This window comes from Desulfovibrio sp. 3_1_syn3, assembly GCF_000145315.2.
GTDB classification, from domain to species: domain Bacteria; phylum Desulfobacterota; class Desulfovibrionia; order Desulfovibrionales; family Desulfovibrionaceae; genus Desulfovibrio; species Desulfovibrio fairfieldensis.
In genome coordinates this window covers 1,597,764-1,654,142 of sequence record NZ_ADDR02000001.1, presented here as the reverse complement: position 1 = coordinate 1,654,142, position 56,379 = coordinate 1,597,764, and the positions used below count along the sequence as shown (strand labels likewise).

48 protein-coding genes and 3 pseudogenes (1 of these 51 cut by a window edge) are annotated in these 56,379 nt (G+C 62.6%); 34 read left to right on the top strand and 17 right to left on the bottom strand.

The window, feature by feature from the left end; genetic code table 11:
- Nucleotides 1-12 precede the first annotated feature (12 nt).
- The 4 genes from HMPREF0326_RS06995 to HMPREF0326_RS06980 all read left to right on the top strand — a co-directional run bounded on the left by HMPREF0326_RS06995 (nucleotide 13) and on the right by HMPREF0326_RS06980 (nucleotide 6,089).
- Nucleotides 13-501, top strand: coding sequence for a CvpA family protein (locus tag HMPREF0326_RS06995; RefSeq protein WP_008685369.1), 489 nt, complete (start codon nucleotides 13-15; stop codon nucleotides 499-501).
- A 46-nt stretch (nucleotides 502-547) separates the two neighbouring features.
- Nucleotides 548-1,357, top strand: coding sequence for a nucleoside triphosphate pyrophosphohydrolase (gene mazG / locus HMPREF0326_RS06990; RefSeq protein WP_008685368.1), 810 nt, complete (start codon nucleotides 548-550; stop codon nucleotides 1,355-1,357).
- Between the two features lie 12 nt (nucleotides 1,358-1,369).
- Nucleotides 1,370-3,580 (top strand): hypothetical protein, encoded by a 2,211-nt coding sequence (locus HMPREF0326_RS06985; RefSeq protein ID WP_020990368.1) that lies wholly within the window; start codon nucleotides 1,370-1,372, stop codon nucleotides 3,578-3,580.
- A 430-nt stretch (nucleotides 3,581-4,010) separates the two neighbouring features.
- A complete protein-coding gene (locus tag HMPREF0326_RS06980; protein WP_008685365.1) occupies nucleotides 4,011-6,089 on the top strand; it encodes a hypothetical protein in 2,079 nt (692 codons plus the stop codon).
- Between the two features lie 321 nt (nucleotides 6,090-6,410).
- Here HMPREF0326_RS06980 and HMPREF0326_RS06975 read toward each other — a convergent pair whose 3' ends face one another.
- The 6 genes from HMPREF0326_RS06975 to HMPREF0326_RS06950 all read right to left on the bottom strand — a co-directional run bounded on the left by HMPREF0326_RS06975 (nucleotide 6,411) and on the right by HMPREF0326_RS06950 (nucleotide 13,464).
- Nucleotides 6,411-6,947, bottom strand: coding sequence for a hypothetical protein (locus tag HMPREF0326_RS06975; RefSeq protein ID WP_008685364.1), 537 nt, complete (start codon nucleotides 6,945-6,947; stop codon nucleotides 6,411-6,413).
- Nucleotides 6,948-7,931: a class II fructose-bisphosphatase gene (gene glpX, locus HMPREF0326_RS06970; RefSeq protein ID WP_008685362.1), complete on the bottom strand. Its 984-nt coding sequence runs from the start codon at nucleotides 7,929-7,931 to the stop codon at nucleotides 6,948-6,950. It lies immediately after the preceding gene.
- A gap of 436 nt (nucleotides 7,932-8,367) precedes the next feature.
- A complete protein-coding gene (locus HMPREF0326_RS06965; RefSeq protein WP_008685357.1) occupies nucleotides 8,368-10,026 on the bottom strand; it encodes an NAD+ synthase in 1,659 nt (552 codons plus the stop codon).
- 175 nt (nucleotides 10,027-10,201) lie between these two features.
- A complete protein-coding gene (locus tag HMPREF0326_RS06960; RefSeq protein WP_020990367.1) occupies nucleotides 10,202-12,046 on the bottom strand; it encodes a UbiD family decarboxylase in 1,845 nt (614 codons plus the stop codon).
- The gene (locus HMPREF0326_RS06955) at nucleotides 12,046-12,543 is read right to left on the bottom strand and encodes an NUDIX domain-containing protein (protein ID WP_020990366.1); all 498 of its coding nucleotides are present in this window, start codon (nucleotides 12,541-12,543) and stop codon (nucleotides 12,046-12,048) included. The genes HMPREF0326_RS06960 and HMPREF0326_RS06955 overlap by 1 nt, the downstream gene beginning before the upstream one ends.
- 228 nt (nucleotides 12,544-12,771) lie before the next feature.
- Nucleotides 12,772-13,464 carry an L-threonylcarbamoyladenylate synthase gene (locus HMPREF0326_RS06950; RefSeq protein ID WP_020990365.1) on the bottom strand — a complete coding sequence of 231 codons (693 nt, stop codon included), beginning with the start codon at nucleotides 13,462-13,464 and terminating at the stop codon, nucleotides 12,772-12,774.
- On the opposite strand from HMPREF0326_RS06950, the gene HMPREF0326_RS06945 reads away from it, so the two are divergent.
- The 7 genes from HMPREF0326_RS06945 to HMPREF0326_RS06915 all read left to right on the top strand — a co-directional run bounded on the left by HMPREF0326_RS06945 (nucleotide 13,463) and on the right by HMPREF0326_RS06915 (nucleotide 20,610).
- Nucleotides 13,463-13,936, top strand: coding sequence for a 23S rRNA (pseudouridine(1915)-N(3))-methyltransferase RlmH (locus HMPREF0326_RS06945; RefSeq protein ID WP_008685352.1), 474 nt, complete (start codon nucleotides 13,463-13,465; stop codon nucleotides 13,934-13,936). The genes HMPREF0326_RS06950 and HMPREF0326_RS06945 overlap by 2 nt on opposite strands.
- 295 nt (nucleotides 13,937-14,231) lie before the next feature.
- Nucleotides 14,232-16,355 carry a TonB-dependent receptor gene (locus HMPREF0326_RS06940; protein WP_020990363.1) on the top strand — a complete coding sequence of 708 codons (2,124 nt, stop codon included), beginning with the start codon at nucleotides 14,232-14,234 and terminating at the stop codon, nucleotides 16,353-16,355.
- A 64-nt stretch (nucleotides 16,356-16,419) separates the two neighbouring features.
- Entirely contained in the window at nucleotides 16,420-17,043 is a 624-nt protein-coding gene (locus HMPREF0326_RS06935) for a class I SAM-dependent methyltransferase (protein ID WP_020990362.1), read from the top strand.
- Between the two features lie 3 nt (nucleotides 17,044-17,046).
- Nucleotides 17,047-17,877: a metal ABC transporter substrate-binding protein gene (locus tag HMPREF0326_RS06930; protein ID WP_008685342.1), complete on the top strand. Its 831-nt coding sequence runs from the start codon at nucleotides 17,047-17,049 to the stop codon at nucleotides 17,875-17,877.
- Nucleotides 17,852-18,670: a metal ABC transporter ATP-binding protein gene (locus tag HMPREF0326_RS06925; RefSeq protein WP_008685340.1), complete on the top strand. Its 819-nt coding sequence runs from the start codon at nucleotides 17,852-17,854 to the stop codon at nucleotides 18,668-18,670. Before HMPREF0326_RS06930 ends, HMPREF0326_RS06925 begins: the two co-directional genes overlap by 26 nt.
- Nucleotides 18,671-18,847: 177 nt before the next feature.
- On the top strand, nucleotides 18,848-19,663 hold the full coding sequence (locus HMPREF0326_RS06920; protein WP_008685338.1) for a metal ABC transporter permease: 816 nt from the start codon (nucleotides 18,848-18,850) through the stop codon (nucleotides 19,661-19,663).
- A complete protein-coding gene (locus HMPREF0326_RS06915) occupies nucleotides 19,660-20,610 on the top strand; it encodes an energy transducer TonB (RefSeq protein WP_008685336.1) in 951 nt (316 codons plus the stop codon). The genes HMPREF0326_RS06920 and HMPREF0326_RS06915 overlap by 4 nt, the downstream gene beginning before the upstream one ends.
- 76 nt (nucleotides 20,611-20,686) lie before the next feature.
- Here HMPREF0326_RS06915 and HMPREF0326_RS06910 read toward each other — a convergent pair whose 3' ends face one another.
- Together HMPREF0326_RS06910 and HMPREF0326_RS06905 are read right to left on the bottom strand one after the other, a co-directional pair.
- A complete protein-coding gene (locus HMPREF0326_RS06910; RefSeq protein WP_008685334.1) occupies nucleotides 20,687-22,945 on the bottom strand; it encodes an STT3 domain-containing protein in 2,259 nt (752 codons plus the stop codon).
- Nucleotides 22,933-23,670, bottom strand: a complete 738-nt coding sequence (locus tag HMPREF0326_RS06905; protein ID WP_020990361.1) for a 16S rRNA (guanine(527)-N(7))-methyltransferase RsmG — start codon at nucleotides 23,668-23,670, stop codon at nucleotides 22,933-22,935. The genes HMPREF0326_RS06910 and HMPREF0326_RS06905 overlap by 13 nt, the downstream gene beginning before the upstream one ends.
- On the opposite strand from HMPREF0326_RS06905, the gene HMPREF0326_RS16715 reads away from it, so the two are divergent.
- From HMPREF0326_RS16715 to HMPREF0326_RS16705, 15 genes and pseudogenes are all read left to right on the top strand, one after another.
- Entirely contained in the window at nucleotides 23,669-24,004 is a 336-nt protein-coding gene (locus HMPREF0326_RS16715) for a hypothetical protein (protein WP_147568384.1), read from the top strand. The genes HMPREF0326_RS06905 and HMPREF0326_RS16715 overlap by 2 nt on opposite strands.
- 111 nt (nucleotides 24,005-24,115) lie before the next feature.
- Nucleotides 24,116-25,060, top strand: a complete 945-nt coding sequence (locus HMPREF0326_RS06900; RefSeq protein WP_008685330.1) for an ACP S-malonyltransferase — start codon at nucleotides 24,116-24,118, stop codon at nucleotides 25,058-25,060.
- A gap of 24 nt (nucleotides 25,061-25,084) precedes the next feature.
- Nucleotides 25,085-26,740, top strand: a complete 1,656-nt coding sequence (gene argS / locus HMPREF0326_RS06895) for an arginine--tRNA ligase (protein WP_008685329.1) — start codon at nucleotides 25,085-25,087, stop codon at nucleotides 26,738-26,740.
- A 39-nt stretch (nucleotides 26,741-26,779) separates the two neighbouring features.
- The gene (locus tag HMPREF0326_RS06890; protein WP_020990359.1) at nucleotides 26,780-27,631 is read left to right on the top strand and encodes an SPOR domain-containing protein; all 852 of its coding nucleotides are present in this window, start codon (nucleotides 26,780-26,782) and stop codon (nucleotides 27,629-27,631) included.
- 8 nt (nucleotides 27,632-27,639) lie between these two features.
- Nucleotides 27,640-28,443 carry an MlaE family ABC transporter permease gene (locus tag HMPREF0326_RS06885; protein WP_008685327.1) on the top strand — a complete coding sequence of 268 codons (804 nt, stop codon included), beginning with the start codon at nucleotides 27,640-27,642 and terminating at the stop codon, nucleotides 28,441-28,443.
- 8 nt (nucleotides 28,444-28,451) lie between these two features.
- Nucleotides 28,452-29,267, top strand: a complete 816-nt coding sequence (locus HMPREF0326_RS06880) for an ABC transporter ATP-binding protein (protein ID WP_008685326.1) — start codon at nucleotides 28,452-28,454, stop codon at nucleotides 29,265-29,267.
- Nucleotides 29,268-29,598: 331 nt separating this feature from the next.
- Entirely contained in the window at nucleotides 29,599-29,862 is a 264-nt protein-coding gene (locus tag HMPREF0326_RS16710) for a hypothetical protein (RefSeq protein WP_156896230.1), read from the top strand.
- Between the two features lie 135 nt (nucleotides 29,863-29,997).
- Nucleotides 29,998-30,447, top strand: coding sequence for an outer membrane lipid asymmetry maintenance protein MlaD (gene mlaD / locus HMPREF0326_RS06870; protein ID WP_008685324.1), 450 nt, complete (start codon nucleotides 29,998-30,000; stop codon nucleotides 30,445-30,447).
- 1 nt (nucleotide 30,448) lies between these two features.
- Nucleotides 30,449-31,105, top strand: a complete 657-nt coding sequence (locus HMPREF0326_RS06865; protein WP_008685323.1) for an MlaC/ttg2D family ABC transporter substrate-binding protein — start codon at nucleotides 30,449-30,451, stop codon at nucleotides 31,103-31,105.
- Entirely contained in the window at nucleotides 31,095-31,967 is an 873-nt protein-coding gene (locus HMPREF0326_RS06860; RefSeq protein ID WP_020990358.1) for an MlaA family lipoprotein, read from the top strand. The genes HMPREF0326_RS06865 and HMPREF0326_RS06860 overlap by 11 nt, the downstream gene beginning before the upstream one ends.
- A 66-nt stretch (nucleotides 31,968-32,033) precedes the next feature.
- Nucleotides 32,034-33,044, top strand: a complete 1,011-nt coding sequence (locus HMPREF0326_RS06855; RefSeq protein WP_008685321.1) for an ABC transporter ATP-binding protein — start codon at nucleotides 32,034-32,036, stop codon at nucleotides 33,042-33,044.
- A gap of 800 nt (nucleotides 33,045-33,844) precedes the next feature.
- The gene (locus HMPREF0326_RS06850; protein ID WP_008685320.1) at nucleotides 33,845-35,584 is read left to right on the top strand and encodes a methyl-accepting chemotaxis protein; all 1,740 of its coding nucleotides are present in this window, start codon (nucleotides 33,845-33,847) and stop codon (nucleotides 35,582-35,584) included.
- Nucleotides 35,585-36,261: 677 nt separating this feature from the next.
- Nucleotides 36,262-38,001 carry a methyl-accepting chemotaxis protein gene (locus HMPREF0326_RS06845; RefSeq protein ID WP_020990357.1) on the top strand — a complete coding sequence of 580 codons (1,740 nt, stop codon included), beginning with the start codon at nucleotides 36,262-36,264 and terminating at the stop codon, nucleotides 37,999-38,001.
- A gap of 239 nt (nucleotides 38,002-38,240) precedes the next feature.
- Complete coding sequence (gene tnpA, locus HMPREF0326_RS06840; RefSeq protein WP_020990355.1) at nucleotides 38,241-38,693, top strand: IS200/IS605 family transposase; 453 nt, start codon at nucleotides 38,241-38,243, stop codon at nucleotides 38,691-38,693.
- Between the two features lie 354 nt (nucleotides 38,694-39,047).
- Nucleotides 39,048-39,301, top strand: a pseudogene (locus HMPREF0326_RS16705) (methyl-accepting chemotaxis protein); the annotation flags it as partial.
- Between the two features lie 557 nt (nucleotides 39,302-39,858).
- Here the strand turns inward: HMPREF0326_RS16705 and HMPREF0326_RS16700 are convergent.
- Nucleotides 39,859-40,272 carry a hypothetical protein gene (locus HMPREF0326_RS16700; protein WP_147568381.1) on the bottom strand — a complete coding sequence of 138 codons (414 nt, stop codon included), beginning with the start codon at nucleotides 40,270-40,272 and terminating at the stop codon, nucleotides 39,859-39,861.
- Here HMPREF0326_RS16700 and HMPREF0326_RS06835 point away from each other — a divergent pair.
- From HMPREF0326_RS06835 to HMPREF0326_RS06825, 4 genes and pseudogenes are all read left to right on the top strand, one after another.
- Nucleotides 40,235-41,974, top strand: coding sequence for a HAMP domain-containing methyl-accepting chemotaxis protein (locus HMPREF0326_RS06835; RefSeq protein ID WP_008685318.1), 1,740 nt, complete (start codon nucleotides 40,235-40,237; stop codon nucleotides 41,972-41,974). The two genes, HMPREF0326_RS16700 and HMPREF0326_RS06835, sit on opposite strands and share 38 nt — an antisense overlap.
- 743 nt (nucleotides 41,975-42,717) lie before the next feature.
- Nucleotides 42,718-43,197: pseudogene (locus HMPREF0326_RS17595) on the top strand (MCP four helix bundle domain-containing protein); the annotation flags it as partial.
- A 42-nt stretch (nucleotides 43,198-43,239) separates the two neighbouring features.
- A pseudogene (locus tag HMPREF0326_RS06830) lies at nucleotides 43,240-44,458 on the top strand (methyl-accepting chemotaxis protein); the annotation flags it as partial.
- 128 nt (nucleotides 44,459-44,586) lie between these two features.
- The gene (locus HMPREF0326_RS06825; RefSeq protein ID WP_008685315.1) at nucleotides 44,587-46,326 is read left to right on the top strand and encodes a HAMP domain-containing methyl-accepting chemotaxis protein; all 1,740 of its coding nucleotides are present in this window, start codon (nucleotides 44,587-44,589) and stop codon (nucleotides 46,324-46,326) included.
- Between the two features lie 290 nt (nucleotides 46,327-46,616).
- On the opposite strand, the gene tnpA (HMPREF0326_RS06820) is transcribed toward HMPREF0326_RS06825, so the two are convergent.
- From tnpA (HMPREF0326_RS06820) to HMPREF0326_RS06785, 8 genes are all read right to left on the bottom strand, one after another.
- A complete protein-coding gene (gene tnpA / locus HMPREF0326_RS06820) occupies nucleotides 46,617-47,072 on the bottom strand; it encodes an IS200/IS605 family transposase (RefSeq protein ID WP_008686514.1) in 456 nt (151 codons plus the stop codon).
- 253 nt (nucleotides 47,073-47,325) lie between these two features.
- Nucleotides 47,326-48,327: a ketol-acid reductoisomerase gene (ilvC, locus tag HMPREF0326_RS06815; protein ID WP_008685311.1), complete on the bottom strand. Its 1,002-nt coding sequence runs from the start codon at nucleotides 48,325-48,327 to the stop codon at nucleotides 47,326-47,328.
- A 172-nt stretch (nucleotides 48,328-48,499) separates the two neighbouring features.
- A complete protein-coding gene (gene ilvN, locus HMPREF0326_RS06810; RefSeq protein ID WP_008685309.1) occupies nucleotides 48,500-48,988 on the bottom strand; it encodes an acetolactate synthase small subunit in 489 nt (162 codons plus the stop codon).
- Between the two features lie 131 nt (nucleotides 48,989-49,119).
- Nucleotides 49,120-50,811 carry a biosynthetic-type acetolactate synthase large subunit gene (gene ilvB / locus HMPREF0326_RS06805; protein ID WP_008685307.1) on the bottom strand — a complete coding sequence of 564 codons (1,692 nt, stop codon included), beginning with the start codon at nucleotides 50,809-50,811 and terminating at the stop codon, nucleotides 49,120-49,122.
- 18 nt (nucleotides 50,812-50,829) lie between these two features.
- Nucleotides 50,830-51,060 carry a DUF465 domain-containing protein gene (locus tag HMPREF0326_RS06800; RefSeq protein ID WP_008685306.1) on the bottom strand — a complete coding sequence of 77 codons (231 nt, stop codon included), beginning with the start codon at nucleotides 51,058-51,060 and terminating at the stop codon, nucleotides 50,830-50,832.
- Between the two features lie 265 nt (nucleotides 51,061-51,325).
- Complete coding sequence (locus HMPREF0326_RS06795; RefSeq protein ID WP_008685305.1) at nucleotides 51,326-51,628, bottom strand: YggT family protein; 303 nt, start codon at nucleotides 51,626-51,628, stop codon at nucleotides 51,326-51,328.
- Between the two features lie 38 nt (nucleotides 51,629-51,666).
- Nucleotides 51,667-52,323 carry an HAD family hydrolase gene (locus HMPREF0326_RS06790; protein ID WP_009303551.1) on the bottom strand — a complete coding sequence of 219 codons (657 nt, stop codon included), beginning with the start codon at nucleotides 52,321-52,323 and terminating at the stop codon, nucleotides 51,667-51,669.
- Nucleotides 52,320-53,219, bottom strand: coding sequence for a hypothetical protein (locus HMPREF0326_RS06785; RefSeq protein ID WP_020990351.1), 900 nt, complete (start codon nucleotides 53,217-53,219; stop codon nucleotides 52,320-52,322). The genes HMPREF0326_RS06790 and HMPREF0326_RS06785 overlap by 4 nt, the downstream gene beginning before the upstream one ends.
- Before the next feature lie 243 nt (nucleotides 53,220-53,462).
- On the opposite strand from HMPREF0326_RS06785, the gene pdxS reads away from it, so the two are divergent.
- From pdxS to HMPREF0326_RS06765, 4 genes are all read left to right on the top strand, one after another.
- On the top strand, nucleotides 53,463-54,344 hold the full coding sequence (pdxS, locus tag HMPREF0326_RS06780) for a pyridoxal 5'-phosphate synthase lyase subunit PdxS (protein ID WP_008685302.1): 882 nt from the start codon (nucleotides 53,463-53,465) through the stop codon (nucleotides 54,342-54,344).
- 1 nt (nucleotide 54,345) lies between these two features.
- A complete protein-coding gene (pdxT, locus tag HMPREF0326_RS06775) occupies nucleotides 54,346-54,924 on the top strand; it encodes a pyridoxal 5'-phosphate synthase glutaminase subunit PdxT (protein ID WP_008685301.1) in 579 nt (192 codons plus the stop codon).
- Between the two features lie 149 nt (nucleotides 54,925-55,073).
- The gene (locus tag HMPREF0326_RS06770) at nucleotides 55,074-55,463 is read left to right on the top strand and encodes a TraR/DksA C4-type zinc finger protein (RefSeq protein WP_008685300.1); all 390 of its coding nucleotides are present in this window, start codon (nucleotides 55,074-55,076) and stop codon (nucleotides 55,461-55,463) included.
- A 43-nt stretch (nucleotides 55,464-55,506) separates the two neighbouring features.
- Nucleotides 55,507-56,379, top strand: the 5' portion of a protein-coding gene (locus HMPREF0326_RS06765) for a lysophospholipid acyltransferase family protein (RefSeq protein ID WP_020990350.1). Its footprint extends 882 nt past the window's final position; the window shows 873 of its 1,755 coding nt (coding positions 1-873); its start codon is at nucleotides 55,507-55,509; its stop codon lies off the right edge, out of view.

Genomic DNA, 56,379 nt, shown 5'->3' with positions numbered 1-56,379 from the left:
AGGGAACCGCATATGGGGCAAGACATTTTTGATCTGATCATCGTCCTGGCGTTGGTCTTTTTTGCCGGACGGGGCTTTGTGCACGGTTTTGTGGGCGAAGTGGCCGGGGTGGTTTCGCTGGTGGGCGGCTTCTGGGCCGCGCACGCCTATCACTCCCTGCTGTCCCCGCGCCTCACGGCCATTGCCGACCCGGCCTGGCGGACCATCGCCGCCTACGTGCTGATCTTTCTGGCCGTGATTCTGGTCGTGGCCGTGCTGGCCCGCCTGCTGCAGAAAATCCTTTCATTTTCCTTCGTCTCCTGGGCGGACAGGCTGGCGGGCGGCCTGCTGGGCCTGGCCAAGGGCGTGCTGCTCTGCGCGCTGGCGCTGCTGGTGTTGCAAAAATTCTTTCACGACGCGCCGTTCATGCAGCATTCGCGCGTCCTGCCCTATTTCAACGCCCTGATGGAACAGGTGCGCACCTGGCTGCCGCCCGATCTCGTGTCCCGCCTGGGAATCTGAACCGGCGCGTCATATGCCCATACTCATACCAAGGATGCACAGCGTTATGGAAAAAAGCGCATTGGAAGAGTTGCAGAACGTCATCGAACGCCTGACGGGCCCGGACGGCTGCCCCTGGGACAAGGAACAGAGCCCGGAAAGCCTGGCCGACTACATTATTGAGGAAAGTCACGAGCTGGTCAGCGCCATCCGCTCGGGCAAAACGGACGACATCCGCGAAGAGCTGGGCGATGTGGCCTTTCTGCTGCTCTTCGTGGCCCGTTTGTGCGAAAAGCGGGGGCAATTCAACTTCAGCGACGCCCTGAACACCAGCCGGGCCAAGATGATCCGCCGCCATCCGCACGTCTTCGGGGACACGGTCTTTGAAAACCTGGACGAGCAGCTCAAAACCTGGGAGGCCATCAAACGCGCCGAACACGCGGACGCCGACGGCGCGCCCCAGGGCATTTTCGACAGCCTGCCCGCCAGCCTGCCGCCCCTGGTCAAGGCCTACCGCATCCACTCCAAGGCCGCGCGCGCGGGCTTCACCTGGCCCGAGGACGAAGAAGTGGAACAGCAGGTGGAGGCCGAATGGCTGGAATGGCTCGACGCCTCGGCCAACGGCGACGCGGAGGCCCAGAAGCACGAACTGGGCGATCTGCTGTTCAGCATTACGGAGCTGGGCCGCCGCAAAGGCATCAAGGCCAATGAGGCTCTGGATCTGGCCACGTTGCGTTTCCTGCGCCGCTTCGCCCGCATGGAAGAACTGGCCCGGGAGCAGGGCCGGGACTTCACGGAGCTTTCCCTGGACGACAAGGACGAGCTCTGGAACGCGGCCAAGGCGGAGGAAGAAGCCCAATCCGCCGCCAAGGCCTGACGGAGACGGCCCATGCCGCTACGGACGCGACCTTCAGCTTCCTCCAGGGCCGGACGGTCGGCCGGGCTGCCCGTCCTTCTGTCGGCCGTCATGGCCTGTTGTCTGGCCTCTTGCCTAGTCTGTTGCCTGGCGGCCTGCACGCCCTCAAAACACGCGGCGCGCCCGGCCTCCGGAGCAACGGCGGCCCAGGCCGCAAGCAACGGCCTGCCCAGAGCCGACCCCGGCTATCTGCAATGGCTTGAGCGGCAATCCATGCTCGGGGCAGCACCCGAACTCACCGCCCAGGTTTCCGGCACGGAACGCATCTGGCGCAACAGCAGCACGGCCCGGCGGTTGCCTGTGCTGCTGGGGGCCGCGCCCAACTGGTTCGCGCTCAATCCGTACACCGTCAGCACAGGACAGCCCGTGTTCCGCGCCCTGGCCGGAGGGACCGGGGCCGGTTTTCCGGACGCGCTGCCCCAGGCCGGGCTCAAGGGGCTGTTCGTCTCCCCCACCGGCGAGCGCGGCGACCTCTGGAACAAGCACAACCAGTCCTCGCCCGGCGGGGAAAACGTCGCCTCCCTGCGTTTTGACCCGGCCCTGGGCTCGGACGCGGACTTCGAAAAACTGGCTCAACGCCTGGAACCGTTGCAGATCCAGATGGGCGGCGAGCTGCCCCCGGCAGCCACGGGCCTGGGACCGGACTTCATTCTTCAGGCGCGGCGGGCCGCGCGCTTTGACGGCATCTACGCCATGATCGCGGTGCCGCAGAAAGACTGGGATCTTTTGCCCCGCCTGCCGGACGAGTGGGAATGCCTGCCCCTGCGGCCCGAAGCCGTGGCGCAACTGGCCCAGCGCGGCCTTTTGCCCGACGCCCTGGTGCGCGATTCCCTGCCCTGGGCCACGCCCGGCGGCTGGGCCGCGACCGGCGAAGTGCGCGGGGCCGACGGCCGGATCCGGCGCTGGGTCTACCGCTACAGCGGCGACGCCCTGCGGCCGGTGCTGCTCTGGCAGGACCCATCGGGCCAAGCCAGGCGCATTTTTTCCGCCGCCATCATCCGGCATACCGGCCTGCAGCAGCAGACCCTGACCGGCCTGCGCCTGGAAGCCCTCATGGGCCTGGACGTGCCCGCCGGAGCGGCTGAAGACGCGGCCGCCGCGCAGGCGGCCCATCCCGGCGGCGCGGATGCGGCCCGCTTCGCCCGACTGACGCCGGGCCTGGACGCTCTGGATGAAGCCGCGCGCGAAGTGCATCGCTACGGCGGCTGGGCCATGCAGGACGACGTGCTGCCGCCCTCGCTCACGCCCGTTGTGCTGGCCGGGGCCGTGGATTTCAGCCGCGACAGCATCACCCCGGCGGCCGCCGCCTATGCCCTGCTCAGCGGCGACGCGGCCCCGCTGGCAGCCCTGCTGCGCGCCTCACAGGCCTCCGGCGTGGACCAGAGCCGCCTGGCGCGCGGTCTGCACGACTGGCAGGCCGTGGACTGGCGGCCCCTGCTGGACCTGCCGCAGGGCCGGGAACTGATCCGCAAGGCGCAGCGTCTGGCCGGAGCCCCGCCCGAGGCCGTGCAACTCTGGACCACGCCCGCCTCTCTGGCCGCGCGCGCTCTGGGCCTGAAACCGGCGGAAGCATCGGCTTCGGCGGTGGACGGCAGCGGCAAAAGCGCGGCCCTGCGCGAAGCCTGCCTTTTGCTGCTGGGCTGGCGTGTGGGCCTGCCGGGCCTGAGTTTTGTGAGCCCCCAGGATCTCAGCGGGGCGCTGGACCTGTCGCGCTCCACGGCGGATCTGCCCGCCAGCCTGGGCCTGACGCCTCTCTGGGGCGGCAATCCGGGCGGCGTCGCACCTGACGCGCCGTCGGCTTTCGGCGCTCTGGAACAGCAATGGGCGGACAGACAAAGTTTTCTGCACAGTATGGCCCGCCTGTTGCGCGCCCGCCGCGACGCGGGTCTGGCAGAGGGCAAACTGCTGGCGGTATTCAGCGGACCGCCGGGCTGCGTGGCCGTGCTCAGCGCCCTGCCCTCGGGCGGCTGCTGGCTGCTGGCAGCCAACTTTTCCGCTGAAAAACGCATTTTCCCCCTGGCACTGCCCGCCGGTATTACGGCGCGCACTGTCCGGGACATCGGCGGCGGCCAGGACCTGTCTTCCGCCTTGACGCGGAACGGGCACGGCCTTGAACTGGAGCTGGACGGCCGCCATTCCCGCCATGTGCTGCTGGACGGCCCGGCAGCGGGCCTTGGCCGATAGGGTTTTGAGACAAAGTAACATTGAAAAGTTACTTTGCTCCAGCGGCTACGAAAGCAGACGCCCGCGCCGAAAGCCAAGGCAGGGCCGCGTTCCCGCCGCGCGTCAGCCGTTGCCGCTGGGCGGCTTGTTTGAGCCGTTCACGGCGAAGCCGTGTTACGGATCAAGACAGCAGCGCTACGGATGACGACAGCGACGATAGGCTGAGGGCAGCGTCACCTTTGAGAATGTCAATTCTCAAAGGCAATCTGTTCTAAGAAAGCGCTGAGTAATGAAGATTTTTGTTCTCTGCCAAGGACGGCGAACCGCGGGCGGAGGGAGCATATTCAAACCCGGCCTTCGCACGGAATGAGCCGGACGCAGGCAGAGGGCAAAAAAAACATTAATCAGTGATTCCTAAAAGCATCCACCCCTTGCAGCAAGGAGCGACGCCATGACTTCAGACAAAGCCCCCACCCCTTCCCCGGACGCTTCGCCGGAGAGCAGGACGGACGCCATGCCCGACGCCGCTCCGGAGACCACGCGGGCCGCAACGCCGGATCACACGGCCGCTACGGGCACGACGCCCGAACAGACAGGACCAGACGGACAGGACGCCGTTGCCGGTCAGCCGGAAGCTGACGCAACGCCGGATGGCACACACGCCGATAAAAATAAGGGCGGCCATGTGCCGCCGCGCGCGGAAAAACAGGCCGCGCCGGTCCCCCCCGCTGGCCAGGCCGAAAAATTCTTCCAGGCCCTTTGCTGCCTGGGCCCCCTGGTGCTGCTGACAGTGCTGGCGGCCCAGGCCTGGCCGGATTTCTGGCAGGGCTGGCGGGGCGACGCCCTGTATTGCCCGGCAGAGGTCCGGAACATCCAGATCTTCCTGCACGCGCAGCAGGACGGGCAATGGCTCGCCCCAGGGGCGGGCCTGGCAATGGAGTCGGCGGCGGGTTTGGCGGCGCAGTGGCCGGGCTTCACCTGGTTTCTGGCCTCCCTTGCCGCGCTGCTCCCGCCCGCCCTGCTCTTTCCCCTGTCCGGGGCTCTGGCAGCCGCCCTGGCTCTGCTGGGCGTCTGGGGCCTGAGCCGCGCGGCGGGCTTCGGCTCCAAGGCGGCCCTGGCCGCCGGGCTGATTCTGCTCTGCATGCCTATTTTCGCGCCTCTGGCCCATTTCACGGGTCCGGCGGCTCTGGCGGCCGCGCTGCTGCTCTTCTCCCTGATCTGCTTCTGCCGGGGCTGGCAGGCGCAACGCGCCTGGTTCTACCTACCGGCGGGCTTTGTGCTGGCCGGTCTGGCAGGCCTGACCGGCGGGCTCTTCCATCTCTTGCTGCCCCTGCTCGCCAGCGCCCTCTTCCTGCTCTGGCGGGCCACCTTCCGCCGGGCCCAGGCTCTGGACGCCCTGACCGGCTTTGTCCTCCTTCTGCTGCTTCTGGCCCTCTGGCTGGGCGGGATCATCCTCTGGACCAACGCCGAAGGCTATATGCAAGGCCTGTTCGCCACAGTGAGGCAATGGCACGGCCCGGTGACCGCCCGCTGGTGGCTGCCCCTGGCCGTGGCCGGTCTGGGCCTTGTGCCCTGGATCGGCATGGTGGTCTGCGTTTCCTGGCAACGGGTGCTGCGCTCAGCCTGGAGCGATCTCAAGGCCTCCCGAGCGGAACGCGCCGGTTCGGCCTTTGTCTGGATAAGCATGGTGCTGGCTTGCCTGCTGAGCCTGTTCATGCCCATGGCGCAACTCCAGAGCGTGGCAGTCTGCCTGGCCTGCCTGGCCGCGCCCCTGCTGGGCAAGGCCCTGCTGCGCCTGCCCCATCTGGGCAGCCGCCTGTTTTACCTCATCGCGGCTCTCTGCCTGCTGCACGCGGGCATGGCCCTGGTAGCGGCGAGCTTCGGCTTTTCCCTGGACTGGATGGCGCGCTTTTTCTCCTGGCCCCTCAGCCCGGAACAGCGCGAAATGATTCTGGGGCTCAAGGCCCTGCCCGTGCTCGGCACGCTCTGCCTGCTGGCCGCCGTGGCCATGACCCGTTTTATCCGGCGGGACCATCCGGGCGGCGCGCTGCTGTTCTGCACTCTGGTGGCCGTGATTCTCACCCAGCCGGCGGCCCTGATGCTCGCGCCGGAGCTGGCGGCCCTGCCTGAGGCCCATCTGAGCCGCCTCCAGGACATCCGGATGCCGACAATGCCGGAAAACGCCGTGACGCCCGCCGCGCCCGCGACGCCGCAGGAAGAAGGCACGCCGCCCGTCCCGGCCGCGCCGGAAGCAACTCTGCCGGACCAGGCCCCGAACCAGGCCTCGGACCAGGCACGGGAGAATGCCGCACCCGCGCCGGAACCGGCAGCGCAGCCCGAGGCCGCCCGGCCTGAAACACAGCCGAAAACGCCGCAAGCCGTCGAGCCCCTGCCGGAAACCGCGCGCGAAGCCGGGCCGGAGCAGACGACCACTCCCGCGCCCGCGGCAACGCCCGAGGCCGCTCCCCAACCGCTGCCGCAAAGTGAGGAACAGGAAAACGCGCCCGCCGCGCCCTCTTCCGCCAACTGATTTATTCCATAACGCAAGAAGCCAAGAGAGCCGCTCCGGATGTGTTCCGAAGCGGCTCTCTTGGCTTCCGCCGCGATCAGACGCGGAAGTCAGGTCATTTCAAGGTTGAAATGCTCTAAGGGGGCTGCGAGAGCAGCCTTCTGCTACGAAGCCGAAGCGCAATTTATTTGCGCTGTTGCCTCTCCCGTTAGCGAGTCTTCGAGCTTTACGGGCGAGGACAGCATAGCCAAGCGGCAAAGTAAGCGTGTTTTTACCTCTGGAATGTGCAGCATTTCAAAGGTAATCCGCTCTGAAGCAATTCACTTTTGAAATAAGCGAATTCTATCTGTTGATGGGCGGCGCATTGCCCCCGGCCTTGAGCATGGTGCCCAGGTGGCGACGGGCCAGAGCCAGCTCTTCCTCGGTGACGCCGGGCATGTCGCGCGGGCGGGTGCCGCTCATGTCGTTGCCTTCTTCCACAATGACCAGGGCCGCGGCCATGCGGCCCATGACGCAGAAAAAGCGTACCGGGTCCCAGCCCTGGGCGCGCACCCATTCCGCCGCTTGGGGCGAATAGAGGAAGTCCGCCTTGCCGTTGCGCAAGACCGGATGGGCCTCTTCCTTGTGCTCCTTGGCCCAGGCCCGGAAGCGGGGCAGAATTTCCAGAAAACCCACCAGTTCCTTGTCGGTGACCGGCGGTTGATTTTCATACACCGTGACGGCCTGGGCGGCCTTTTTCTGGACGGCGCGCGCCGCCAGGGCGTCCTGGGCCAGGACCGGCGTCAGGCTCAGGGTCGCGACCAGCACCGCGACCAAAGCCAGCCCGGCCCGAAAAAGCCGACGCAGCAACGTCGGCGTTCTGTGATAACCGTTATTCATTCAATACCGAACCGCACTAAATTTAGAGAGTCTGTCCATATTGTGATAGGACTCCACATACCGCAGTGTGCCGGTTTTGCCGCGCAAAACCAGAGAATGAGTCACCGCGTGGCGGGCGCTGTAGCGCACGCCGCGTAAAAAGTCGCCGCCGGAAATGCCCGTGGCGGCGAAGAAACAGTCGTCGCTGCGCACCAGGTCATTGACCGTGAGCACTTCGCGCAGATCTATACCGGTCTCGTTGATGGCCTCTTTTTCCACATAGGACTGCGGGTCCAGCCGGGCCAGAATCTGCCCGCCCATGCCCTTGATGGCGCAGGCGGCCAGCACGCCTTCCGGAGTGCCGCCCGTGCCCATCATCACGTCCACTTCGGAACGCGGGTCCACAGCCATCAGCGATCCGGCCACGTCGCCGTCGGTCTGCAACTGGATGCGCGCCCCGGCGGCGCGGATTTCCTCGATCAGGCGCTGGTGACGCGGCTTGTCCAGCACAAAGACCACCAGATCCTGCACGCTCTTGCCCATGGCTTTGGCCACATTGTCCAGGTTGACCCTGACCGGCGCGTCCAGGTCGATAACGTCGCGCGCCTCGCGCGCCACCACCAGCTTCTGCATATAGTAACTGGGACCGGGATCGAACATGCTGCCCTTGGGGGCCACGCCCACCACGGAAATGGCGTTGGGCCGCCCGTAGGCCAGCAGATTGGTGCCTTCCACCGGGTCCACGGCCACGTCCAGACGCGGACCGTCGCCCATGCCCACCTTTTCGCCGTTGTAGAGCATGGGCGCATTATCTTTCTCACCCTCGCCGATGACCACCATGCCGTCGATGTGCAGGGTGGAAAAACTGATGCGCATGGCGTCCACGGCCGCGCCGTCCCCGGCCTCCTTGTCGCCGCGGCCAAGCCAGCGGGCTGATGCCAGGGCCGCGGCCTCGGTGATGCGTACAATATCAAGGGCCAGGTTTTTCTCCGGTGCTTCCGCCATGACATCCTCCAGCTGATGGAACTGCGTTGTTTGAGAACTGGTTTTACTCCACTGCGCGCCGGGCTTCAAGGGAAAAGCCCGGCCCCTTCAGGGCAATCGAATGAATGCCTTAATCGTCGGATATTCATTTGCATCCATACGTGTGCCTTCCTTAAATCCGCGAACACAGCCGACGCAGTCGGCAAGTGAGCGGGGGCTGGTTTTGCGGGAATTTTGCAAAATTGGCGATTTTTTCGTGCGGGCAAGGCAGCGGCACGTTTTTGAGCGGAGCATACTTGAGTATGTGAGCATCAAAAATGCGCCGGTAACGCCGCCCGCGCGGAAAAGGCGGATTTTGTAAAATAACCGCAAAGGTACAGGAAGGCTGACGCAAGAGTATTTTTCTTTTTCGTTCTATTCATTCAATTGCCCTGCCGACAGCTTCGCCCGGACCCGCTTACGGCAGCCGGTAGCGCCCGGCCACCGGCGCCTGCCAGCCCGCGCCGAAGGGCACGCGGCTCACGTGCAGGGCCAACGGTTCCTGGCGGCGCTTGAATTCCGCCCGGAACAGCTTGTCGCGCACCTCGCGGCAGACATCGCTCATGGGCTTGTCCTGCCCCTGGGCGGTAGGCTCCAGCAGTTCCTCCAGCATGGGGTCCAGCTCCTCGTAAGGGGGGATGCTGTCCGCATCCTTCTGGCCGGGCCGCAATTCGGCGGAAGGCGCTTTGTCAAAGACGTTCCGCGGGATGATCTCCGCGCCCCGGTGGGCATTGTACCAGCGGGCCACGGCATAGACCTGGCTTTTGGTCAGATCCGCGATGACCCCCAACGCGCCCACGGCGTCGCCGTACAGGGTGCAGTAGCCCATGGCCCCTTCGCTCTTGTTGCCGGTGTTCAGCACCAGGGCCCTGGCCCGGTTCGCCAGGGACGTGAGCAGCGTGCCCCGGATGCGGGCCTGCACGTTTTCAAAGGTCACCTCGCCCGCATACGGCGGGAAAAGATCCAGGCCCGGCTTGAGCGTCGCTTCAAAGGCTTGCATCAGAGGCTCAATGGGCAGGATCACGGTGGACACGCCCAGATTGTCCGCCAGCCGACGGGCGTCGGTCAGCGAATCCTCGCTGGTGTACGGCGAGGGCATCAGCACGCCGGTGACCTTGTCCGCGCCCAGGGCTTCCACCGCGATGCAGCAGACCAGGGCCGAATCCATGCCGCCGGAAAGCCCCAAAATGGCTCGTTCCGCGCCGCACTTGCGCACAAAGTCGCGCGTGCCCAAAGTCAGGGCGCGCCAACCGGCTTCCTCGGCGCTTCGGCAAAGCTCCTCCACCCTGCCGGACCCCCGGGCCGTGTCCACCACCAGCACGTCTTCGGCAAAGGCCTTGCCGCGCGCCAGGAGCTGGCCGGTGGGGTCAAAGGCCAGACTTTGGCCGTTGTACACGCGGCTGTCGTTGCCGCCCGCCGGATTGACCGAAAAAAGATGTATGTGATGCCGGGCCGCCACATGCGAAAGCATGTGCTCGCCCGCCTCCTGCGCGCCCACGCAATAGGGCGCGGCGGCCATGTGCACCACGGCGTCCACCCCGCGCTGGACCAGCTCCATGAGCGGATTATGGCCACTGGCGTACTGGGTTTTCCAGAACGCGCCGTCCTCGGCCACGGCGTCCTCGCAGAGCACCACGCCCAGCCGCCAGCCGCCCAGGCTCAGGATGCCGCAGGACACCCCGCGGTCGAAATAGCGCACGTCGTCGTCCTGGCCCGAATTCCGGCCCATATTCTGATAGACCTTGCGCGAAGCCACCTGCCACTGGCCCTTGTCCACCAGCACGCCCGCGTTGGAGAGCAGACCGGCGGCATAGACGCTGGGCACCGGCGCGCCCACCAGCAGGGGCGGCCCGTCCTTCAGGGCCTCGGCCAGATTCCGCAGGGCCGTACGGCAGCCCTGGGCGAAATCAACGGCGCGCAGATAGTGGCCGGGAGCCACGCCGCAGAGGGCCAGCTCCGGCGTGACGCACAAGTCCGCCCCTTCCCGCGCGGCCTGGCGCGCGGCCTCCAGAATGCGCTCCTGATTGCCGGCCACGTCGCCGGTGACGCTGTTGCACTGCAATAAGGCGATTTTCATTCCACGGCCTCCCCCGCGATTAAAACATAAAGGAAATACTGATTAATGAAGATTTTTATTCTCCGCCAAGAAGGGCGAACTCCGGGCGGAGGGAGCATATTCAAACATATTCGACCACCGCACGGTGTGAGCCCGACACAGGCGGAGGGCAAAAAGACCATGAATCAGTGTTTCCTTAAAAATATCCATGCAAAGGGCCACCCGGCGCGGCCAGCGCTTCCACTCCGCGCGTGACGGCCGGATCCTCTTCCAGAGGGGGGGCATGGAAGGGCTTGAGGCGGGCGTCCAGAACCAGGGGCGCAGCGCAGGACCAGTGCTTGGCGCGTGTCTGGGCATGCGCGCCGTAGCTGTCCGTGGCCGGGTCCGAACGGGTGAAGACCACCCAGAGAAAATTGTCCAGCCCGGCGGCGCAGAAAGCGGCATCGTCCACCACGGCCACCAGCGGAAAGGCCTCCCGCTCGGGCCAGGCTTCCAGGCGGCGGGCCAGTTCCTCCATACGCGGGTCCGGTTCGCCGCGCTCCAGCGAGTGCGCCGGGCCGCGCACGACCAGCAGGCCCGGTCCGGCCACACGCGGCTCGGAAAAGCCCTCGGGCAGATCCGGAGCGCCGCGCAGTTCCAGGCCCAGCTCGCGCCGTTTTTCCCCGGCCGAGGCCCAGATCAGCTTGGAGCCTTCGTGCAGGCCGCAGCCCGTATAATCCAGGGTATCGCTGGTACTGCGGGTCAGGAAATGCAGGTCGCGGCTGAAGTCGGTCCGCTCCAACAGGTGGCGCAGAAAAGCGGGCACGTCGCGGGCGCACAGGCCAGGCGCGTCCTCATGCGCGGCCAGCAACACGTATTTGGCAAGGGCGGTCTGGGTGGCCCCCAGCAGATGCAGGGCCGCCGTGAGCAGTTCGCGCGGCCTGCGCCGCGCCTCGTAAGGAGTGTAACGCTCGCTGCCCAGGGCCAGCAAAAGAGGATGCACCCCGGCGACATCCACGGCATGCACCTCGCGCACGCCCTGGAAAACCTGGGGCACCAGGGGCGCGGTGAGTTCGTGGATGAAGTCGCCGAAAACCGTATCCTCCTGCGGCGGGCGGCCCACGGCGGTAAAAGGCCAGACCGCGTCCCGCCGGTGGTACACGGCGTCCACCTTGAGCACCGGGAAATCGTGCCGCAGGCTGTAGTAGCCCACATGATCCCCGAAGGGCCCCTCGGGCTTGAGCCCCGGCACGAGACGCCCGCTGATGCAGAAATCCGCCTCGGCCAGAACGGGCAAACGCAGCTCCGGGGCGCGCGCCAATTCCACCCGGCGTCCGCCCAGCAGACCGGCGAAGCGCAGTTCCGAGAGTCCCTCGGGCAGGGGCATGACCGCCGCCACACTCAGCGCGGGCGGGCCGCCCACATAGACATGCACCGGCAGTTCCTCACCCCTGGCGATGGCATTGGCGTGGTGCGCGCCGATGCCCCGGTGGATCTGATAATGCAGGCCCGCCTCGTCGGGCGCGTAGGCGTTGCCCGCTAGCTGCACCCGGTACATGCCCAGGTTGGAGGTGTTCAGGCCGGGGCGGCAGGGGTCTTCGCTATAGACCAGGGGCAGGGTGATGAAGGGTCCACCGTCGCCCGGCCAGCAGGTCAGGCGCGGCAGATCGGCGAGATTGCAGTTGCACTCCAGCACCGGAGCGCCGCCGTTCCGCTTCGCGCGCGGCAGCATGCGGACCAGTCCGGGCAGCGCGGCCAGCGAACGCCAGGGCCGCCGCAGGGCCGCCGCGGGATCGGCCTTGGCCGCCAGCACGGCGTCCACGGCCCGCAGACTGTCCCGGAAAATATAGCGCAAACGCTCGCGCGTGCCGAAGAGATTGGCCAGCATGGGAAAACGCGTGCCCTTGACTCTGGTGAAGAGCAGAGCCGGGGCCTTGGCCCGGAATGCCCGGCGCTGCACGGCGGCCAGTTCCAGATAGGGGTCCAGTTCCACATCCACGCGCCGGAGCTGCCCTTGGGCCTCCAGATCCGCCAGGCACTGGTTCAGGTTGGCGTAGCCCATCAGCAATCCCCTTTTCGCGCCGGGAGCTCCACCGCGCCCAGCGTCCGCCGTCCCGCGAGAACCTCGCGGAAGTCGGCCAGGATGCGGGCGTGGTCAAAAGCCAGTGGTTCCGGCAGATCGTCCGGCGGGTAAAAAGCAGCTCCGGCCGCGTCGTCTCCGGCGCGCAGGGCTTCGGGATCACGGGGCCTGCCGGTGAAGACCACGCTCAAGGTATGTTGACGGGGATCACGGTCCGGGCGGGAATAGACGCCCAGCAGGCCGGTCAGTTCCACATCCAGACCGGTTTCCTCGCGCATTTCGCGCACAGCGGCGGCCTCGGCCTGTTCGCCCTCGTCGATAAAACCGCCGGGCAGGGCATAGCCCAAAGGAGGATTGGCCCGCGTAATGATCACCACGCCGCGTCCCGGCTCATAAATAACCACGTCCGTGGTGGGCGTGGGATTGCGGTAACAACTGTAGGGCTTGCCGCAATGCGGGCAGATCACGTCTTTCTTCATGCGCTTTCCCGGAAAAATGAAGTGCGGCCGTATGGTAAGCCAGTCCGGCCCGCGCCGCAAGGTACAGCGCCGGGCCGGGCCATTCCGCTCTTCGCCCGTTGTTTTATTCTGCCCTCCGGGCATCAGGGTTCTCGCTTCGCTCCGGCTTGGGCCGCCTCCGGCGCGGGCAGGCGGCCTAAACGCCGGGAGGCGTAAAGTCTCCATGCCGGGAACGGCCGACGCCCTGACCTACAGACAAAGAAAGCCCGCATCCGTGAGTGCCCGAACGCCGACAGCGCCGACACGCAACAGGCGCAGGCGCGCGCAACCGCCTTCCTCGCCCGCCGGAGATTCGGGCAGCGGTTCCGGCAAAGGTTCCGCCAGGGTGGAGGGCTCGCCCCCGGCGGGCTGTTCGGCCTCGCTCAGGGCGGGCAGCAGGCCGCCCCCATCGCCCGATTCCGCCAGGGCGGACAGCAGTTCCGGGTCCAATTCCTCCAGAGTGCGGGCCGGGGGACGCCCGCTCAGATTGGCGCTGCTGGCGGTCAGCACGCCGCCCGCCAGATGCGCCAGCCGGGCGGCCAGCGGATGCGGCGAGACGCGCACCGCCGCCTTGCCGCCCGCACTGAGCAGAGGTTCGGGCAGGCCGGGCCGGGCAGGGAGCAGCAGGGTCAGCGGGCCGGGCCAGAAACGCGCGACCAGCTCCGGCGGCGCGGCTTCCAGCCGGACCACGCTTCCGGCCTGGGCCGCATCGGCGGCCAGCAAGGGCAGGGGCCGCTGGACGGGCCGCCGCTTGAGCTGGTAGATACGGCCCACGGCCGCCGCATCGGCGGCCAGACAGCCCAGACCGTAAAAGGTTTCGGTGGGGAAAATCACCACGCCGCCCCGGCGCAGGCATCGGGCCGCAGCTTCAAGATCAAGCACGCGGCAGGGGGAATCGAACATGACAGGCAAACCTTTGCGGCTGATCAGCGTGGGCCGTCTGAAGACGCCGTTCTGGAAAGACGCCGCCGCCCACTATCTGGCGCGGATCACGCGCTGGCGGCGTCTGGAATGCACGGAAGTGCGCGACGGGGACGCGGCTCTGCCCCCGGACCGGCGCAACTCCTTGGAAGGCCGGCGGATTCTGGAGGCTCTGGCCCCGCAGGACGTGCCCCTGGTGCTGGACGAGCGCGGCCTCAGTCTGACTTCGCCGCAGCTGGCGGCCCTGCTGCGGCAACTGGACCAGGAGGCGCGCGGCCGGGCCTGCTTTATTGTGGGCGGGGCCTGGGGCCTGGACGAGGCCGTGCGCGGCCGGGCCTACCGCCTGATCAGCCTCTCGGCCATGACCCTGCCGCACGAGCTGGCCCGCGTGGTCCTGCTGGAGCAGCTGTACCGGGCGGAGTGCATCCTGCGCAAGGTGCCGTACCATCATTGATCCGGCGCTGGTCCGGCGCTTCCGGGCCGCCGCCGGTTTCCGTTTCTTGTAGAGATTGCCGCCGTCGCCGTCAATGTGCGGCGGGCGCACCCTTTCCGCTTCAACCTCACCTATTTTCAAAACAGGCTTGACTCGCCTCTTGTATCAGCATAGCTTCGATAGCACGTTTTTTATATACATAACATATTTTGCATACGCATATAAAAAACGTAGCACTTCGACAGACTGACGCGCCGCGTCATGGGGGAAACACCACAATAAACGCGGCCGGAGGCCGCAAGGGGGAGGTTTCGGCATGGGGAAGGTTTTCAAGCTGATGCTCGCGCTGGCCGCGTGTCATGTTCTGGCGGCAGGCCCGGCGGCGGCCGAGGGGAATATGCCGGCGGCCGCGGGAGATACCGCAGCGGCGCAGTCCGCCGGGCGCAAGGATGCGCTCACCGAAGGCAGCCTGGCGGCGTACACCCTGCCGCCGGTAACCATTTACGGAGTGGTCGATCAGGCACCCACCGTGCCGGTCATGACCCGCTTCGGCACACAGTTCAATGTGCTCACCGAAGAACAGATTCAGCTCCAGAACTCCCTGGATTTTTATGACGCCCTGCGCAACGTGCCGGGCGTCATGTACCAGAAAAAGAACATCATCGGCGGCCAGACCGGCGCCAGCCTGTATATTCGCGGACGCGGGGCCAGCCACCCCAGCCCGGACCTGAGCATCTTTTTCGACGACGTGCCCCGCAGCGGCGTGCTTTACGGCCAGGCCCTGGCCGACGGCATTCCGGTCTACGCCCTGGGCGGCATGGAAATTTACAAATCGCCCCAGCCCTCGCGCTTCGGCAGCGGCTACGGCATGATCAACTTCATTCCCAAATACATGACCGAAGACGGCTACGAGTTCCGCCTGGGCTTTGAGGCGGGCAGCTTCGGCACCGTGGCCGAAAACCTGGGCATGGGCGCGAAGAAAGACGGCGTGGACATTTACGCGGCGCAGAGCTTTATCAGCACCTTGGGGCACGAAGAACACACCGCCGCCCATCAGGCCAGCTATTACGCCAATCTGGGCTTCCAGTTCAGCGAAAACTGGAGTCTGCGCCTCATGGCCAACCGGGTGGACGCCGAAACCCAATCGCCCAACAATGCCGTCACGGGCAGCAGAACCCAGGGCCCCTACCTGATGGCTGACCGCTACGACACCGGCACCAGCCTGGTGACGCTGTCCCTGAACAACACCTATGACAATGCCCGAGGCTATCTGAAGGGCTATTACAACCACACCCTCTTCCATATCCGGGGCGAAAGCGGCGAGACCGCCACCTCCCGCCAGACCAATGTGCTCTACGGTTTGCGTGGCCGGGAGACCTTCAGCCTCTGGGAAGGCAATGAAATTGTGGCCGGTTTTGACCTGGATGTGACGGAACTGCAAAACGACCAGCGGACATACGCCACCGACACCACAAAATCCTGGGATTTTCCCACGCAGACCCTGTTCTCCCCCTATCTGGCCGTGAGCCAGACCTTCGGCAGCGAAGAAGGTTTCCACGTCACGCCCTCGGCGGGCATCCGCCTGTACACCAGCGATGTTTTTTCGGACCAAGCCTCGCCCCAGGCCGGTCTGGTGCTGGGCTACGGCAACACCAATCTGAGTTTCGCCTATGCGCGCGGCGTCAATTATCCCAGCCCCGTGATCTTGCAGGGTTTTCTGGCTGACCAGTCCCTGCCCGGCTACCTGAACACCAAGGACATCAAACCGGAAGTGGTGGACCATTACGAAGTCGCCCTGAGCCATGTCCAACCCGGCCTGTTCAGCGCGAGCGCCACCTATTTTCACGACGACGGCAGGGACCGGCTCAGAGCCTATATGGGGGGATCGACGCCTACCAGTATGAACTTCTTCAATTCCTCCACCGCCGAATACAAGATCGACGGTCTGGAACTGGCGGGCAGCGTAACCCCGCTGGACGGGCTGGAAATTTTTGCCGGGGCCACCTGGCTCAAGGCCTGGGCCAAGGGCGACGACGGCAAAAACACGGACAAAATGCCCTATACGCCCAGCTTCGCCCTCCAGACGGGCTTCAAGTGGAAGTTCTGGGAACACTTCCTGTTCAGCGGCGATTACCAGCATCTGCAGAACGTTTATGCGGCTACCTTGGCCCGTCGCTCCAACGGCGCCGGACTCAGCACGTTCACTGAATTTACTGACGTGGACAAACTGCCGGACATCAATGTGGTCAATCTGCGGCTGGACTACCTCTTCAGCTACGACGACCTGCATCTGGAAGAAGGCCGGGTCTTTGTGGCCGTCAACAATGTGCTGAACACGCCTTACGCCTACGCGATGCAGAAAACCGCCGACAACACGGACCGGCAGCTTTATTACATGCCCGGCACCTCCTTCATGGCGGGATTTGAACTCAAATTCTAGACCCACGCCTCTCGAGGCCGCCGCTCTTTGCCCGGAGCGGCGGCCTCGTCAGCCTGGAACTTTTATGGAAACGTTTATGGTGGACGAAGAACACTGCGCCGCGCGGCGGCATTTTTTTGAGGACCATGCCGAAGGCTGGGAGGATCGCAACTATTCCCCGGAAAAGTTGCGGCGTCTGGAGAGCCTGCTGGCGCGTGTGGATTTGGACAGGGGCATGACCGTCCTGGACGCCGGTTGCGGCCAGGGGGTGCTGCTGCCCTTTCTGCGCCGCCGGGTCGGCGGAGAAGGCCGCCTCATCGCCCTGGACGCCTCGGCGGCCATGCTGCGTTGCGCCGCGCAACGCCATCCCGACGCCTGGATACTGCATGCGGGCGTGGAAGCCATTCCCCTGCTGGACGGCTATGTGGATGCGGTGATCTGCTTTTCCGCCTTTCCCCACTTCAGCGACAAGGAAGCGACGGCGTGTGAATTTTACCGCCTGCTCAAGCCCGGAGGCGCGGCCTATGTCCTGCACATCGACGGCCGGGAAAAACTCAATGACCTGCACGATCAGCATCATGCGGTATGCGGCGACCATTTGCCCTGCCCGCACGGGATGAAGAAAATCTTCAGCCAGGCAGGTTTTTCAAAGATGCGGGCGGATGAAAGCGCGGAGCACTATTATTTTGCCGCTTGCAAACAGGAGTGAGACATGCGGGTCACTTCCATTCTTTCCCCGGTTTTCCTGCTGTGCGCGACCCTGGCCGTCTTTCTGGCGACGGCTGCGTCCCCGCAGGCCCGGTCACTGAAAATCATCGCCGGTACGTCGCTCATTGAGGACATCGCCAGAGATCTCACGGCCGGAGAAAGCGAAATCCTCACCATTATCCAGGGTTCCAGCTGTCCCGGCCATGAAAACGCCAAAACCTCGGACTTCGTTTTCGCGGCCAAGGCCGACCTTCTGCTGATCCATACCTTTCAGAGCCGCATGCCGCAGATCACGGGCATGCTGGAGGCCATCGACAACCGGCGACTGCGCGTGACGGCGCTGGGTCCGCACGGGAGCTGGCTGGTGCCGAAAAACCAAAAGGAGGCCGTGCGCCGCATTGCCGCCGCGCTGATCGACATTGCCCCGGATCAGGCCCCTGCGGTGGAACAGCGCATGCGCCGACGCCTGGAGCGGGTGGATGGCGCTGCTGCCGCATGCGGGCGCATGCTCGCGCCCGTACGGGGCAAGGCCGTGCTGGCCGCTGAAATGCAGGCGGAATTCGCCCGCTGGGCCGGGCTGGACGTGCTGCGGACCTACGGCCGGGCCGAAGACCTCAGCGCCGGTAATCTGGCCGGCCTGCTGGACAACGTGCGTGACAAAAACGTGCGCGGCGTGATCGACAACCTGCAGAGCGGCGCGGACGCGGGCCTGCCCCTGGCACTGGAGCTGAAGGTGCCGCATCTCGTGCTGTCCAATTTCCCCGGCTCCGCCCCGGACGTGCCGGATTACTTCAGCCTGCTGCGCGCCAATGCGGAACAGCTCGCACGGCTGTAACACGGCAGCCGCCGCCCGGCCCCGCGCTCTGGCCCGTCTGATCGGGGTGGACGTCAGATTCGGCCCGCGCCGCGTACTGCGCGACATCACACTCGAAGTCGCGCCCGGCGACTTCTGGACTCTGATCGGCCCCAACGGCGCGGGCAAGTCCACCCTGCTGGGGCTGTTCAACGGCCTGACGCCCTGCTCCACGGGCCGCGCGGAGTATGCGGGCCTGCCGGTGACGCCCAAAACCGCGCCCGCCGTCCGTCTGAAAATCGCCCACGTTTTCCAGACCTCGGACCTTGACCCCAAGATGCCGCTCTCGGTCTTTGAATCCGTGCTGGGCGGCACCTACGGCCGCCTCGGCCTGTTCAGGCGACCCGGCCCGAGGGAAAAGGACCTGGCCATGCACGCCCTGGAAACCGTGGGGCTGGCCGATCTGGCGGGCCGTCCCATCGGCCACCTGTCCGGCGGCGAGCGCCAGCGTACGGCCCTGGCCCGCGCTCTGGCCCAGGAGCCGGAACTGATTTTGCTGGATGAGCCCACCGCCGCCTTGGACTGGCAGGCCCAGAGGGATATTCTCAACGCCGTTGCCGCCCTGCGACGGGACTTTGCGCTGACTGTCTTTATGGTGACCCATGACCTCAACGCGGTCTTCAATCTGGCCCGAAAGGTCGCCATGCTGCGCGAAGGGCGGCTGATCTGGCAAGGCGACGTCAAGGACGCCATGCAGCCGGAACTGCTCAGTTCCCTGTACGGCGTGCCCATCGCCATCGCCGACTGCAACGGCCGCAAGGCAGCGCTTTTTTAGGGCAATTCACCGTTAAACAGGCGAATTGCCCTGGCGGCCGCGAGAGTCGAAGCATGCGGCCGACGTAACGTTTAAAATATTCTACAAGGCTTTCAGGCAAATCCTTGCCCGAGCAGCCGGAGACGGCATTACTCGCCGTTAAGCCCATTTGAAGTGTTGATTGCTGTTGGAGGCGCTTTGGAATCCTTCCTGAGCTATGAATTCCTGCAACGGGCCCTGCTCATGGCCCTGCTGGGCGGCGGCGTGTGCGGGGCCATGGGCGTCTTTGTGGTGCTCTGGCGCATGAGCCTTGTAGGCATGTGCATATCCCACGCGGCCTTTGCCGGAGCTCTGCTGGGCCTCTGGCTCGGCCTGCCGCCTCTGGCCGGAGGCTTGGCCGCCAGCCTGGGCGCGGCCTCAGCCGTGGGTCCGCTGGCCGAGCGTCCCGGCTTCAGTCTGGATACGGCCATGGGCGTGATCTTTTCCGTGGTCATGAGCCTGGCCATGCTGGCCCTTGGCTTGCTGCCCGGCGCGCGGACCGAGGGCTTGAGCCTGATCTGGGGCAGCCTGCTCACCGTGACCCGCCTTGATCTGGCGCTTATGGGCGGCACGGCCTTGCTGCTCTTTGCCTTCATCTTTGTATTTTTCAAAGAAATCCAGGCCATCATCGGCCAGAAGCAGGCGGCGCTGGCCTCCGGCATTCCGGTCCGTAAAATCCGCTACGCCAGCCTGATTCTCATGGGGCTGGTGGTGGCCTTTGCCCTCAAGGCCATCGGCGGCCTGCTGATCTTCTCGCTTATCGTCACTCCGGCGGCCACGGCCCTGCAACTGACCTACAGCCTGCGCCGCATGTTCATTCTGGCGGCCCTGCTGGGCGCGGCGGCTTCGGCGGCGGGGCTCTGGTTCTCCTTCCATTTCTCCGTGCCGCCCGGTGCGGCCATTGTACTGACTGCCGCCGCTTTTCTGCTGGCCGCCATCCTGCTCTCTCCCAAAAAACGCGGAAAAACGGCGTGAAACACGGGGAAATCCAGGCGGCACAAGTCAGCCGGGACGGCCTGCCCCCAGTCTGGGACGGACATCAGGCACCCGCGCCGGTTCCGGGCACGCGAAACGCGGCGCTTGCGTTCCCGCCCGCCCGGCCGCGCGGTCCGGGCCGCGCCTGGAAAGGCTGGCTGCTTTCCTGCTGCCTGCATTTCTGCCTGCTGGGCGGCATTCTGGCCTTCGCCGCATATCAGGTGGAGAAAGAAGAACCGGTCTATCGGGTTGCTCTGGTCGCCCTCGGCGACATGAGCCCTGCGGGAACAGGCGCGGGACTGCCGGGAGGCACAAGAGGCGGTGCGCCGGACACCGCACCCGTCCAGGACCCCGGTCCCCCGCCCGCTCCGGCGGCCGAACCCGCCGCCGGTAAAAACGCAGTGACGCATAAAAGCGCGGATACGCCGCACCCGGTTGCGCCCGCAAAAACACGCTCTCCCGGAAAGGCCGCCGGGAAAAACGAAAAAAGGCCCACAGCGCCCCCCCAGGAACGGATGCCATCTCCCGCCGGGCCGTTGACGCCGCAGGCATCAGGCGGCCAAGCCGCGACCGTACCGGCAGGTTCCGCCGGGACGGGTACGCGGCACGACACGGCGGCCAGCAGCGCGGGCACAGGCGGAAGCGGAGGTTCCGGGCTTTACATGCCGGGACAACTGGACCATCTGCCGTCCGTGCTGCGGCCCGCCAAACCGGACTATCCTCCGGACGCCAAAAAGAAAAGGATTGAAGGCCGCGTGGTCGTGCGCCTGATTGTGGACAGCACGGGCCGCCCGACGGAATGCGCCGTCCATGCCGCCGAGCCGTCAGGCTACTTTGAGGAAGCTGCGCTCGGCGCCGCGCGCAAAACGCGTTTTATCCCCGGCAAAAAAAACGGACGGCCGGTGAGGACCCTGGTATTGCTGCCGTTCGCCTTCCGCCTGCGCTAGGATCTGTTTCCGGCTTGTCCTTTCGCCCTCTGCCCGCGTCAAGCGCCTTCCGCGCGAAAGTAGTTTCCGGACGACCTCAGAGCACCTCGTAAATCCGGGCAAAGACATTGTCGTAAACCAGCTTGAAGTAGGGCGAGAAGCGCGGATCCTGCGGGTCGCCCACCAGCAGCTGGACCATCAGCGAATTGTACAGGCCCTGATCCACGGCCAGTTTTTCGTCCGTGACCCGATTAAAGAGGAAGTTCACGTTCCGCCGCCCGGACAGAAATTCCTTCTGCTCCTCGGGCGTGGCCTTGGGGTGGGCGTCGAACCATTCCTGCACGTAATTGCGGCGGGTCACGCCCGTTTCCTCGAACACGCTGATCGACGAAGGGTAAATGGTGCTGGTGCTGCCCTCCAGACGCACTTCGCCCGTGTCTAGGCGGTAGGCCAGCGCCTGCGGCACAATGGACAGCGCGCCGCCCTCGCCCTGGCGGGTCACGAAATTCCAGTTGCCGAAATTGCTGATCCAGAAGCCCAGGCGCAGCATTTCAAAGCTGACCACCACAAAAAGCCGCCCCTTGGCTTCCACCAGCGGGGTCTCCGGCGAGCGCAGCTTGTCCATGAGGGCCTGGGCCGCCCGGCCGTCCAGGCCTTCAAAGACATTCCCCGGCTCGTTGCCCATCTTGGCCGTGTAGCGGATCAGCTGCCTGGCGAAGCGCGCGTTGTCCGTGGCAAAGACCGCGGCGGGCAGGTAGAGCGAAGGCCCAGCGTGCTGCGCGCCGTCCGCGATGGTCGAGCGCCGCGCGAAATGGTGGGCAGCATAGCCCCAGTCCCACCAGAGCCAGAGCTTGGCGTCCTCGGGGGTCATGGTCCGGGCGCGGGTCAGCGCCTCGGCGTGGCGGCGGTTGATTATGGGCCCCTGGGAGATGGCCTGGATCATATCCGCGAAAGGAGCCACAAGCAGGGCCAGCAGAATACAGGAGGTCGCCGCGCCCGCCACGGCCCCGCGCAGATCGGCGCGCAGCAGGCGCTGCAGCAGCCAGTACAGGGGCAGGGTCAGGCCCACGGCCACCACCGGAGCGCCGAACATGACCATCCGGCCGCCCAGCTTGGTGCTCAGCAGGCCCAAGGCCGCCAGGGGCAGCAGAAAAAGCGCGCCGGGCCGCCGGAAAAGCACCAGGACAAAACCGGCCAGGCCAACGACGGCGGCTTCCATCCAGGGATGGAAATAGGGGAAGAGCGCCGCGAAGCTCAGATCCTGCACTTCAATAATGGACTGGGCCACCGAGGGATAGACCAGGCTCATGCCCTCGCCCGTGCTTCTCACGTCGCCGCTGTGCTTGAGATAAGCGTTGGCATGATTGATCAGGGTGGTCAGGATTTCGCCCTGCACCAGCAGGGCCGCCGCGCCCAGCCAGAGCAGGACCAGGACCAGGGGACGGCAGAGCAGGTGGCGCAGCCCGCGCCCGGCCTTGCTCCCGGCCAGGAGCAGAATCAGGCTGAAACCGAAGCCCGCCGGGCCGCCCAGGGTGGGCAGGGCGTAAGCCAGCCCGCCCAGCAGCAGAATGCCGCGCCGCCCGCGCGGGGCCATGATCAGGGCCATCAAGGCCAGCAACACCACATTGTAACGGATCAGATAGGGAAAAACCGAATGCCATTCCTGGGTCCACCAGGAAATGACGCCCGACGCGCCCAGCAAGAGCACCCACTGCCAGCGCAGGGGATTGCCCAGGCGCTCCAGGTGCGCCTCATCCGCGCCGCGCTCGCCCCAGAGGCGTTGCGCCGCCTTGAGGCCGGATCCCAGGACCAGCCGCCGCAGGATCATCCGCGGCAACAGCATGTAGCGCATGGCCCAGCAGGCCGGAGCCAGGGTCATCAGGAGCGGAAAAAACAGGGTCACCAAGTCGGTATCATAATAGCCCAGCAGGGTGCGGGCCAGAAAACCGGGAGCCAGAGAGGTGATCAGCCCGGCGGCCACGCCCGCCTCCATGCTGCCCAGGGCCCAGACCCAGGCGAAGACGATCACCGCCACCAGGCTTGCCAGCACCGCCGGGAACCAGAAGGCCACGGCGGCCGGATAGGTATGCAGGGTCTGGGCCATGAGCCGCAGCATCTCGGCCATGGGATGCCCCACGCCCAGACCGAAACCCTCGGCGGCGGCCACCCAATGGTAGGCGTCGTGGGTTGCCAGCAGCCATTCGCTGCCCAGGCGGTATTCCGGATTCTGCCAGCAGGGCCACTCCATCATGCGCAGGCCGAAAGCCAGTCCCAAGGTCAGCAGGCCCCAGAACAGGCCCCGCAGCCAGTAGTGAGGCGCGTCCTGCCGCGCGCCGGACGCGCCTACCCCAGGCACGGCCCGTCTTCCCCGACCCGTTCGGTCCGCTCGGCCAATACGGGTTCAACGGCTTTTCCTGTCCCGCCGGAGATGTCCCCCGACGGGCTCAGTGCCCAGAACCAGCGTCCGCTGCCCGCCGCCGCATAGGAGCGCACGCCCGCCAGCCGCCAGGGCGCGGGCAGACGTTCGGGCGCGGGAGTCAGCGCCAGGATGACCAGCACTCCCTCGGGCCGCAGCCGGGGCAGGGTCAGCTCAAGCAATTCGGGCCAGGGCATGAAGGCCCGGCTCACAATGCAGTCCGCCTGATAATACTGGCCCTGAAAAAAATGCTCCACCGAACCGCGAAACACATGGGTGGCGGACAACTGCAGGCGGGCAAGGATGCTGGACAGAAACAGGGCGCGCCTTTCGCGCACTTCCACCATATAATAGCCGCCCCTGGTCCAGGCCATGCGCAGGGGAATGCCGGGCAAACCCGCGCCGGAGCCCAGATCCCAGCTCAAGGGCTCTTCCGGCAGGGGCAGTTCCTCCAGAAAGGACGCCAGATGAAAGCTGTCGGCCACCAGGCGGGCCAGGATGTCCTGCCAGGAGCGCGCGCCCACCAGGTTCATGGCCGCGTTCCACCGGCACAACATTTCCAGATAGACGGCCAGCGGCTCCAGAGCCGCCGAGGGTACGTCCGCGCCCGTGGCCGCCGCGAGCCGGGCCAATTCCTTTCTGTCCACCGTCTGCTGCTCTTGCATGATCTTCATCTCCGCATTCACCGGCGGATGCGCCGGGCTTTCAGTCATATCCCCGGCAAGCGGGACTTGCAAGCCCCGCCCCGATAACGTAAAAAAAGCAATTCAACAGCCCGATGCGCATCCCGCGACGGCGGAGCCGACAGGCGGGGAGGCGCAAAAATCAGCGGCTGACGACAGCAACGATAGGCTGAAGGCAGCGTCAGCTTTGAAATCGGCACAATTTCAACGCGAATCTGCTCCAGGGCCTGTTGACACTACCGGGATTTTGTTTGCCGACAAGGAGAACAAGCCTTTTATGAAAGGAGTGTACTCTTCTGGCACTCGACTGGAATAAAAGGCGAAGTTCGACAAAATCAGCGGGCAAAAGAATGTAGCGTCAACACGCCCTAGTCGCCTTGACGTCGGCACCACTTGAGTTCACACGCCCTTTGGAGAGAACGCACTTATGACGCAACCTGTTCTGCTTTTTCCCGGCCAGGGCTCGCAGGAGCCCGGCATGGGCCGCGATCTGGCCGAGGCCTCGTCCGAGGCCATGAACCTCTGGAAGCAGGCCGAGCGCATCAGCGGCCTGCCCCTGCGCGAAATTTACTGGGAGGGCGACGAGGCCGCCATGAGCGACACCCGCGCCCTGCAACCGGCCCTGACCGTGGTCAACTGCAACCTCTGGCGGGAAGCGGCCGGGCGCGTCAGCCCCTGTGGGGCCGCCGGGCACAGCCTGGGCGAGTTCAGCGCCCTGGCGGCGGCGGGCGTGCTCTCGCCGGAAAACGTGCTGGAAATCACGGCCCTGCGCGGCCGTCTGATGGCCGAGGCCGACCCGGAGGGCAAGGGAGGCATGGCCGCCCTGCTCAAGCTGGATGAGCCGCGCGTGGCGGAAATCGTGGCCGAGGCCGCCGCCGAAAGCGGCGAAATGCTGCTCACCGCCAATTACAACACTCCGGCCCAGCTGGTTGTCAGCGGCACCAAGTCCGCCGTGGCCCTGGCCTGTCGAAAGGCCAAGGAGCGCAAGGGGCGCGGCATTGAACTCAAGGTCAGCGGCGCGTTCCACAGCCCCATGATGGAAGAGGCCAATAAAGAGCTGGCCCCCCTGCTGCGCAAGGCCGTCTGGCGGAAGCCGCGTTTTCCGGTTTACTGCAATCAGCACGGCAAAGCCGTGCACGACGGCGAAAGCGCCAGGGAAAGCCTGCTGCGGCAGATGGTTTCGCCCGTGCGCTGGATTGAAACCGTCCGCAACCAATACGCGAACGGAGCGCGCTTCTGGCTGGAGCTGGGTCCCAAGGCCGTACTGGGCAAGATGGTCGCCCCCTGCCTGAACGGCATCGCCGTCGGGAGCGACGCGTTGCGCGTGGAACTGGTCAGCACTCTGGAAAGCCTCACGGCATTCAGCCTGTAATATTTTTAAGGATACGGAAAAGATATGCGCGCCACCGACACCCTGCGCACGGCCCTCGCGGCCATTCTGGAAGAAGAAGGACTGGCCTGGCCGGTCAAAACCGTGATTGAGCCCCCGCGCGATCCCAAACACGGGGATCTCTCCACCAACGCGGCCATGCTGCTGGCCAAGGAAGCCAAGTGCAATCCCCGCGAACTGGCCCAGAAGTTCGCGGCGCGGCTGCTGGAGCGCTGTCCGGACCTGGAAAAGGCCGAGGCCGCCGGACCGGGCTTCTGCAACGTGACCTTCAGCCAGGCGTTCTGGCGGCGCACGGTGCTGGATGTGGAGGCCGCGGGCGGAGCCTACGGCGCGAGCGGCACGGGCGCGGGCCGCAAGGTGCTGCTGGAATACGTCTCGGCCAATCCCACCGGCCCCCTGCATGTGGGACACGGCCGGGGCGCGGCCGTGGGCGACAGCCTGGCCCGGCTGCTGCGCAAGGCCGGATATGCCGTGGATACGGAATATTACATCAACGACGCGGGCCGCCAGATGCGCCTGCTGGGCCTTTCGGTCTGGCTGCGCGTACTGGAGCTGGCCGGGCGTCCGGTGGACTGGCCCGAGGATTACTACCGGGGCGAGTACATCATCGACATCGCGCGCGAGATGCTGGCGGACGATCCCCATCTGCCGGACCTGCCCGAAGCCGAGGGTCAGGAGTGCTGTTACCAGCGGGCCATGAACGAGATCCTGGCGGGCATCAAGGCGGATCTCAACGAGTTCCGGGTGGAGCACCAGCGCTGGTTTTCGGAAAAGACCCTGGTGGAGCGCGGCGCTGTGGACGCGGCCTTTACCGCCCTGGGCCGGTCCGGGTACACTTATGAGAAGGAAAACGCCTTCTGGTTCGCCACGGAACAGCTGGGCGACGACAAGGACCGCGTGCTGAAAAAGTCCGATGGCAGCCTGACCTATTTCGCCACGGACATCGCCTACCACCATGACAAATTCGAACGGGGCTACGACTGGCTCATCGACATCTGGGGCGCGGACCACCACGGCTACGTGCCGCGCATGCGCGCGGCCATTACGGCCATGGGCAGGCCACGCGACAGTTTCGACGTGGTCCTGATCCAGTTGGTCAATCTGCTGCGGGACGGCAAGCCCGTGAGCATGTCCACCCGCGCGGGCACCTTTGAAACCCTGGCCGACGTGCTGCGCGAAGTGGGCGCGGACGCGGCGCGTTTCATGTTCCTCTCGCGCAAGAGCGACAGCCCCCTGGATTTTGATCTGGAGCTGGCCAAGCAGCGCAGCCTGGACAACCCGGTCTATTACGTACAGTACGCCCACGCCCGCATCTGCGCCGTGCTGCGCCGCGCCGGAGAGCGCGGCGTCGGCCTGCCGGAAACCGTCACGGAAGAGATGCTGGCCGGCCTGGACACGCCCGAAGACATGGCCCTGCTGCGCAAGGCCGCCGCGTTCCAGGACATGCTGGCCGCAGCGGCCCGGGCCCTGGCCGCCCACCACGTGAGCCACTATCTGACCGAGCTGGCGGGCCTGCTGCACAGCTACTACGCCAGACATCAGGTGCTGCTCGCCGACGATCAGCCGCGCACCCTGGCCCGTCTGGCCCTGTTGCGCGCCGTGGCCCAGGTGCTGCGCAACGGCCTGGACGTGCTGGGCGTCAGCGCGCCGGAGGCCATGTAATGAATGCCGTCCAAATCGTGTTGCATATCAGGTAAAAGCATGCCCCAGCCCCTACGTAAAAGTTTTCAGAAAAGCGCCTCTTCCGGCGGCAAGCCCCGCCGCTTTACCTTCAGCCTGTCCGGTGTGGCCGTTGCCGCGCTGGGTCTGGTGCTGGTGGCCGCCGTGGGCTGGGCCTTTTTCATGGGTTTCATGGTCGGACGCGGCCAGAATCCGGAAAAAAGCGTGGAGCAGATGACCGGCATGCTCCGGGATGAGCAGGCGCAACCCGCCGCGCCCGCGCCGCAAACAGCCTTGGCCGCCCCAGGCGCGCAAAGCCCGCCGACGGCTCAGCTGGAGCAGGCAGAGCAGCCGGAACAGACGGGGAGCACAGCCGGAACCCCGGCTTCCCCGGCCGACGCGGCGCAAGCCCAACAATCTCCCCAGGCCGCCCCGCAGGCCGCCCCACAGGATGGGTCAGCCTTTCCGTTCAGCCGCCCGCAGGGCGCGGGTCTGGCCGCCTGGGGCATCAACCCGGCCACGCCCGCGCCGGGAGCGGCCGCCGCGCCGTCCTCGCCCCCTCAGAGCCAGCGGGCTGACCCGCGCCAGACCCAGCGCGCACCGGCGGCGCAACCCAAGGCGGCACAGGCCGAACCCTTGTTCGACTACAGTTTTCAGGTGGCCGCGTTCAAGGACAAGGCCGACGCGGACAAGCTGCGCGCCCGCCTGGAAAGCAAAGGCCTGCGCAGCCGCCAGCAGAAGAGCGGCAAGGTGCTGCTGGTGCTGGTCAATCTGCGCGGCACGGAGCTGGATGCCGCCAATCTGCGCGAGGAGCTGCAACGTATGAAACTGGGCAAGCCCATTCTGGCTTCCAAAAAAGCGGTTTCCGGCAAGAGCCGGAAGACCGGACGCTGAGGCGGACCGTGGACGGGCACAGCGCCAAGCCGGGCTTTTTGCGTCTTCTGGGCCGTCCCTGCCTGCGCGGCATTGACGCCGTGGGCGGCATGACCCTGTTCATGCTGGCCGGGCTGGGCCAGATATTCACCAGCGCCAGGATTTTTCCGCGCAGCCTGCAACAGATCTACGTGATCGGCTACAAATCGCTGTTCGTGATTCTGCTGATCGGCATCTTTTGCGGCATGGTGCTGGGCCTGCAGGGCTATTACACCTTGATCCAGTTCGGATCGGTGGGCATGCTGGGCTCGGCCGTGTCCCTGACCCTGATCCGCGAGCTGGGGCCGGTGCTCACGGCCATCATGCTCACCGGGCGGGCGGGATCGTCCATGGCCGCCGAAATCGGGGTCATGCGCATCACGGACCAGATCGACGCCCTGGACGTCATGGACATCAACTCCCTGGGCTATCTGGTCAGCCCGCGTCTGGTAGCCGCGCTGATTTCCTTTCCCCTGCTCACGGCCATTTTCGACGTCATCGGCATTCTCGGCGGCTATCTCACCGGCGTGCTCATGCTGGGCATCAACGAGGGCGCCTATTTTTACCGCATCGCCAGTTCCGTGACCATGACCGACATATCCGGCGGCTTTGTCAAAGCCCTTGTTTTCGGCCTGCTGGTCACCACTGTCTGCTGCCACCAGGGCTACTACACCCACCGCCGCCGCGACAGCGTCGGCCCCGAGGCCGTGGGCAACGCCACCACCTCGGCGGTGGTCATTTCCTGCGTGCTGATCCTGGCCGCGGACTATGTGCTGACATCATTCTTATTGTAGGCGGAAGTATGCAGGCTTGGGACATTGAATTTCACGACTTGAGCGTGGGCTACGGCGAGCACGTGGTGCTGCGCGACATCAACGCCGTGCTGCCCGCGGGCAAGGTTTCCGTCATTCTGGGCGGCTCGGGCGGCGGCAAATCCACCCTGCTGCGGCATATCATCGGCCTTTCGCGGCCGCTGTCCGGCAGCGTGTATTTGGGCGGCCGGGATCTTTTCGCCCTGAACCGCGCGGAATTCCGCCGCGTGCGCCGCCAGATGGGCGTGCTGTTCCAGGACGGCGCGCTGCTGGGCGCGCTCTCCCTGGCCCAGAACGTGGCCCTGCCCCTGAGCGAGCATCTGCGCCTGCCCAAGCCCCTGATCCGCGAGGCGGCCCTGCGCGTGCTGCGCATGGTGGGCCTGGAGGACTTCGCCGACTTTTACCCCAACCAGCTTTCCGGCGGCATGCGCAAGCGCGCGGGCCTGGCCAGGGCCATCATCGCCGAGCCGCGCATTCTGCTCTGCGATGAGCCCACGTCCGGCCTGGACCCGATTACCGCCGCCCGCATGGACGAACTGCTGCACTCCATGCACGAGCAGTACGCCGAAATGACCCTGGTGGTGGTCAGCCACGACCTGGCGAGCCTGCGCGCCATTGCCGACTACGTGCTGGTGCTGCGGGACGGCGGCGCGGTATTCGCGGGCAGCCTGGCCGAACTGGAGGCCAGCCCGGATCCCTATCTGCGGCAATTCCTCAGCCGCGAGGCCGGGGACCAGCGCCTGACCCTGCACCAACCGGCTGATCCCGTAGTGCGGGCGGCCCTGGACAAATGGCTGGCGTCATGACGGCCCCTTCGCCCCCACCCTGCGGAAGACGCGGCTGTCGCGGCATTGAAAGGCGCTGAACCACGGATCTGGTTGAACCGCCCGGCGTCAGGGCGGACGCATCTAAAAAGCCTTTATTCCCCGATAGATCGGGGAACGAACAAAAAGAGGCGAAGCTACCTTTACTCCGCCGGAGCGAAGCGCAGGCGGATGGCTGGTGCCGGGAGAATCCTAAAAAATGCGCTAGCCGTTGCCGCGTCAGCGGCTTGCTTGAGCCGTTCACGGCGAAGCCGTGTTACGGATCAAGACAGCACCGCTACGGATAGCGACAGCGATTTCCTTGGATATAATTTTGCGTAACCAATTGCTGTCTTCATCCGTAGCTTCCTTCGTCGCAACGGCTGAAGCAAGATTTTTGCGTGCCGGCAAGGAAAATGGAGCTTTTTGCGCGGAAACCGACCGGAAGGCGGCCCAAAGGGCCGTGCCCGTTGGCGAGCCGGGCGAGCCTTACGGGCATCGAGAGCAGAGCGTACTCAAGTACATGAGCAGCAAAAAGCGCCAGATGACGCAGCCAGCACACAAAAGGCTGGTTTTGACGGATCATCACGGCAAATAAAAGGCCTGCAAAGCCTGGAATTAGATGCGTCTGCCCTGCGCCCGGCGTCCTGTGGGCTTGAAACTTTGCCGCCGGGCAGATATACTAAAAAAATGTCATGTTCTGTTATGCCGCAGTCTGGAGTCTGAAAAACGCATGAACAGCGTCCGTGAAACCGCCGTGGGCATCTTTGTGCTGCTGGGCCTGATCTGTGTGGCCTACCTGGCCATCAAACTGGGCCGCATGGAATTCTTCGCCAATCAGGGCTTCGAGCTTTCCGCCCGCTTTGATTCCGCCTCGGGCCTGCGGGTGGGCGCGGATGTGGAGCTGGCGGGCGTGCCCGTGGGCCGGGTGGTGGCCATCAGCCTTGACCCCGATCCCCTGCGCACCCAGGCAGTGGTCCATCTGCGCCTGGACAAAAACCTGCGTCTTTCCGACGACAGCATTGCTTCCATTAAAACCAGCGGCCTGATCGGCGACAAATACGTCAGCCTCTCGCGGGGCGGTTCAGAAAAAACGATCCCGCCCGGCGGCACCATCACGGAGACGGAATCTCCGGTGGATCTGGAAACGCTGATCGGTAAATACGCCTTCGGAGGTGTGTAATATGCCCCGTATACCCGCGTTTTCACGCGTTCTTGTTCTGTTCTGCTGCCTGGCTCTGGGCTTGGCCGCTTTCTCCGTCGCGGTCCAGGCTGCGCCCGCGCCCTCCTCGCCTGCCCGCCAGGCGCTGGAAACAGCCACCAATCGCATTCTCGCCAGCATCAAGAATCCCGACTACGTCAATCCGGCAACACGCGGCCCCCTGCGCCAGCAGATTGAGGACGAGGTGCTGCATATCTTCGATTTCGGAGAATTTTCCTCCCGCACGGTGGGCGCGCGCTGGCGCTCTTTCACGCCCCAGCAGCAAAAGCAGTTCAGCGACGCCTTCGCGGATCTGCTGATCAGCACCTATGTGAACAAGATCGACGGCTACAACGGCGAGCAGGTCGTCTATGTGGGCGAGCTCTCCTCGGCCGCGGGCGACCGCACGGAAGTGCGCACCGTCATCACCATGAAGGACGGCAAAAAAGTGCCCGTGGCCTATCGCATGCTGCCCAAGGACGGCGGCTGGCGCGTCTATGACGTGCTGATCGAAAATATCAGCCTGGTAAAGAATTACCGCACCCAGTTTCAGGACATTCTGAACAGCGCGAGTCCGGACCAGCTTATTGAGCGGGTGCGGGCCAAAGCCCAGGAAGTGCGCCAGCAACATGCCCAATAACACGTCCGTATCCCGCTTTGGCGGCCTGCCCTTCCCGGCGGGCCGCCGCGTCGGCCCGGCCCTCTGTTTACTCCTGCTTCTGGCCTGGTCTTGCCCTGCGGCCGTTTCGGCCGCTCCGGCGGACCCGCCCCGCACGCCCTCCACGGTTTACGCCAACAGCCCGTCCCTGGCGCCGGGGGCCATTACCGTGCATCCCTACGGCCAGATGCAGCAGTCCGACAGCCTGGACGACTACGATACGGCCCCGGTGGACAGTATCTCGGACCCCCTGGAGCCCTGGAACCGCTTCTGGTTCCGCTTCAACGACATTTTTTATCTCCATATCGCCAGACCCGCGTATAACGCCTGGGTCTTCATAACTCCCCACCAGCTCCGCAGCGGCCTGAAGAACTTTTTTTCCAATGTGCTGTTCCCCATGCGTTTCGTGAACAATATCCTGCAGTTCCGTTTTCTGGAAGCCGGGGTGGAGTTCGGGCGCTTTTTCATCAACACCACATCCAGCCTGGGTTTCGCGGACGTGGCCAAGGGCAAGAAAACCATTGTGCCCGTGGACCCCTCGGGCGAAGACTTCGGCCAGACCCTCGGGCGCTGGGGCATCGGCCACGGCTTTTACGTGGTCTGGCCCTTTATCGGCCCCAGTTCCGCGCGCGACACCGTGGGCCGGGCGGGCGACCTGTTCACGGACCCCTTTTTCTACGTTTACCCCTGGGAACTGGCCACCAGCTCGGAACTGGCCCTGCGTTTCAACGCCTTGGGCGACGTGCTGCCGCTGTATGAGGACCTGAACAGCGCCGCAGTGGATCCCTATATCGCCATGCGTGAGGCGTATATTAACTTCCGCAATTCCCAGGTCAAACACTGAACGTCGGGATTTGCCCGTTGGCGGCGTCAAATTTCGCAGCGCGTCTCGGTTGCATAAAAGACACTCATGGCGACACCCTCCAGAAATTTTTTCAGCGCCTCCCCTGACGCCGCTCCCCTGCTCCGGCTGGAAGACCTTTCCGTGCACTTCCCCTTTGAGGGACATCTGCTGCCCGCCGTGCGCGACGTGCATCTTGAGCTGCCCCCGGCGGCCATCACCTGCCTGGTGGGCGAATCCGGCTGCGGCAAAAGTCTCACGGCCCGCGCCGTGCTGCGCCTCACGCCGGAAACCGCCGTGCTCGGCGGCCGGGCGCTGCTGCGCGGCGAAGACCTGCTCAGCCTGCCGGAAAAAGAGCTGCGCGGCATCCGGGGCCGCCGCGTGGGCATGATCTTCCAGGAGCCCATGACCTCGCTCAATCCCGTGCTGCGCGTGGGCGAACAGGTGGCCGAGCCCCTGCGCCTGCATCTGGGCATGGGCCGGGCCGAAGCCCGCCGGGAGGCGGAACGCCTCTTCGCGGACGTGGGCATTCCCTCGCCGCACAGCCGCTATGACGACTACCCCCACCAGCTTTCCGGCGGCATGCGCCAGCGGGTGATGATCGCCATGGCTCTGGCCTGCCGCCCCGAACTGCTGCTGGCCGACGAACCCACCACCGCCCTGGACGCCACAATTCAGGGCCAGATATTGCGCCTGATCCTGGACCAGAGCCGCGAGCGCGGCATGGCCGTGCTGCTGATCACCCACGATCTGGGCGTGGTGGCCGAAGTGGCGGACGTGGTAGGCGTCATGTACGCCGGGCGTCTCGTGGAACGCGCCCCGGCGCGCGAGCTTTTCGCCGATCCCCGCCACCCCTACACCAGGGGACTGATGCATTCCGCGCCCAGCCGCCGCTCCATGGGCCTCAGCCGTCTGCCCACCATTCCGGGCAGCGTGCCCTCACTCCAGAACATGCCGCCGGGCTGCCCTTTTCAACCCCGCTGCCCCGAGGCCATGCCCCGTTGCGCCGAGGCCATGCCGCCCTCATTCATACGGGGCGGGCATGCCGTGGCCTGTTGGTTGGCCGACGCCACGGCCTGAGGCCGTCGGACCATAAGAGAGCGTCCTCCCCGACCAAGAAAAGTCTTTCCATGTCGATAAGGAAATATATTTATTGAAATGGGTTCCGGAATAATCCACTCCGGCCACACGCAGGCTCCTTTGATAGCGATCACATACAAGGACGCGCCCCAAATCGACAACGGGACGCGTTTTTTTGTTTTGGTACAAAAATAGTCGTCGAATTATATTCGACTTTAAACAATTTGTATTTTTTATCATACCAAGCAATTATTATGACATATCATATTATTATAATTATTTTTTACTAAATTACAATTTTTATCTTAAAAATACTAAAGTCAATCTATTTTATTCCGATAAATTCTGAAAAGATACACCTTCCCGTTAATTTATGCGGGTTGACGTGAAAACATGGCGAAGCCGATGCATGCGGCGGCGTTCCGGGCGAGCAAGCATGTGATCCCATACTGAACCGTGCCGTTCTGTGGACGCCACAAGCTGTTTTTTTTTCGCAAGGGGCTTCATGAGACAGATAAACAGACACCCTCTTTTCGTAAGCCGTCGCTTGGACGGCCTGTTCAGCGCTGTCTTCTTTGGAGAGAGAGAGAGAGAGAGAGAGAGAGAGAGAGAGAGAGAGAGAGAGAGAGAGAGCCCATATAGGATAAATGCGTTTTATTTAATGAGAGCTTTTAACAAAGAGCTGAGCTCTGTCCCCTGATGCGGGACAGAGCTCAGCTCTTTTGTTTTATTATATAATACGCATCAATAAATTATCAGCATAATTTACAGTAATATTATTACATCCAAAGGAGTCTTTCATGAAACTTTCCACGAAAATTTATTCCAGCATGGGATTTCTGACAATTCTCATGGCTTTTCTCACTCTCTATCTGCTAATGCAAATGCAGAGCATCAATGAAGCGACCACCAGCTTGTCCAGCAGAAATATCCCGGCTATCCGGAACGCCGGCCAGTTCAACAACGACGCGGGGGAATATCGTATTGCTGAAATCCGCCATATCTACTCCTCCGACCCGGCGGAAATGGGCCGCCTCGAAAAGCAAATGGCCCAGCAAAAAGACGCCGTCAGATCGTATATCGCCAACCTGGAAAAGATCATCATTTCGCCTGGGACGCGAAAATCTTTTGAGGAGGCCAAGCTGCAGTGGAACGATTATCTCAAGGTTTCCGAAAAAATGCTCTCCCGTTCCCGAGAACATAACACGGAGGATTCCGTGGCTCTGCTGCAAGGCGAATCACGGGAGCTTTATGAGTCCCTGTCCCACTCGCTGGCTTTGCTGGTGGAAGAGGCGGCGGCTTTCGCTGACAAGGTCAGCGCGCGCGGAGTCGAAACCTACGCCACTTCCCGTCTGACCGGCATCAGCATGGTGACGGCCGCCATTCTGATCGCCGTTATACTGACGCTCTTGCTCATGCACGACACCAACCGCCAGTTAGGCAAGGATCCCGGCGAGTTGAACAATATCGCCCGCCGCGTGGTGGACGGCGACTATGATATCGACGACGGCAGCAAAAAGCTGGGTGTATACGGAGTCATTGTGGAAATGGTCGCAGCCCTGAAAGAGCATATTGAAAACGCCCGGCAGGAGTCGGAAAACGCCAGTGAACAATCAGCCAAAGCCCACGCCGCCATGCGGGAGGCCGAGGCCGCGAGCAAGGAGGCCCAGACCAAGACCATGGCCATGATGACGGCGGCGGACAAGCTGGAACAGGTGGGCAGCATCGTTTCCTCGGCCTCCACCCAGCTCTCGGCCCAGATCGAACAGGCCGACCGGGGCGCGGCCGGAGCGGCGCAACGCCTGTCCGAAGCGGCCACGGCCATGAACGAGATGAATGCTACCGTGCAGGAAGTGGCCAGAAACGCCGGCTCGGCTTCCGGCGCCTCGGCCGAAACCAAGGACAAGGCCGTGGCGGGCTCACAGATCGTGGAAAAGGCCGTGCAGAGCATTGAGCAGGTGCATCAGGTTTCCGTTGAACTCAAGGACGACATGGTTCAGCTCAACGATCACGCCCAGGCCATCACCCAGATCATGAACGTCATCTCGGACATCGCGGACCAGACCAACCTCCTGGCCCTGAACGCCGCCATTGAAGCGGCCCGCGCGGGCGAGGCCGGACGCGGTTTTGCCGTGGTGGCCGACGAGGTGCGCAAACTGGCCGAAAAAACCATGGCCTCCACCACGGACGTGGGCAACGCCATCAGGGCCATCCAGGAAAGCACGACCAAGAGCATGGCCGGCGTGGACAACGCCGTGCAGCAGATCAACCAGGCCACGGACTTCGCCAGCCAGTCCGGCCGGGCTTTGGAAGAAATCGTGACTACCGTGGAAGTCACGGCGGATCAGGTCAACGCCATTGCCACGGCCAGCGAGGAGCAATCCGCCGCCAGCGAAGAGATCAACCAATCCATCGTGGAGGTCAACGACATGGCTCGCCAGACCGCCGAAGCCATGGCCGAGGCGGCCAAGGCAGTGTCCGACCTGGCCGCCCAGGCCCAGGGCCTCACCACGCTGATTCAGGAGCTGAAACAGGCCTGAGTGACATTTGCGGCCAAGGGGCAAAGGCATCTCCTCCCCGACCGCACGCGGGCGTGTTTGGACAGTGCGCGCCCGCCTCCCCAGAGTCCCAGCATTCCGGCCGGGACTCTGGGGATTTTTATATTACGTAATAGCATAAATAAAAACTCTTCTTTTGGTAAAAAAATATTTTTCTATTTTATATAATGCTTAATTCCTTTTTAAAATATATTATATCGCAAAAATATACATTCATCTTGCTTTTTACTAGATTTTTTATGATGGTTTTATCATTACACTAAAGAGAATTTTATTTGTTCCGATATAGAAAACAAATACACATTCGCATTTCTCAACAACACATAGACATGGGGATGAGGCACGGAGCGCGCTTCGACCGAAAGGTCGGGCGGCGGCAACCACCGTTTTTCCATACAAGGAGCGTCATGAGGCAAATAACCGAATGTCCCTTTTTCTCTCCGCTGCAACGCCGAGTTGCCCGGCATTGTCCTGTTACAGCGGAGGGAGCCAGGCTGTACGCTGCTCCGCAATCTGAAGTCAGCAACGCTTCTCCCGTTGGGAACAACCGTCGCCGTGGATGTTTTGTCCATGGCTGACGGTTCCTTTTTTATTGACGTGTTCTTTCCCGCCCGGAAAGTGCCGGCGGCCCAACCTGTTTCTCTGGAGGTACATGGATTATGAAGCTCTCGACGAAAATTGCGGCGAGCATGGGGTCTCTGGCCGTGCTCATGGGTGTTCTGGGCGTGTATCTGATCATGCAGATGGCCAGCGTCAATGACGTGTCCAGCCTGATGGCCGCCCGGCTGATTCCGAGCCTGGCGAATGCGGACGCAATGAACAACGCGGCTTCGGAATACCGCATGGCCGAAATTCTGCACATCTACACTACCGATGCGGCCCAAATGCGGGAATACGAAACCAGACAGGGGAAGTGGGAGGGCGTCATCGCCGGAAATATCAAAAAACTTGGCGAGGTGCTTGTCAGTCCTCAGGCCAAACAGGCTTTTCAGGAATATCTGGCCGCCCGCGAGACGTATCGCGCCGTAAGTCGGAAAGCGCTCGGCCTTTCCCGTGAAGAACATACAGAAGAAGCCTTGGCCCTGATGTCCGGCGAATCGCGTACGGCATATGACAAGATGAACGAAAGCCTTGCCAATCTGATAGCGGCGATCAACAACACCATCGCGCAGGTCAATGCCGAGGGCGACGCCGCATATGCCGATTCGCGGCTGCTGGGCATCTGTCTGGTGGTGGCCGCCGTGCTGATAGCCGTTATCCTGACCTTGCTGTTGGTGCGCAATACCTTGCGCCAGTTGGGCAAGGACCCCGGCGAGCTGAACAATATCGCCCGGCGCGTGGTGGACGGCGACTACGATGTGGACGACGGGGGCACAAAACTGGGCGTGTACGGTTCCATTGTGGAAATGGTCAACGCCCTGAAGACACATATCGAGAGCGCCCAGCGCGAGTCGGAAAACGCCAAAGAGCAGTCCCGCAAAGCCCAGGAGGCCATGGCCCAGGCCGAGGCCGCGAGCCAGGAAGCCCGGACCAAGACCGAAGCCATGCTGGTGGCCGCCGACAAGCTGGAACAGGTGGGCGGCGTGGTTTCCTCGGCCTCTACCGAGCTTTCGGCCCAGATCGAACAGTCCGACCGGGGCGCGGCCGAATCCGCCCAGCGTCTGTCCGAAGCGGCCACGGCCATGAACGAAATGAACGCCACTGTCCAGGAAGTGGCCAGAAACGCCGGTTCCGCCTCGGCCGCTTCCGCCGAAACCAAAGAAAAGGCCGTGGCCGGGGCCCAGGTGGTGGAAAAAGCCGTGCAGAGCATCGGGCAGGTCCATCAGATGTCTCTGGAGCTCAAGGAAGATATGGTCCAGCTCAACGAACACGCCCAGGACATTACCCGGATCATGGGCGTGATTTCGGACATTGCGGACCAGACCAACCTTCTGGCGCTCAACGCGGCCATTGAGGCCGCCCGCGCGGGCGAAGCCGGGCGCGGCTTTGCCGTGGTGGCCGACGAGGTGCGCAAACTGGCTGAAAAGACCATGGCCTCCACCAACGATGTGGGCAACGCCATCAAGGCCATCCAGGAAAGCACGGCCAAGAGCATGACCGGCGTGGACAACGCTGTGGAACGCATCGGCGAAGCCACGGAACTCGCCAGCCGCTCCGGCGCGGCCCTCCAGGAAATCGTGGCCACCGTGGAAGCCACGGCGGACCAGGTCAACGCCATTGCCACGGCCAGCGAGGAACAGTCCGCCGCGTCCGAGGAAATCAACCAGTCCATCGTCCAGGTCAACGACATGTCCAGGCAGACCGCCGAGGCCATGGGCGAGGCGGCCAAGGCCGTGTCCGACCTGGCCGCCCAGGCCCAGGACCTGACCAACCTGATCCAGGAACTGAAAGCGGCCTGACCATGACAATGTTGCGGCCGGGAGGGGAATGCCTTGCCCCGGCCGCACGCGGGCGCGTGAGGACAACACGCGCACGTTCACGGCGCGCCCCGGGAGTGCGGGGCGCGCTTTTTTTATGATCGAAAACTCCCCGCTAAGCGGGGAGTTCCAAAAAGGCGAAGCCTATAGCTGTCAAAAAGAAGCTCTCCTTTGCTACAAAAAAGTTGTCCTGACTTCCGTAGTAGCAAAGGAGAGCGACAATGGATGATCAAAGTTTAGAGCACACGCGTTGGAATTGCAAATATCATATCGTGTTTGCACCGAAATTCAGGCGCAAAATTATTTATGGCAAATACAAGAAAGAAATTGGCCTGATATTAAGGAGGTTGTGTGAGTATAAAAAGATTGAAATATTAAAAGCGCATGCATGTATTGATCACGTCCACATGTGCATAAAAATACCTCCCAAGTATAGCGTGGCACAAATCATGGGATACTTGAAGGGAAAAAGCGCGTTAATGATATTCGAGCAGTTTTCGAACTTGAAATATAAGTTTGGGAACCGTCATTTCTGGTGCAAAGGCTATTTTGTCAGCACGGTAGGGGTGAATGAAGCCACTCTTTTGAAGTATATTCGTGAGCAAGAGATACGAGACAAAATAGCCGATCAGCATAGTTTGTTTGAACGTAAAGACCCATTTATGGGTCGCTAGGAATAGCGGCGGAAGTCAGGTCTGGCCTCCTTCAGGGGGCGGATGAGTAACAGGCCCTTATAGGGCCAAATCAAACCGCCCCTTGAAGGGGCGGTGCTGATTTTTTTTCACAGTGCGATCGCCCTGTTTACCATAACAAAATAATTTTATTTATCCATATCGTACGTTCATCTCCCCAAAACGCTTTTATACGGAATACCTTCGACCAAAACTAGCGATGCCATTTCTTATTCCGATATATGCTGACAGGAATATACGCTGCTTTTTTCCGCCGGATCACGACGGCCCAGCGGAAACGAGGCATGGAGAAGCAGGATGCGACACATCAACAGGCATCTTCGCGTAAGTCGCCGCAAGGCCGGGCGGAGCTTCGCCGTGGTGGCCGACGAGGTGCGCAAGCTGGCCGAAAAGCCCACGGCCTCCACCAACGACGTGGGCAACGCCATCAAGAGCATTTAGGAAAGCACGGCCAAGAGGCAGCCGATCAGGTCAACGACATGTCCAAGCAGACCGCCGAGGCCATGGGCGAGGCGGCCAAGTCCGTGTCCGATCTGGCCGCGCAGACCCGGGGCCTTACGAATTTGATACAGGAGTTGAAAGCGGCGTAGCGGAACTTTCAACCATCTCTTCCCTTGAGCGCGAACGGCAATCTCCATGAGCCGGGCATCACTGATGCCCGGCCTTCCTTTGCCTGCTCGTCTGGTGGCCTGCCGCAACCAAACGGCTGGGCTGTGAGCGTGTCAGCCTCTTTTGCGGTTTCTCCGCTCCAAATCAGGGCCGCCGCCTTTACTACACGGAAAAGAGGCAATTCTGAAGCCATCATGCCGATTTCCAGTGAAATACTTCCACGAAATGAAGCTCAATATCATAAAATTTACGCAGGATGGCGCTCATTCTCAAGGCTGTGCGTGAGCATCTCCAGACAAGGCGCGTTGTTTACGGCTTCAGTAAAGCGCCTGACAGGAAGCGCCTCTTATTTTTTACCTTGTTTATCGCTTATCGCAAAAGAATCTAAATAAAATATATTAGTTAAAATTTCTATTTATAGAAATAATATCTCTAATTTTAGATATTATTTTTCATTTTTACTAAAAATAGATACGTTATACTGCCATATTTATTCTCTTTTTTTTCAAAAAAATTGTGCATTACCATTCTCAATACGCTAATGAAGATTATTTTTATTCCGATAATACATATAAATTTCCTGCAATCTTTCCCCGTAATATGGAAAGATGAATATGGAAATTGCACAACGGGGATGAAGGCTGTCTGAATACGTGCGCTTTTGGGCTGGAAGCAAATCACACTCCGGCACCGAGGGCCGCGCCAATTGCCGTCGTTTCCCAGAGGAAGGAATATCATGAAGCAACCAATCCGGCTCGAGCATCTCTTGAAGTGCCGCAATGCCGGATATTCCAACGCGGCGCTTTGTTGCGGCAGAGAGAGAGTAGCCGAGGCTGCCGTCTTTTCTGCTGATTTTCCATAGCAGCGGGACGAGGCAATTCACAGTCATGTTTTCTAATAAAGGATGGGGAAAAATGAAACTGGCGACGAAACTTTCATTGGCAATGGGCATCCTACTCGCCATGCTTTGCGGGATGGGCATCTTCAGCCTGATCCAGATGAGCCGGATCAATGACTCATCCACGGAAATAGCCGATAATTGGCTGCCTTCGACCCGGTATGCGCAAGGTATGAACGTCGATACTTCGAATTATCGCATTCAGGAGATCATGCACATCTTCTCCACCACGCCGGAGCAGATGGCCAGATATGAAGAACGCATGAATGAGGAACTCCAAAAGTTTAAAGACAGAGAGGCAGAATATGTCAAGATGATCAGCAGTCCTGAAGAACGGGCGGCTTATGAAGCCTTTCGCACGGACTGGACAAAATATCAGGAAATCCACCAGCAAATCTACGCCCTGTCCAAGGAAAACCGCACGGATGAAGCCAGAGCCCTGCTCACCGGTCCTTCCCGGGAAATCTTCGAACACGCCAGCGAGCTGCTTATCAAACTGGTCAAAATCAATGTGGCCGGAGGCGACGCAGCCAGCGCGCTTGGCGATCAACTCTACGACAGCTCCCGGATGCTGGTCATCGGCCTGCTCATCGTTGCCCTGCTCATCGGCATCTTCCTCGCCGTCCTGATCATTCGCGGTGTCCTGCGCCAGCTGGGCAAAGACCCCGGCGAACTCAACAATATCGCCCACCGCGTGGTGGGAGGCGACTATGATATTGACGACGACGGCAAAAAGATGGGGGTCTACGGGGCCATTGTGGAAATGGTCGCTGCCCTGAAACAGAATATAGATAACGCCCAACGCGAGTCGGAAAACGCCAGGGAGCAGTCCGCCAAGGCCCAGGAAGCCATGACCCAGGCCGAGGCCGCGAGCAGGGAAGCCCAATCCAAGACCGAAGCCATGCTGGTGGCCGCTGACAAACTGGAAGCCGTGGGCAATGTGGTTTCCTCCGCGTCCACGCAATTGTCCGCCCAGATCGAGCAGTCCGACCGGGGCGCGTCCGAGTCCGCCACCCGCCTCTCTGAAGCGGCTACGGCCATGAATGAAATGAACGCCACGGTCCAGGAAGTGGCCAAGAACGCCGGTTCCGCCTCGGCGGCCTCCGCCGAAACCAAGCAGAAAGCCGAGGCCGGGGCCCAGGTAGTGGAAAAGGCCGTACAGAGCATTGAGCAGGTCCATCAGATGTCCCTGGATCTCAAGGAAGATATGGTCCAGCTCAACGAGCACGCCCAGGACATCACCCGGATCATGGGCGTGATTTCGGACATCGCGGACCAGACCAACCTCCTGGCGCTCAACGCCGCCATTGAAGCGGCCCGCGCGGGCGACGCGGGACGTGGCTTCGCCGTGGTAGCCGACGAGGTGCGCAAGCTGGCCGAGAAAACCATGGCCTCCACCAACGACGTGGGCAATGCCATCAAGGCCATTCAGGAAAGCACGGCCAAGAGCATGACCGGCGTGGACAACGCCGTGGAACGCATCGGCGAGGCCACGGAACTCGCCAGGCAATCAGGCGCGGCCCTGGAAGAGATTGTCGCCACTGTGGAAGCCACGGCGGACCAGGTCAACGCCATTGCCACGGCCAGCGAGGAACAGTCCGCCGCCAGCGAGGAGATCAACCACTCCATCGTCCAGGTCAACGACATGTCCAGGCAGACCGCCGAGGCCATGGCCGAGGCTGCCAGGGCCGTGTCCGACCTGGCCGACCAGGCCCAGGGCCTTACGGATCTTATCCTGGAATTGAAGGAAGCCTGACAACACCGTTGCGGCCGGGACAGCGCATACCTCGGCCGCATAAGGGCGCGTTTGGACAGTTCGCGCCCGCCCCCCCCAGAATCCCGGTCGGAATGTCGGGATTCTGGGGTTTTCTATGTTATGACATAGAGTAAATATATAACATAAAAACTCTTCTTTTGATAAAAGTAAATTTTTTTATTTTATATAATATTTAACATTTTTTAAAATACAGTATGCCATAAAAATATTCATTTATATTGATTTTCACGGAACTTTGCAGAATAATTTTATTCTTACGCTAAAGAGAACTTTTTTTGTTCCGATATGGAAAGTAAATATACATTTGCTTTCCCCACGTCGCACAGGCACGGGGATGAGGCATGGAACGGAGGTTCCGCGTCCTCGGCACGGGGCGCGCTCCGGCCGCAAGGTCGGACGGCGGCAACCGCCGTTTTTCCATGCAAGGAGCGTCATGAGGCAAACAACCGGATGTCCCTTTCTCTCTCCCCGTCGCAACGCCGAGCTGCCCGGTACTGTCCTGCTGCGGTGGAGAGAGGATTCCAGGCCTGCACACATCTGATCCTTTTTTGCCGCCTGTGAAGCCGGTGCCGGAGGTCTTCGGCCGGGCTTCGCATTTTTTCCTATTTTTGGATTTCTTTTTTCTTCAGCCGCTCCTGTCCGGCAGTTCGTGACGCCCCGGCCTGAAAAAGGATTCCACCGAGGGCACACCGGTCGTCCTAACAGTTAACGGAGCGAGGGAGATGAAACTGTCCACAAAAATCTGTCTGAGCATGGGGCTTCTGGCCGTTCTGATGGCCGTCTTGGGAACCTACCTGTTGGTGGAAATGGATTCGGTCAATGAGATCTCCACGGATCTGACGGACCGGAAAATGCCGATCATGTCTCTCGTGGGACTGCCCAGTACCAATCTGACCCGGCAACGCACCATAGAAATGCGCTATGTCTGCAACACCGACCCCGCCCAGAAAGAAAAAGTAAGCGTCAGGCTTGCCAAGTGGCGGGAAAAAGTCGGCAATGAATTCGAACAGCTGGACAAGCTGCTCTACGAGCCTAATGCCCGTGCTCTGTTGGGCAAGTTGACCGACGCCCGGCGCGCCTATCAGGAAGTTGCCTTCCGCCTGCTTGATCTTTCCCGCCAAAATAAAACCGAAGAGGCCATGACCCTGCTCAACGACGAGTCGCGGGAAAAATTCGATGTCCTCACCCGATGTATCGATGAGCTGACCGCCACCATCCAGAACAACGCCAATGAAACCAACCGGCAAGGCGACGAAATGTACAGCCGGTCCAGAATGATCGGCAGCATCCTGACCGTGACGGCAATTCTTATCGCCGTTCTGCTGACATATGTCATTGTGCGCAACATTGTGCGCCAATTGGGCAAGGATCCCGGCGAACTCAACAATATCGCACGCCGCGTAGTGAACGGCGACTACAATATCGACAACGGCGGCAGGAAACAGGGCGTGTACGCGTCCATTGTGGAAATGGTCAATGCCCTGAAGCGGAACATCGACAACGCCCAACGCGAGTCGGAAAAACGCCAGGGAGCAGTCCGCCAAGGCCCAGGAAGCCATGACTCAGGCCGAGTCAGCGAGCAAGGAAGCCCAGGCCAAAACCCAGGCCATGCTGGTGGCCGCCGACAAGCTGGAAGCCGTGGGCAATGTGGTCTCCTCCGCTTCCACCCAGTTGTCCGCCCAGATTGAGCAGTCCGACCGGGGCGCGGCCGAATCCGCCCAGCGCCTTTCCGAAGCGGCCACAGCCATGAACGAAATGAACGCCACTGTCCAGGAAGTCGCCAGAAACGCCGGTTCCGCCTCGGCCGCCTCCGCTGAAACCAGGGAAAAGGCCGAAGCCGGGGCCCAGGTGGTGGAAAAAGCCGTGCGGAGCATTGACCAGGTCCATCAGATGTCCCTGGCGCTCAAGGAAGATATGGTCCAGCTCAACGAGCACGCCCAGGACATCAGCCGGATTATGGCCGTCATCTCGGACATCGCGGACCAGACCAACCTCCTGGCGCTCAACGCCGCCATTGAGGCCGCCCGCGCGGGCGAGGCCGGACGCGGCTTTGCCGTGGTGGCCGACGAAGTGCGCAAGCTGGCCGAAAAAACCATGGCTTCCACCAATGACGTGGGCAATGCCATCAAGGCCATTCAGGAAAGCACGTCCAAGAGCATGACCGGCGTGGACAACGCCGTACAGCGCATCGGCGAAGCCACGGAGCTTGCCGGGCAATCCGGCGCGGCCCTGGAAGAAATCGTCGCCACTGTGGAAGTCACGGGGGACCAGGTCAACGCCATCGCCACGGCCAGCGAGGAGCAATCCGCCGCCAGCGAGGAGATCAACCAGTCCATCGTCCAAGTCAACGACATGTCCCGCCAGACCGCCGAGGCCATGGCCGAAGCCGCCAAAGCGGTGACCGAGCTGGCCGCCCAGGCCCAGGGGCTTACCGACCTGATCCGGGAACTGAAAGCGGCCTGACCGCACGCGTCGCACATTGTAACCACATCCTGCATGCGCTTGCGGCATGCTGTTGTTCGGCGGCATACCGTTTTTTCATCATATCTTGAATTATTCCAATGGAAAGAACATAGAATTGGGGAGAAATCATGACACTGCGGACTAAACTTGCGCTTTCCACCGGCTTTCTGCTGATCATGCTTTGCGGGCTGGGCATCTTCAGCCTGACCCAGATGAACCGCATCAATGGTGTGGCTGTGGAAATTATTGATGAATGGTTTCCGGCCACCCGCTATACCATGCGCCTCGACACCCTGGTATCAGACTTCCGTATCGCGGAAATCCGGCACATTTATGCCACGGAACAGGACGTGATGGCCGGGTATGAAAAAGAAATGAACGAACTGCTCACGGCAATCAAGGATAACGAGGCGAAATACGCCGCCCTGCTTGAGACGGATGATGAGCGGAAACTCTGGGCGAAGTTTGAGGAAGAATGGAAAGAGTACATGGAGACGCATGCGCGGATCCTGAAACTCTCCCGGGACGAGCAGACCGAAAAAGCCATAGGCATACTCAACACCACCTCCAAGGAACTGTACCGTAAAACCTCCAAGAGCCTTGGGGCCATCGTGGATTTCAACGTGGAGGGCAGCAAAAAGAGCAGCGATCTCGGCGTAAAAGTCTTCAGCGATTCCCGGAGCATGGTCATCGGCATGCTCATTGTGGTGCTGCTTATCAGCATCGTGCTGATGGCCTTCATCATCCGCAACACCCTGCGTCAGCTCGGCAAGGACCCCGGCGTGCTGGACGGCCTCGCCCGGCGCGTGGTGGGCGGCGATTATAATATTGATGACGGCAGCGAAAAAATAGGCGTGTACGGCTCCATTGTGGAAATGGTTACCGCCCTGAAACGGAATATCGACAACGCCCAACGCGAGTCGGAAAACGCCAAGGAGCAATCCGCCAAGGCCCAGGAAGCCATGGCCCGGGCCGAGTCCGCAAGCGAGGAAGCCCAATCCAAGACCGAAGCCATGCTGGTGGCCGCCGACAAACTGGAAGCGGTGGGCAATGTGGTTTCCTCCGCGTCCACGCAATTGTCCGCCCAGATCGAGCAGTCCGACCGGGGCGCGGCCGAGTCCGCCACCCGTCTCTCCGAGGCCGCCACGGCCATGAACGAAATGAACGCCACGGTCCAGGAAGTGGCCAGAAACGCCGGTTCCGCCTCGGCCGCTTCCGCCGAAACCAAAGAAAAGGCCGAGGCCGGGTCCCAGGTGGTGAAAAAAGCCGTGCAGAGCATTGAGCAGGTCCACCAGATGTCCCTGGAGCTCAAGGAGGACATGACTCAGCTCAATGAGCACGCCCAGGACATCACCCGGATCATGGGCGTGATTTCAGACATCGCGGACCAGACCAACCTCCTGGCGCTGAATGCCGCCATTGAAGCGGCCCGCGCGGGCGAGGCCGGGCGCGGCTTTGCCGTGGTGGCCGACGAAGTGCGCAAACTGGCCGAGAAAACTATGGCCTCCACCAACGACGTGGGCAATGCCATCAAGGCCATTCAGGAAAGCACGGCCAAGAGCATGACCGGCGTGGACAACGCCGTGGAACGCATCGGCGAGGCCACGGAACTCGCCAGCCGCTCCGGCGCGGCCCTGGAGGAGATTGTCGCCACTGTGGAAACCACCGGGGACCAGGTCAACGCCATTGCCACGGCCAGCGAGGAACAGTCCGCCGCCAGCGAGGAGATCAACCAGTCCATTGTCCAAGTCAACGACATGTCCCGCCAGACCGCCGAGGCCATGGCTGAGGCGGCCAAAGCCGTGTCCGACCTGGCCGCCCAGGCCCAAGGCCTGACCAATCTGATCCAGGAATTGAAAAAAGCCTGACTAACACTGTTGCGGCCGGAAATAGCGCATTCCGGCCGCAGGCGGACGCGCTTGGACAGCACGCGTCCTTCTCCGAGGGAACCGGGGCCTTCACCCGGTTCCCTCACTTTTTGTCATGAAGCGGGAGCGCCCGGCCCTTGCCGGGCGATGGCCGGGCGATGGCCGCATGCAAATCAAAACCACCCGCATAGCGGGTGGTTTGCTCCAGCCCTATAAGGGCTTGTTACCGGCCAGCGTCTAAAGGCGCTGGCTTTCACTTTGTTCAAGCCCAGTGCCCTTGCCGCTTTGGCTTACCCCTGGAAGGGGTTTTGGTATTCTCGGGTACTTACTCGATCTTGCAGAATATCATGCTTCTCTTGCTGCTGAATGTATTTTTTGACCGTTACCTCATTGAGTCCTACCGTACTGACGAAATATCCTTCCGCCCAGAATTTCCTATTGCCAAATTTGTACTTCAGGTTTGCATGCTTATCGAAAATCATCAATGAGCTTTTTCCTTTCAGGTACCCCATGAAACTTGATACACTGATTTTTGGAGGAATACTCACCAGCATGTGCACATGATCCGGCATGAGATGGCCCTCGATAATTTCAACACCTTTATATTTGCATAAGTCCTTAAGAATTTCTCCGATACTTTCTCGAATGTTGGCAAATATTATTTTCCGCCTGTATTTTGGAGAAAAGACAATGTGATACTTGCACAACCATTTTGTGTGGGCTAAACTTTGAACTCGAGTTCCCATATAAAAACACCTTTCCCTTAAAAATTACGATGGGCTTGAACAACTCTATCGTATGGGAAAGGTGTTTTTTGTATAACAAATTATTTCCACCCGCATAGCGGGTGGATTTCTGTTTCGCTCGCAAACGCTCGCTCAACTGGCTAAAGCCCCTTACGAAAAAGGAGCGCCGAAGCGCTCCTCAGAGAAGATCAGCTTTGGAATGCTGTGCATTCCAAAGCTGAAATGTTCCGGAACAGCCGCATGGCCCGGCTGTTTAGTCTTTTTTGTCCTTCTTGAGCCAGGACATCATGCCGCGCAGGTTTTTGCCCACCTGCTCGATCTGATGTTCGGACTCGTTGCGGCGGGTGGTCAGGAACATGGGGTACTTGGCTCGGGCCTCAAGGATGAAGTCGCGGGCGAATTTGCCGCTCTGGATATCCTTGAGCACGCCCTTCATTTCCTTCTTCACGTTCTCATTGATCAGGCGCGGGCCGGAGACATAGTCGCCGTATTCCGCCGTATTGCTGATGGAATAGCGCATGCGCGAAAGGCCGCCCTCGTACATCAGGTCCACGATCAGCTTCATCTCGTGCATGCATTCGAAATAGGCCATTTCCGGCTGGTACCCGGCTTCCACCAGGGTTTCGAAACCCGCCTTGATCAGCGCGGAAACGCCGCCGCAAAGCACGGCCTGTTCGCCGAAGAGGTCGGTTTCCGTCTCTTCGCGGAAGGTGGTTTCAATGACGCCGGAGCGGGTGCCGCCGATGCCCTTGGCATAGGCCAGGGCCACCTTGAGGGCCTCGCCCGTGGCGTCCTGCTCGATAGCCACCAGGCAAGGCACGCCGCCGCCCTCGGTGAAGGTGCGGCGCACCAGATGGCCGGGGCCCTTGGGCGCGATGAGGAAGACGTCCACATCCTTGGGCGGCTGGATCTGGCTGAAGTGGATGTTGAAGCCGTGGGCGAACAGCAGGGCCTTGCCCTTGGTCAGGTGAGGCTTGATGTCGTTTTCATAGACCGCCGCCTGCACTTCGTCGGGCAGCAGAATCATGATCAGATCGGCCTGCGCGGCCGCTTCGGCGGCGGACACGGGCGTGAAGCCGTGTTCTTTGGCCAGCTCGTAGTTGGCGCCGCCGGGGCGCTGGCCCACGACCACCTTGACCCCGGAATCCCGCAGGTTCTGGGCATGGGCATGGCCCTGGCTGCCGTAGCCGATGATGGCGACGGTCTTATTTTTCAAAACATTGAGATCGGCATCCTGATCATAATACACTTTCATCTGAACATCCTCTGTAATCGCTCACGGTTAAACAAAATACATCCCTGACCGCACACGCGGCGGGGAAATGGGGACAAAGGCAACGGGCCTGCGGACGAAACCGCCTCGGCCCATTCCGCCGGGGAACGGAACCGCTTACCGGGGCTACCCATGCTCCTTTGCGGGCGGCGCGTCAATCCACCTTCTTGGAGCGGCGCATGGCCACCGAGCCGGTGCGCGCCAGTTCCTTGATGCCGAAACGTTGCAGCAGGCTGATGATGGCCTCCAGCTTGCCGTGGTCGCCCGTGGCCTCAATGGTCATCTCATTGGTGCTGACATCCACCACCTTGCAGCGGAAGATCTCCACGGTGCGCAGGATTTCGCCGCGCATGGGGCCTTCGGCCTGAACCTTGACGAACATCATTTCCCGCTCCACGGCGGCGATGTCCGCAAAATCCATCACCTTGATGACGGACACGATTTTGTGCAGCTGTTTCATGATCTGCTCCAAAATCATACTGTCGCCATAGGTCGTGATGGTCATGTGCGAGACGCCTTCCTCAAGGGCAGGAGCCACGTTGAGCGAATCAATGTTGAAGCCGCGCCCGCTGAACAGGCCCACCACGCGGGAAAGCACGCCGGGTTCGTTTTCCACCAGCACGGAAAGCACGTGTCGTTGCATAGCCAACTCTCCATAGAGCAATTAACGCTTCAAACAGCCGCTGTACGGCGGACAACGCCCGCCCGCGCCTGTTTGGGCGGCAAGGATTTGTCCGCAAATCCTTGCGGGCATTTCATGTCGTATGAAATGCCCTACACCAGCAGCATTTCATCCAGCGCCGCGCCGGCGGGCACAATGGGATAGACGTTTTCCTCGCGCTCCACCACCACGTCGATAAAAGCGGGGTTAGGAGAGGCCAGGGCCTTTTCCAGCTCGGGCAGAAGGTCCTCGGGCTTTTCAATGCGGTAGCCCTCGGCGCCATAGGCTTCGGCCAGCTTCACAAAGTCGGGCTGGGCCTCCATGTTGGTGGAGCTGTAGTTATGGTTGTAAAAAAGCTCCTGCCACTGGCGCACCATGCCGAGATGGCGGTTGTTCAGAATGACCACCTTGACCGGCAGCTTGTAGGCCACGGCCGTGGCCAGCTCCTGAATATTCATCTGCAGCGAGCCGTCGCCGGCCACGGCGATGACCAGCTTGTCCGGAAAAGCGAACTGCGCGCCGATGGCCGCCGGAAAACCGAAGCCCATGGTGCCCAGGCCGCCGCTGGTCAGCAAGGTGCGCGGCTTGGTGAAAGAATAGAATTGGGCGGCCCACATCTGGTGCTGCCCCACTTCCGTGGCGATGATGGCGTCCCCGCGGGTGAGGTGACGCAGGGCTTCCACCACCTGCTGGGGCTTGATGTTGCCGTTTTGCTGGTAGGAAAGGGGCTTGCTTTCCTTCCACTCGGACACGGCGCGAATCCACTCGGCATGCTCGCCGGCCCAGTCCTTGTCCGCCAGCTTGGCCTCACAGATTTCCATGATGCCGGACAGAGCCTGTCGGCAATCGCCCACCACCGGCACGTCCACTTCCACGTTTTTACGGATGGAGGTGGGGTCGATGTCGATATGCACGATGCGCGCCTTGGAGGCGAAGGCCGTCAGCTTGCCGGTCACGCGGTCGTCGAAGCGCGCGCCCACGCAGACCAGCAGGTCCGCGTTGTTGATGGCCAGGTTGGCGGCGTAGGTGCCGTGCATGCCCACCATGCCCAGCGACAGCGGGTCCGTGGCCGGAAAGCCGCCCAGGCCCATAAGCGTGCAGGCCACGGGGATTTGCAGCTTGTGCGCCAGCGCGGTCAGTTCTTCGGCGGCATCGGCCATGATCACGCCGCCGCCCGCCAGGAGCACCGGCCGCCTGGCCTGGGCCAGCTCCTCCACCGTGCGCCGCAACTGGTTGAGATTGGGCTTGTAGGTGGGGTTGTAGCTGCGCATGTAGATGTCTTCCGGCCAGACGAATTCCGCCCTGGCCTGGACCACATCCTTGGGCAGGTCCACCAGCACCGGGCCGGGGCGGCCCGAGCGGGCCAGATAAAAGGCCTGGCGGATGGTCAGGGCCAGCTTGCTCACATCCTTGACCAGGAAGTTGTGCTTGGTGCACGAGCGGGTAATGCCCACAATATCCACTTCCTGAAAGGCGTCGTTGCCGATCAGCTTGGTGGGCACCTGGCCCGTGATCACCACCAGAGGAATGGAATCGCTGTTGGCTGTGGCTATGCCCGTCACCGTGTTGGTGGCGCCCGGTCCGGAAGTCACCAGGCAGGCGCCCACCTTGCCGGAGGCGCGGGCATAGCCGTCAGCCGCGTGCACAGCTCCCTGCTCATGGCGGACCAGCACATGGCGGATCTCGGGATGTCGCGGCAGTTCGTCATAAATATCGATTACCGCGCCGCCCGGATAGCCGAACAGCACGTCCACGCCTTCACGCTTCAGGGATTCAAGGAGAATCTGCGCACCTGTGCATTCCATGACCGGCACCTCAACCGCTTATTTGCTTTCTTTTTTCAGACGATCCAGGATGTCCATCATTTTGGTCTTGCCCTCCAGCTTCTGCTTCTTGAGCTGCTTGAGGGTCTGCTCTTCGGTAGGCGTACGGAAGGCCTTGCCTTCCAGCTTTCCCACCTGTTTTTCGTAGAGCACGTGGTCTTCCCAAAGGGATTTCAGCTCCGGATCAGTGGGCGCATACTTTTCCAGCAGGTCAATTTCATGCTGATCCATAAGAAATCTCCAGTGTTAGATGTTTCAGCACGGACAATCCGCGCAAAAAGCCCGTATCGGTGCGTTCGGCCCGGTGGCTGTTTTTAGAGCGGCTGACGCATTTCATGCGTGAACGACTCCAGGCCCCGTTGACACTATATAATTTTTGTTCGCTCGCAAGGAAGATAAATCTGCTTTGAGGGAGTGTACTCTTTTGGTACTCGATCGAAAAAGCAGATGAAATCTAACGCAGCGAGCGGGCAAAAGGACATAGTGTCAACACGCTCTAATGCAGGGCAAGGGCATACTGGGCCAACGAGGCGATCACAATGCGGTTGATCAGCTCGATAGCCAGCAACACCACCACCGGCGAGAAATCCAGGCCGCTCGTATAGGTGAAGGGCAGCCATTTGCGCACCCGATAAAAAACCGGCTCGGTAAGGAGCCCCAGGGTCCGCACAATGGGATTGTAAGGATCGGGCCGCACCCAGGTCAGCACGGCGGCGATGATCACAATCCAGAAATAGATGTTCAGGAGCGAACCCAGCACCAGGGCTATGGCGCTCAATGTATTGGCAAGCACAATCATGCGTTCTCCGACATACCCTTTATAGAAACGTGAATGTATCAACGCGCTGCCAGGGCCGGGGCCAGCGCGTCGCGCAACACGGCGAAATCAGGCGCGGTGATCCGGCCCTGCAGGCCGCCGCCGTTGAAAGCCGCGAAAGTCACGCCGGCCGCCTCGGCGGCTTCCTTGTCATGGGCGCTGTCGCCCACAAAGAGGGCATCACGGGGGTTCATTCCCCAGGCCGAACAAATGCGCAATGCGCCTTCGGGCGACGGCTTGGGCGCGGCATTGCTCGCCGTCACCACAGGATCAAAATAGGAGGGCAAGGAGAAAAAGTCCAGAACCCTTTGAACGCCCTGGTCCGTGCGGTTGGTGGCGATGGCCATGCGCACGCCCTTGTCGTGCAGTTCGTCCGCGAACTCGCGGAAACCGGGCATGAGGCGCAACAGGGGCAGGATGTCGCGCTGGTAATTGATTTCGTCCCTGGTCACGCGGTCGATCTCGCCGTGCAGACGCTTCGGCAGGATGTACCGCAGGGCCTGGCCCGCCGTCGCCATGAAGGAATAGGCCTCCTGCTCCGGCGTCATGGGCGGCAGGCCGAAATAGGCCAGCACACGATTGTAGAATTCGTCATTGGCCGCGCGGGAGTTGATCATCACGCCGTCGCAATCGAAAATCACGCCGCCCAGACCGTGGGAGAAAAGCGCGCCGCTCATGCCCGCCACCAGGTCAGCCAGAGGCGTTCCTCAACCAGCGGGCCGTCCGCCCTGGCCGGGCGCGAATGCCCCAGCGCGCGCCAGAGCGGCGCGCGGGCTTCCACAATCTCCCCGGCCCGCTCCGCGGGGCAGCCCAGCAGCTCCGCCCGCCGCGGCGCGGGGCTGAACTCAAGCCGCTCCAGCAGGTCTTCGCGCATGGGGCCTTCCACGGCCAGGGCCGTGTCCTCGGGCAGAAAATACGCGGCATTGGCCGCCGCCAGCCGCCAGGGCGGCACCAGGGCCGGGTCCAGAGCGATGGGAGCGCCGAGAAAAGGCAGGCCGCGCGGGCCTTCGTCCTCTTCCACGCCCAGAGCGGCGGTCAGGCCGCCCGCGTTTGTCGCGTAGCGCCGGGCCAGTTCATCCAGTTCGGCCAGCCGTTCCTCCTGCAGCCAGAGCCAGAGCAGGGTCTTCTGGGCCTGTTCACGTTCCAGCCGCTCCCGGCGGGCGGCTTCCGCCGCATGAAGGGCCGCCCTCTTCGCGGCGTCCGGGCTGTCCGTTCCGGCAAGCCCGCCCAGGCCCTCCACCACGGCCATTTCGGCCATTTGGCGCGCGGTGCGGGCGTTGCCCGCGGCAGTCGCGCCCACAGGCAGGCCGGAAAGGGCCGCCACGTCCATCCGGCGCAGATCCGCCAGGCAGGCCACGGCCTCGCGCTCGTTGAAAGGATAGTTCGCGGGACGGTACCAGCCCTCGGCCGGAAAACCGGGATCGTCCGGCAGGCCCGGCCAGAGGCGCAGGGCCCCGGGCCAGAGCGGCGCATCGGCAGTATCAATACCGTCCGGGCCGGAAGCGCTCCGGTCCAGCCCACGGGGCAACGGCCCACGCAGAAACGGCAATCTGAGGCACAAGGTCACATTCATACTTTTTTCCTTCGAAGTTTATCAGCATAGCCGTTGCCGGGCCCGAGCGCAAGCGGGAACGCGCTCTCCGGCACGGCCCGCGAAAGCCCGCCAATGCTTGGCGGCCCGGCGCGGCGGCGCTCTCGGCATCTATTGTCAGCTGGAGGAATATCGCATATATACACGCCAGCACCGCCGCGGGCACGCGCGGCGCCAGCCAAATCACCAGCCGGGTCCCACGCCCGGCATAGAAGGAGTACAGCTATGGAACAGGGCACCATCCGCCTCAAGACCGGCCTTGCCGAAATGCTCAAGGGCGGCGTCATCATGGACGTCACCACCCCGGAACAGGCGAAAATCGCCGAGGAAGCGGGCGCCTGCGCCGTCATGGCCCTGGAGCGCGTGCCGGCCGACATCCGCGCCGCCGGCGGCGTGGCCCGCATGGCCGACCCCACTATCGTCAAAAAGATCATGGAAGTGGCCAGCATTCCGGTCATGGCCAAGGCGCGCATCGGCCACTTTGTGGAAGCCCGCATTCTGGAAGCCCTGGGCGTGGACTACATTGACGAAAGTGAAGTGCTGACTCCCGCCGACGACCGTTACCATATCGACAAGCGCGACTTTACCGTGCCCTTTGTCTGCGGCTGCCGCAACCTGGGCGAAGCCCTGCGCCGCATCGCCGAAGGCGCGGCCATGATCCGCACCAAGGGCGAGCCCGGCACCGGTAACGTGGTGGAAGCCGTGCGCCACTGCCGCCAGGTCATGGACGAAATCCGCATGCTCTGCGCCCTGCCCGACGCCGAAGTGCCCAACTTCGCCAAGGAATGCGGCGCGCCCCTGGAAATCTGCCTGATCGTGCGCAAGGAAGGCCGCCTGCCGGTGGTCAACTTCGCGGCCGGCGGCATCGCCACCCCGGCCGACGCGGCCCTGATGATGCACCTGGGCTGCGACGGCGTGTTCGTGGGCTCGGGCATCTTCAAGTCCGGCGACCCGGCCAAGCGCGCCAAGGCCATCGTGCAGGCCGTGACCAACTACAAGGATTACGCCGTGCTGGCCGAAATCTCCCGCGACCTGGGCGAACCCATGGTGGGCATCGAGATTTCCTCCATTCCGGATGCAGAGCGCATGCAGGAACGGGGCTGGTAAGATGGGCAAACCCTGCGTGGGCGTTCTGGCTCTGCAAGGGGCCTTCCGCGAGCATGCGGCCTCGGTGGCCCGCCTGGGAGCCGAGACGCGCGAAGTGCGCCAGCTCAAGGACATGGACGGCATCGACGCTATGATCATCCCCGGCGGCGAGAGCACCACCATGGGCAAGCTGCTGGTGGAATGGGGTATGCTCGACCCCTTGCGGCAGCGCATTGAAAACGGCATGCCGGTCTACGGCAGCTGCGCGGGTCTGATCCTGCTCTGCCGCGAGATCGAAAACTCCGACCAGCCCCGCTTGGGCGTGCTTGACGCTGTTGTGCGCCGCAACGCCTTCGGCCGCCAGGTGGACAGCTTTGAAACCGAGCTGGACATTCCGGAGCTGGGGCAACCGCCCATTCCGGCGGTGTTCATCCGCGCCCCCGTGCTGACCGGCGTGGGCCCGCAGGCGCGTGTGCTGGCCCAGGTCAACGGCCAGGCCGTGGCCGTGCGCCAGGACAATGTGCTGGCTACCTCCTTCCATCCCGAGCTGACTCCCGATACGCGGTTGCACCGCTATTTCCTTGAAATGTGCGGAAACTGAACCGCCCTTCCCTGAACTGAAAAGCCCCCGCGCCATCGGCACGGGGGCTTTTTCATGTCCGCGCGAATTCACCTGACCGTCACCGTTCCGCCAAACAGCTCGGATAGATGTGGATCATCCATAAACCACATGCGCGACGGAGGCGGATCATGGAGCACACCCTCAAAGATGTCCAAACAAAACTGGCCGAGGAACAGCAGCGCCTGGCGCATCTGCGCGAAGCCTTTCAGGTCCAGTATTGCGCCGACGAACTGGACGCAGCCGGGCTTCTGGCCACGGCGCATCTGGCCCAAAGCCGGGCAGCCCACAGCGCGGAGCGCATTCGCGGCCTGCAAAGCCTGCTGGACTTTCTGCGCCACGGCGGTCGCCCGCTCTGCGAGGACTGCGGGGAGGAAATCCCCCTGGTTCGCCTGCTGGCCGCTCCCGGCGCCACGCGCTGCCGCGAATGCCAGCAGATGCTGGAGGACGGGGAAGGCGGTCCGGCAACGGGGCTTGCGGCTGAAACCAGCGCCATGCACGGCCTCGCAGGGACTTACTGACATCCCCGCCGGGCCTTTTTCTTTTCATTCGCGGGAGAATAGTATGACAAGCAATGCCGCCGCGCTGCCCCTGCCGGGGTGGCGCGACCCTCTGGACAAGATTCTGAAACGCCTGGCCGACGGCCTGGGGCGGCGGGCCTCGGGCCTGACCCGCCTGAAAAAAATAGCTCGCCGCGTCCCCTGTCGTCCAACGTCCCCGGCCTACGCCGCAGCCTGCCTGGAAGTCCTGGAAACACGCGTGAACTGCCCGCCGGAGCATTTGGCGCGCATCCCGCCGCACGGGCCGCTGCTGCTTTACGCCAACCACCCTTCGGGCGCACTGGAAGGCCTGATAATGGCCGCCCTGTGCGGCGACGTCCGGCCCGACCTGAAAATTCTCGCCAACGACGCTCTGTTGGCCTTGCCCCAACTTGCGCCCATGCTTCTGCCCCTGGACCTCACCGGCCGAGACAAAAACCGGAACGCGACCGTGCTGCGCCAAGCCGTGCTGCATCTGCGCCGGGGTGGAGCCCTGGGCCTGTTTCCGGCGGGACGGGTGGCTCGCTGGCGGCCGGGACGCGGGCTGACTGAAGAGCCCTGGCTGCCGCTGCTGGGACGCCTGAGCCGTTGCGCCGGGTCACACGCGCCGGACAGCTTGCGTCTTTTGCCGCTGAGCTTCAAGGTCCGCGTCAGCCCGCTGTTCCTGGCGACGGCCCACTGCAACGATGCGCTGGCCGGCGCGCTGCTGCCCCGCGTGCTTTGCGGTCAGCGTCGCAGCCGGGCCGGTATGCGTGTGGGCCTGCCGATCAGCGCCTCCGGTCTGGCCGGTCTGGACAACGCCCAGCGCAGTCAATGCCTGCGTCTTTGCCATGCAGCTCTGGCGGATGCGGGCCGTCCGGCGCGGGCCGCCCGATGCAGGCCCCTGGCTCCGGCCCAG

Excerpts from the sequence above, each read along its gene's own strand:
- HMPREF0326_RS06995 (WP_008685369.1), top strand. The coding sequence starts at position 13 with ATGGGGCAAGACATTTTTGATCTGATCATCGTCCTGGCGTTGGTCTTT.
- mazG (WP_008685368.1), top strand. The coding sequence starts at position 548 with ATGGAAAAAAGCGCATTGGAAGAGTTGCAGAACGTCATCGAACGCCTG.
- HMPREF0326_RS06985 (WP_020990368.1), top strand. The coding sequence starts at position 1,370 with ATGCCGCTACGGACGCGACCTTCAGCTTCCTCCAGGGCCGGACGGTCG.
- HMPREF0326_RS06980 (WP_008685365.1), top strand. The coding sequence starts at position 4,011 with ATGACTTCAGACAAAGCCCCCACCCCTTCCCCGGACGCTTCGCCGGAG.
- HMPREF0326_RS06975 (WP_008685364.1), bottom strand. The coding sequence starts at position 6,947 with ATGAATAACGGTTATCACAGAACGCCGACGTTGCTGCGTCGGCTTTTT.
- glpX (WP_008685362.1), bottom strand. The coding sequence starts at position 7,931 with ATGGCGGAAGCACCGGAGAAAAACCTGGCCCTTGATATTGTACGCATC.
- HMPREF0326_RS06965 (WP_008685357.1), bottom strand. The coding sequence starts at position 10,026 with ATGAAAATCGCCTTATTGCAGTGCAACAGCGTCACCGGCGACGTGGCC.
- HMPREF0326_RS06960 (WP_020990367.1), bottom strand. The coding sequence starts at position 12,046 with ATGGGCTACGCCAACCTGAACCAGTGCCTGGCGGATCTGGAGGCCCAA.
- HMPREF0326_RS06955 (WP_020990366.1), bottom strand. The coding sequence starts at position 12,543 with ATGAAGAAAGACGTGATCTGCCCGCATTGCGGCAAGCCCTACAGTTGT.
- HMPREF0326_RS06945 (WP_008685352.1), top strand. The coding sequence starts at position 13,463 with ATGACAGGCAAACCTTTGCGGCTGATCAGCGTGGGCCGTCTGAAGACG.
- HMPREF0326_RS06950 (WP_020990365.1), bottom strand. The coding sequence starts at position 13,464 with ATGTTCGATTCCCCCTGCCGCGTGCTTGATCTTGAAGCTGCGGCCCGA.
- HMPREF0326_RS06940 (WP_020990363.1), top strand. The coding sequence starts at position 14,232 with ATGGGGAAGGTTTTCAAGCTGATGCTCGCGCTGGCCGCGTGTCATGTT.
- HMPREF0326_RS06935 (WP_020990362.1), top strand. The coding sequence starts at position 16,420 with ATGGAAACGTTTATGGTGGACGAAGAACACTGCGCCGCGCGGCGGCAT.
- HMPREF0326_RS06930 (WP_008685342.1), top strand. The coding sequence starts at position 17,047 with ATGCGGGTCACTTCCATTCTTTCCCCGGTTTTCCTGCTGTGCGCGACC.
- HMPREF0326_RS06925 (WP_008685340.1), top strand. The coding sequence starts at position 17,852 with ATGCGGAACAGCTCGCACGGCTGTAACACGGCAGCCGCCGCCCGGCCC.
- HMPREF0326_RS16715 (WP_147568384.1), top strand. The coding sequence starts at position 23,669 with ATGATCTTCATCTCCGCATTCACCGGCGGATGCGCCGGGCTTTCAGTC.
- HMPREF0326_RS06905 (WP_020990361.1), bottom strand. The coding sequence starts at position 23,670 with ATGCAAGAGCAGCAGACGGTGGACAGAAAGGAATTGGCCCGGCTCGCG.
- HMPREF0326_RS06900 (WP_008685330.1), top strand. The coding sequence starts at position 24,116 with ATGACGCAACCTGTTCTGCTTTTTCCCGGCCAGGGCTCGCAGGAGCCC.
- argS (WP_008685329.1), top strand. The coding sequence starts at position 25,085 with ATGCGCGCCACCGACACCCTGCGCACGGCCCTCGCGGCCATTCTGGAA.
- HMPREF0326_RS06890 (WP_020990359.1), top strand. The coding sequence starts at position 26,780 with ATGCCCCAGCCCCTACGTAAAAGTTTTCAGAAAAGCGCCTCTTCCGGC.
- HMPREF0326_RS06880 (WP_008685326.1), top strand. The coding sequence starts at position 28,452 with ATGCAGGCTTGGGACATTGAATTTCACGACTTGAGCGTGGGCTACGGC.
- mlaD (WP_008685324.1), top strand. The coding sequence starts at position 29,998 with ATGAACAGCGTCCGTGAAACCGCCGTGGGCATCTTTGTGCTGCTGGGC.
- HMPREF0326_RS06865 (WP_008685323.1), top strand. The coding sequence starts at position 30,449 with ATGCCCCGTATACCCGCGTTTTCACGCGTTCTTGTTCTGTTCTGCTGC.
- HMPREF0326_RS06860 (WP_020990358.1), top strand. The coding sequence starts at position 31,095 with ATGCCCAATAACACGTCCGTATCCCGCTTTGGCGGCCTGCCCTTCCCG.
- HMPREF0326_RS06855 (WP_008685321.1), top strand. The coding sequence starts at position 32,034 with ATGGCGACACCCTCCAGAAATTTTTTCAGCGCCTCCCCTGACGCCGCT.
- HMPREF0326_RS06850 (WP_008685320.1), top strand. The coding sequence starts at position 33,845 with ATGAAACTTTCCACGAAAATTTATTCCAGCATGGGATTTCTGACAATT.
- HMPREF0326_RS06845 (WP_020990357.1), top strand. The coding sequence starts at position 36,262 with ATGAAGCTCTCGACGAAAATTGCGGCGAGCATGGGGTCTCTGGCCGTG.
- tnpA (WP_020990355.1), top strand. The coding sequence starts at position 38,241 with ATGGATGATCAAAGTTTAGAGCACACGCGTTGGAATTGCAAATATCAT.
- HMPREF0326_RS06835 (WP_008685318.1), top strand. The coding sequence starts at position 40,235 with ATGAAACTGGCGACGAAACTTTCATTGGCAATGGGCATCCTACTCGCC.
- HMPREF0326_RS16700 (WP_147568381.1), bottom strand. The coding sequence starts at position 40,272 with ATGCCCATTGCCAATGAAAGTTTCGTCGCCAGTTTCATTTTTCCCCAT.
- HMPREF0326_RS06825 (WP_008685315.1), top strand. The coding sequence starts at position 44,587 with ATGACACTGCGGACTAAACTTGCGCTTTCCACCGGCTTTCTGCTGATC.
- tnpA (WP_008686514.1), bottom strand. The coding sequence starts at position 47,072 with ATGGGAACTCGAGTTCAAAGTTTAGCCCACACAAAATGGTTGTGCAAG.
- ilvC (WP_008685311.1), bottom strand. The coding sequence starts at position 48,327 with ATGAAAGTGTATTATGATCAGGATGCCGATCTCAATGTTTTGAAAAAT.
- ilvN (WP_008685309.1), bottom strand. The coding sequence starts at position 48,988 with ATGCAACGACACGTGCTTTCCGTGCTGGTGGAAAACGAACCCGGCGTG.
- ilvB (WP_008685307.1), bottom strand. The coding sequence starts at position 50,811 with ATGGAATGCACAGGTGCGCAGATTCTCCTTGAATCCCTGAAGCGTGAA.
- HMPREF0326_RS06800 (WP_008685306.1), bottom strand. The coding sequence starts at position 51,060 with ATGGATCAGCATGAAATTGACCTGCTGGAAAAGTATGCGCCCACTGAT.
- HMPREF0326_RS06795 (WP_008685305.1), bottom strand. The coding sequence starts at position 51,628 with ATGATTGTGCTTGCCAATACATTGAGCGCCATAGCCCTGGTGCTGGGT.
- HMPREF0326_RS06790 (WP_009303551.1), bottom strand. The coding sequence starts at position 52,323 with ATGAGCGGCGCGCTTTTCTCCCACGGTCTGGGCGGCGTGATTTTCGAT.
- HMPREF0326_RS06785 (WP_020990351.1), bottom strand. The coding sequence starts at position 53,219 with ATGAATGTGACCTTGTGCCTCAGATTGCCGTTTCTGCGTGGGCCGTTG.
- pdxS (WP_008685302.1), top strand. The coding sequence starts at position 53,463 with ATGGAACAGGGCACCATCCGCCTCAAGACCGGCCTTGCCGAAATGCTC.
- pdxT (WP_008685301.1), top strand. The coding sequence starts at position 54,346 with ATGGGCAAACCCTGCGTGGGCGTTCTGGCTCTGCAAGGGGCCTTCCGC.
- HMPREF0326_RS06770 (WP_008685300.1), top strand. The coding sequence starts at position 55,074 with ATGGAGCACACCCTCAAAGATGTCCAAACAAAACTGGCCGAGGAACAG.